General features: G+C 42.2%; 59 protein-coding genes and 1 riboswitch (2 of these 60 running past the window's edge). Of the genes, 16 read left to right on the top strand and 43 right to left on the bottom strand.

What is annotated here, in order from left to right:
• From DM09_RS01845 to dnaA, 19 genes are all read right to left on the bottom strand, one after another.
• Positions 1-169, bottom strand: the beginning of a protein-coding gene (locus tag DM09_RS01845; RefSeq protein WP_038247122.1) for an FKBP-type peptidyl-prolyl cis-trans isomerase. Its footprint begins 323 nt before the window's first position; the window shows 169 of its 492 coding nt (coding positions 1-169); it begins with the start codon at positions 167-169; its stop codon lies beyond the left edge, outside the window.
• On the bottom strand, positions 169-414 hold the full coding sequence (locus DM09_RS01850; protein WP_038247124.1) for a hypothetical protein: 246 nt from the start codon (positions 412-414) through the stop codon (positions 169-171). Before DM09_RS01850 ends, DM09_RS01845 begins: the two co-directional genes overlap by 1 nt.
• A 48-nt stretch (positions 415-462) precedes the next feature.
• Positions 463-1131: an SDR family oxidoreductase gene (locus DM09_RS01855; protein ID WP_038247127.1), complete on the bottom strand. Its 669-nt coding sequence runs from the start codon at positions 1129-1131 to the stop codon at positions 463-465.
• A 327-nt stretch (positions 1132-1458) separates the two neighbouring features.
• Positions 1459-2961, bottom strand: coding sequence for a YifB family Mg chelatase-like AAA ATPase (locus tag DM09_RS01860; protein ID WP_038247129.1), 1503 nt, complete (start codon positions 2959-2961; stop codon positions 1459-1461).
• Between the two features lie 3 nt (positions 2962-2964).
• Positions 2965-3216, bottom strand: a complete 252-nt coding sequence (locus DM09_RS01865) for an accessory factor UbiK family protein (RefSeq protein WP_038247131.1) — start codon at positions 3214-3216, stop codon at positions 2965-2967.
• 3 nt (positions 3217-3219) lie between these two features.
• Positions 3220-3840 (bottom strand): flavin prenyltransferase UbiX, encoded by a 621-nt coding sequence (locus DM09_RS01870; protein ID WP_038247133.1) that lies wholly within the window; start codon positions 3838-3840, stop codon positions 3220-3222.
• A gap of 10 nt (positions 3841-3850) precedes the next feature.
• Positions 3851-4579: an LPS export ABC transporter ATP-binding protein gene (lptB, locus tag DM09_RS01875; protein WP_038247135.1), complete on the bottom strand. Its 729-nt coding sequence runs from the start codon at positions 4577-4579 to the stop codon at positions 3851-3853.
• The gene (lptA, locus tag DM09_RS01880; RefSeq protein WP_038247137.1) at positions 4579-5049 is read right to left on the bottom strand and encodes a lipopolysaccharide transport periplasmic protein LptA; all 471 of its coding nucleotides are present in this window, start codon (positions 5047-5049) and stop codon (positions 4579-4581) included. The genes lptB and lptA overlap by 1 nt, the downstream gene beginning before the upstream one ends.
• Positions 5046-5588: an LptA/OstA family protein gene (locus tag DM09_RS01885; protein WP_038247139.1), complete on the bottom strand. Its 543-nt coding sequence runs from the start codon at positions 5586-5588 to the stop codon at positions 5046-5048. Before DM09_RS01885 ends, lptA begins: the two co-directional genes overlap by 4 nt.
• Positions 5589-5593: 5 nt before the next feature.
• A complete protein-coding gene (locus tag DM09_RS01890; RefSeq protein WP_038247141.1) occupies positions 5594-6154 on the bottom strand; it encodes a KdsC family phosphatase in 561 nt (186 codons plus the stop codon).
• The gene (locus tag DM09_RS01895; RefSeq protein ID WP_038247143.1) at positions 6151-7134 is read right to left on the bottom strand and encodes a KpsF/GutQ family sugar-phosphate isomerase; all 984 of its coding nucleotides are present in this window, start codon (positions 7132-7134) and stop codon (positions 6151-6153) included. Before DM09_RS01895 ends, DM09_RS01890 begins: the two co-directional genes overlap by 4 nt.
• Positions 7135-7137: 3 nt before the next feature.
• Entirely contained in the window at positions 7138-8325 is a 1188-nt protein-coding gene (locus DM09_RS01900) for a M23 family metallopeptidase (RefSeq protein WP_081881060.1), read from the bottom strand.
• 82 nt (positions 8326-8407) lie between these two features.
• The gene (locus tag DM09_RS01905; RefSeq protein ID WP_038247145.1) at positions 8408-9262 is read right to left on the bottom strand and encodes a ParB/RepB/Spo0J family partition protein; all 855 of its coding nucleotides are present in this window, start codon (positions 9260-9262) and stop codon (positions 8408-8410) included.
• Positions 9263-9290: 28 nt separating this feature from the next.
• Positions 9291-10082 (bottom strand): ParA family protein, encoded by a 792-nt coding sequence (locus tag DM09_RS01910; protein WP_038247147.1) that lies wholly within the window; start codon positions 10080-10082, stop codon positions 9291-9293.
• Positions 10072-10644 (bottom strand): 16S rRNA (guanine(527)-N(7))-methyltransferase RsmG, encoded by a 573-nt coding sequence (locus tag DM09_RS01915; protein WP_038247150.1) that lies wholly within the window; start codon positions 10642-10644, stop codon positions 10072-10074. Before DM09_RS01915 ends, DM09_RS01910 begins: the two co-directional genes overlap by 11 nt.
• Positions 10644-12536, bottom strand: a complete 1893-nt coding sequence (gene mnmG / locus DM09_RS01920; protein ID WP_038247440.1) for a tRNA uridine-5-carboxymethylaminomethyl(34) synthesis enzyme MnmG — start codon at positions 12534-12536, stop codon at positions 10644-10646. Before mnmG ends, DM09_RS01915 begins: the two co-directional genes overlap by 1 nt.
• A gap of 192 nt (positions 12537-12728) precedes the next feature.
• Positions 12729-13589 carry a phosphoribulokinase gene (locus DM09_RS01925; protein WP_038247152.1) on the bottom strand — a complete coding sequence of 287 codons (861 nt, stop codon included), beginning with the start codon at positions 13587-13589 and terminating at the stop codon, positions 12729-12731.
• Between the two features lie 89 nt (positions 13590-13678).
• Positions 13679-14779 carry a DNA polymerase III subunit beta gene (gene dnaN, locus DM09_RS01930; protein ID WP_038247154.1) on the bottom strand — a complete coding sequence of 367 codons (1101 nt, stop codon included), beginning with the start codon at positions 14777-14779 and terminating at the stop codon, positions 13679-13681.
• Positions 14780-15038: 259 nt separating this feature from the next.
• Complete coding sequence (dnaA, locus tag DM09_RS01935; protein WP_038247156.1) at positions 15039-16355, bottom strand: chromosomal replication initiator protein DnaA; 1317 nt, start codon at positions 16353-16355, stop codon at positions 15039-15041.
• A 63-nt stretch (positions 16356-16418) separates the two neighbouring features.
• On the opposite strand from dnaA, the gene DM09_RS01940 reads away from it, so the two are divergent.
• From DM09_RS01940 to DM09_RS10960, 4 genes are all read left to right on the top strand, one after another.
• Positions 16419-17327: a dihydroorotate dehydrogenase electron transfer subunit gene (locus DM09_RS01940; protein WP_051937927.1), complete on the top strand. Its 909-nt coding sequence runs from the start codon at positions 16419-16421 to the stop codon at positions 17325-17327.
• A gap of 29 nt (positions 17328-17356) precedes the next feature.
• Positions 17357-18526, top strand: a complete 1170-nt coding sequence (gene metK, locus DM09_RS01945) for a methionine adenosyltransferase (RefSeq protein ID WP_038247158.1) — start codon at positions 17357-17359, stop codon at positions 18524-18526.
• Positions 18527-18606: 80 nt separating this feature from the next.
• A riboswitch (S-adenosyl-L-homocysteine riboswitch) is annotated at positions 18607-18698 on the top strand.
• Positions 18699-18735: 37 nt separating this feature from the next.
• On the top strand, positions 18736-20031 hold the full coding sequence (ahcY, locus tag DM09_RS01950) for an adenosylhomocysteinase (RefSeq protein WP_038247160.1): 1296 nt from the start codon (positions 18736-18738) through the stop codon (positions 20029-20031).
• 12 nt (positions 20032-20043) lie between these two features.
• Positions 20044-20340, top strand: a complete 297-nt coding sequence (locus tag DM09_RS10960) for a hypothetical protein (protein WP_051937929.1) — start codon at positions 20044-20046, stop codon at positions 20338-20340.
• Between the two features lie 46 nt (positions 20341-20386).
• Here DM09_RS10960 and DM09_RS01960 read toward each other — a convergent pair whose 3' ends face one another.
• The 9 genes from DM09_RS01960 to nagZ all read right to left on the bottom strand — a co-directional run bounded on the left by DM09_RS01960 (position 20387) and on the right by nagZ (position 29097).
• Positions 20387-21757 (bottom strand): L-serine ammonia-lyase, encoded by a 1371-nt coding sequence (locus DM09_RS01960; RefSeq protein ID WP_038247162.1) that lies wholly within the window; start codon positions 21755-21757, stop codon positions 20387-20389.
• Between the two features lie 70 nt (positions 21758-21827).
• Positions 21828-22412, bottom strand: coding sequence for an XTP/dITP diphosphatase (locus tag DM09_RS01965; protein WP_318024116.1), 585 nt, complete (start codon positions 22410-22412; stop codon positions 21828-21830).
• Entirely contained in the window at positions 22413-23345 is a 933-nt protein-coding gene (gene hemC / locus DM09_RS01970) for a hydroxymethylbilane synthase (RefSeq protein WP_038247163.1), read from the bottom strand.
• A gap of 28 nt (positions 23346-23373) precedes the next feature.
• Entirely contained in the window at positions 23374-24231 is an 858-nt protein-coding gene (gene ubiA, locus DM09_RS01975) for a 4-hydroxybenzoate octaprenyltransferase (RefSeq protein ID WP_038247164.1), read from the bottom strand.
• A complete protein-coding gene (locus tag DM09_RS01980) occupies positions 24232-24591 on the bottom strand; it encodes a diacylglycerol kinase (RefSeq protein WP_038247165.1) in 360 nt (119 codons plus the stop codon).
• Positions 24588-26039 (bottom strand): amidophosphoribosyltransferase, encoded by a 1452-nt coding sequence (gene purF / locus DM09_RS01985; RefSeq protein ID WP_038247166.1) that lies wholly within the window; start codon positions 26037-26039, stop codon positions 24588-24590. Before purF ends, DM09_RS01980 begins: the two co-directional genes overlap by 4 nt.
• Entirely contained in the window at positions 26036-26662 is a 627-nt protein-coding gene (locus tag DM09_RS01990) for a CvpA family protein (protein ID WP_038247167.1), read from the bottom strand. The genes purF and DM09_RS01990 overlap by 4 nt, the downstream gene beginning before the upstream one ends.
• A 44-nt stretch (positions 26663-26706) precedes the next feature.
• Positions 26707-28104 carry a DNA repair protein RadA gene (gene radA / locus DM09_RS01995; protein WP_081881048.1) on the bottom strand — a complete coding sequence of 466 codons (1398 nt, stop codon included), beginning with the start codon at positions 28102-28104 and terminating at the stop codon, positions 26707-26709.
• 105 nt (positions 28105-28209) lie between these two features.
• On the bottom strand, positions 28210-29097 hold the full coding sequence (gene nagZ, locus DM09_RS02000; protein ID WP_038247168.1) for a beta-N-acetylhexosaminidase: 888 nt from the start codon (positions 29095-29097) through the stop codon (positions 28210-28212).
• 239 nt (positions 29098-29336) lie between these two features.
• On the opposite strand from nagZ, the gene DM09_RS10965 reads away from it, so the two are divergent.
• Together DM09_RS10965 and DM09_RS02010 are read left to right on the top strand one after the other, a co-directional pair.
• The gene (locus tag DM09_RS10965) at positions 29337-29771 is read left to right on the top strand and encodes a helix-turn-helix domain-containing protein (protein ID WP_051937931.1); all 435 of its coding nucleotides are present in this window, start codon (positions 29337-29339) and stop codon (positions 29769-29771) included.
• Positions 29750-30217, top strand: a complete 468-nt coding sequence (locus tag DM09_RS02010; protein ID WP_038247169.1) for a hypothetical protein — start codon at positions 29750-29752, stop codon at positions 30215-30217. Before DM09_RS10965 ends, DM09_RS02010 begins: the two co-directional genes overlap by 22 nt.
• Before the next feature lie 142 nt (positions 30218-30359).
• Here the strand turns inward: DM09_RS02010 and DM09_RS02015 are convergent, their stop codons facing one another.
• The 3 genes from DM09_RS02015 to murJ form a co-directional block, all read right to left on the bottom strand.
• Entirely contained in the window at positions 30360-30824 is a 465-nt protein-coding gene (locus tag DM09_RS02015; RefSeq protein ID WP_038247170.1) for a universal stress protein, read from the bottom strand.
• Positions 30825-30890: 66 nt separating this feature from the next.
• Entirely contained in the window at positions 30891-31697 is an 807-nt protein-coding gene (locus DM09_RS02020) for a 3'-5' exonuclease (protein WP_038247171.1), read from the bottom strand.
• A 111-nt stretch (positions 31698-31808) separates the two neighbouring features.
• On the bottom strand, positions 31809-33362 hold the full coding sequence (gene murJ, locus DM09_RS02025) for a murein biosynthesis integral membrane protein MurJ (RefSeq protein ID WP_038247172.1): 1554 nt from the start codon (positions 33360-33362) through the stop codon (positions 31809-31811).
• Positions 33363-33467: 105 nt separating this feature from the next.
• Between murJ and rpsU the strand changes: the two genes are divergently transcribed.
• Positions 33468-33683, top strand: coding sequence for a 30S ribosomal protein S21 (rpsU, locus tag DM09_RS02030; protein WP_038247173.1), 216 nt, complete (start codon positions 33468-33470; stop codon positions 33681-33683).
• Positions 33684-33909: 226 nt separating this feature from the next.
• Here the strand turns inward: rpsU and DM09_RS02035 are convergent, their stop codons facing one another.
• From DM09_RS02035 to DM09_RS02055, 5 genes are all read right to left on the bottom strand, one after another.
• Complete coding sequence (locus DM09_RS02035; RefSeq protein ID WP_038247174.1) at positions 33910-34407, bottom strand: PaaI family thioesterase; 498 nt, start codon at positions 34405-34407, stop codon at positions 33910-33912.
• Between the two features lie 4 nt (positions 34408-34411).
• Positions 34412-35932 (bottom strand): Ppx/GppA phosphatase family protein, encoded by a 1521-nt coding sequence (locus tag DM09_RS02040; RefSeq protein ID WP_038247175.1) that lies wholly within the window; start codon positions 35930-35932, stop codon positions 34412-34414.
• Positions 35933-36028: 96 nt separating this feature from the next.
• Positions 36029-36949: a polyphosphate kinase 2 gene (gene ppk2 / locus DM09_RS02045; RefSeq protein ID WP_038247176.1), complete on the bottom strand. Its 921-nt coding sequence runs from the start codon at positions 36947-36949 to the stop codon at positions 36029-36031.
• Between the two features lie 151 nt (positions 36950-37100).
• Positions 37101-39014: an ATP-binding cassette domain-containing protein gene (locus DM09_RS02050; RefSeq protein ID WP_038247178.1), complete on the bottom strand. Its 1914-nt coding sequence runs from the start codon at positions 39012-39014 to the stop codon at positions 37101-37103.
• Between the two features lie 3 nt (positions 39015-39017).
• A complete protein-coding gene (locus DM09_RS02055; RefSeq protein WP_051937933.1) occupies positions 39018-39740 on the bottom strand; it encodes an EI24 domain-containing protein in 723 nt (240 codons plus the stop codon).
• A 409-nt stretch (positions 39741-40149) separates the two neighbouring features.
• Here DM09_RS02055 and DM09_RS02060 point away from each other — a divergent pair, with 409 nt between their 5' ends.
• Genes DM09_RS02060 through DM09_RS02075 form a run of 4 tightly spaced genes read left to right on the top strand, consistent with a single transcriptional unit; the run spans position 40150 to position 45022 of the window.
• Complete coding sequence (locus tag DM09_RS02060; RefSeq protein WP_051937936.1) at positions 40150-40749, top strand: response regulator; 600 nt, start codon at positions 40150-40152, stop codon at positions 40747-40749.
• Entirely contained in the window at positions 40746-41135 is a 390-nt protein-coding gene (locus DM09_RS02065) for a response regulator (RefSeq protein ID WP_038247179.1), read from the top strand. The genes DM09_RS02060 and DM09_RS02065 overlap by 4 nt, the downstream gene beginning before the upstream one ends.
• A 2-nt stretch (positions 41136-41137) precedes the next feature.
• Positions 41138-44653, top strand: coding sequence for an ATP-binding protein (locus DM09_RS02070; protein ID WP_038247180.1), 3516 nt, complete (start codon positions 41138-41140; stop codon positions 44651-44653).
• Entirely contained in the window at positions 44654-45022 is a 369-nt protein-coding gene (locus DM09_RS02075) for a response regulator (RefSeq protein WP_038247182.1), read from the top strand.
• A gap of 187 nt (positions 45023-45209) precedes the next feature.
• Here DM09_RS02075 and DM09_RS02080 read toward each other — a convergent pair whose 3' ends face one another.
• Positions 45210-46946, bottom strand: a complete 1737-nt coding sequence (locus DM09_RS02080) for an alpha/beta fold hydrolase (protein WP_038247184.1) — start codon at positions 46944-46946, stop codon at positions 45210-45212.
• Positions 46947-47100: 154 nt separating this feature from the next.
• Between DM09_RS02080 and DM09_RS02085 the strand changes: the two genes are divergently transcribed.
• From DM09_RS02085 to DM09_RS02105, 5 genes are all read left to right on the top strand, one after another.
• The gene (locus DM09_RS02085; RefSeq protein ID WP_038247186.1) at positions 47101-48909 is read left to right on the top strand and encodes a hypothetical protein; all 1809 of its coding nucleotides are present in this window, start codon (positions 47101-47103) and stop codon (positions 48907-48909) included.
• Positions 48910-49010: 101 nt separating this feature from the next.
• Positions 49011-50456 (top strand): metalloprotease TldD, encoded by a 1446-nt coding sequence (tldD, locus tag DM09_RS02090; protein ID WP_396230702.1) that lies wholly within the window; start codon positions 49011-49013, stop codon positions 50454-50456.
• Entirely contained in the window at positions 50457-50957 is a 501-nt protein-coding gene (locus tag DM09_RS02095) for a hypothetical protein (RefSeq protein ID WP_038247188.1), read from the top strand.
• Positions 50958-51126: 169 nt separating this feature from the next.
• Complete coding sequence (locus tag DM09_RS02100) at positions 51127-51678, top strand: YqhA family protein (protein WP_051937938.1); 552 nt, start codon at positions 51127-51129, stop codon at positions 51676-51678.
• 32 nt (positions 51679-51710) lie between these two features.
• Positions 51711-52337, top strand: coding sequence for a YqhA family protein (locus DM09_RS02105; protein WP_038247190.1), 627 nt, complete (start codon positions 51711-51713; stop codon positions 52335-52337).
• A 3-nt stretch (positions 52338-52340) separates the two neighbouring features.
• On the opposite strand, the gene DM09_RS02110 is transcribed toward DM09_RS02105, so the two are convergent.
• From DM09_RS02110 to DM09_RS02135, 6 genes are all read right to left on the bottom strand, one after another.
• A complete protein-coding gene (locus DM09_RS02110; RefSeq protein WP_038247192.1) occupies positions 52341-52661 on the bottom strand; it encodes a hypothetical protein in 321 nt (106 codons plus the stop codon).
• Between the two features lie 33 nt (positions 52662-52694).
• A complete protein-coding gene (gene xth, locus DM09_RS02115; protein ID WP_038247193.1) occupies positions 52695-53456 on the bottom strand; it encodes an exodeoxyribonuclease III in 762 nt (253 codons plus the stop codon).
• 386 nt (positions 53457-53842) lie between these two features.
• Positions 53843-55069 (bottom strand): transcription antitermination factor NusB, encoded by a 1227-nt coding sequence (locus DM09_RS02120; protein ID WP_099098477.1) that lies wholly within the window; start codon positions 55067-55069, stop codon positions 53843-53845.
• Entirely contained in the window at positions 55062-55976 is a 915-nt protein-coding gene (locus tag DM09_RS02125) for a tyrosine recombinase XerC (RefSeq protein ID WP_038247196.1), read from the bottom strand. Before DM09_RS02125 ends, DM09_RS02120 begins: the two co-directional genes overlap by 8 nt.
• 3 nt (positions 55977-55979) lie before the next feature.
• A complete protein-coding gene (locus DM09_RS02130) occupies positions 55980-57089 on the bottom strand; it encodes a DUF484 family protein (RefSeq protein ID WP_038247198.1) in 1110 nt (369 codons plus the stop codon).
• Between the two features lie 3 nt (positions 57090-57092).
• On the bottom strand, positions 57093-57671 hold the 3' portion of the coding sequence (locus tag DM09_RS02135) for a L,D-transpeptidase family protein (protein ID WP_038247200.1). It continues 693 nt past the right edge of the window; the window shows 579 of its 1272 coding nt (coding positions 694-1272); the start codon falls outside the window, past its right edge; it ends in the stop codon at positions 57093-57095.

Genomic DNA, 57671 nt, shown 5'->3' on the forward strand with positions numbered 1-57671 from the left:
CTTTTTTGCCTTCCAATTCTTTTTCCAAACCAGGCACCAAGTTTTCCATGCCATGAATATATGGCAATGGCGCTTCACCACGCGATGAATCCACAGTCTCACCTTTATCATTGGTTAATGTGTAATGAATTTCCACGGCTTTATTTGCTGCAATACTTAATTCTGACATCAAGTGTCTCCTTGGTTTTGGCTATGTTTAAACAGCAAATATTGTTCATATTCCTGCATATCCATTTTACCTAAAATAAATAATTCATGGTCAGCAAGCGTGTCGGCATCAGGTGTCACACCTTCTTTCTCGTAGTGTGCCTCTGCCTGTTTGCGACGGCTTGCAATTTCAACATCTGAAACACTATGCTCACGTTGCATGGCATCATCTCGCCATGTTTCTGCCGTTTTGTATTTACCAACCATAGCGCAATACAGCCACACGCATAAAAAATGTCAATTTTGATAACCTTATTAAAATGGAATCACCTTGCCATCAAAAGCAACAAGCTGCCCCAGCTCATAATCATCAACACGACTTATCACATCCGTCATACCTGCCACCGATGTTTGCACATCAATCAAACCAGACTGGTGCGTCATATCTGTGCTTACCCAACCTGGGTGCAGGGTGATAACCGAAACACCCGACGGCTTTAAATCAATCGCCATAGATTTAGAAACAATGATTAAACCCGCTTTCGCTGCACGGTAAGCATATGTGCCACCACTTCCATTATCATCGCTTGAGCCCATTTTGGAGCTGATATTTGCGATGGTGCCACCTGCTTGAATCATACGGTCTTTAAGCTGCTGAACCACGCGCAATGGACCAACACAATCTACATTAAACACTTCTAACATGGCATCTGATGTAATACTATCCAAATCCTGCCCACCATACGGACCATAAATGCCTGCATTATTAATCAACAAATCAATGCTAGCTGGCAAGCTTAAATCATCCACATTAAAATCTTGGCTAACATCCAATTGTACCGTATGTAGTTTGTTATTATTGATGTCCGCAAGCCCATCTAAGTTTGAGCGGTAACATGCCCAAACCTCATCATCTTTGTTTAAATAATGCTGAACAAATCCTAAACCCAAACCACGGTTTGCACCTGTAATAACTATATTCATCTCTTTAACCTCCTATGGCGAAACAGCATGGATAATTTGATACTAGCCTATCATTTTTATCAAACCCAACTGTCCACATTTCACCACCTGTTTTACCAAACCATAACATCTTTTTACACAACCCTGCTTTGTCTTCACCCAACATTTCTGAGCCCCAAGCTAAATACTCATTGCATTGTGATGTCTTGATTGGTTCGCACAACATAGAAACAGTCTTTGTTAAACTATCCCTTCGGGAAAGTTTATTATACTGACTGTGTATGTGATTATCGAAGTATATAAGATACATAATCTAACCCAAAAAAAAGACCAAAACAACTTTAACCCTCATTCGCTATCCCCTCGGTATTGCAAAGCTTCCGCAATATGTTCCGAAATCACATGCTCAGAACCTGCCAAATCGGCAATCGTTCGTGCCACTTTTAAAGTCCGATGATAACTGCGTGCTGATAAACCAAAACGATTGAGTGCTGTGGTTAATAGTTCTGCACCCTGTGCATCAGGCTTGGCATGTTCTTCCAAAGCTGTGGGCAATAACCGCGCATTCACCACTTCACCTTGTCTTGCATATTGAATGGCTCGTGCTTTGAGTACACGCGCTTTCACTTCCACCGATGATTCGCCAGCCTGCATTTGCGTAAGCTCTTCATGATCCACAGGTGGCACATGAATACGAATATCAAAGCGGTCTAACAATGGTCCTGAAATACGACCTACATAGCGAGACACTTGCGTTTGTGAACATCGACAAGCTTTGGTCGGGTGACCCAAATAACCACAAGGGCATGGGTTCATCGCACCAATCAACTGAAATTCAGCAGGAAATGTTAACGTATCAGCAGCTCGTGCAATGCTTACAGTACCACTTTCCAAAGGTTGACGTAGCACTTCCAACACGGATCGTTTAAATTCAGCAAGTTCATCAAGAAATAAAATTCCATGTAAACAACGACTTACCTCCCCTGGCTTGGGAATCTGACCACCTCCAATCATAGCCACATCCGATGCTGAATGATGGGGCGACCTAAATGGTGGTATAGATGACATGGGTGGGCGAGCTTCACCTGCAATACTATATACTCGCGCTACAGCTAAACGCTGCTCATCGGTCAATTCAGGAAGAATACTAGGTAAACGTGATGCCAACATACTTTTACCTGAACCCGGAGGGCCACTCATAAGAAGGTGGTGACCGCCAGCGGCAACAATTTCCAAAGCACGGCGCGCCTGTTGTTGCCCGCGTACATCCTTGAGGTCTAAAGCTTGTTCATCATAATGCTCTACGGGTTGGACAGGTTTAAAACGTTGTAACAACCGTTTACCTTGAATGTGAGCTGCCACTTCCAGCAAGTTACTCGCCGCAATCACTTCAATACCTTGCACCACAGCTGCTTCTTCCACATTAGCGAGTGGTACAATCATGGTTTTAAAACCTTGGCTTTGCGCAAACATGGTGAGCGGTAATACGCCTGCAACAGGGTTTAGGCGACCATCCAATGCAAGCTCGCCCACCATAAAAGGCAGCCTGCTTTCATTTTCCACACGAATTTGACCCGATGCCATCAGTAAACCCACAGCCACGGGCAAATCAAAATGTGAACCGTCTTTACGCTTGTCCGCAGGGGCTAAGTTTACGGTTATGTGTCTTAATGGGAATTCAAAATTAGAATTGAGAAGAGCAGCGCGAACTCTATCTCTGGCCTCACGAACCGCTGCATCAGGCAGCCCCACCAAACTCCACGAAGGCATACCCCGTGATAAATCCACCTCAACATCAACAGCTTCCGCTTCAAGCCCACGAAGTGATGCACTAGCCAATCTTGCTAACATAAACTATTTGTTTTTCAGTAGTTCTTCTAGCTTGGCAATACGCTCTTCCATCTTTTGCAAATCTTCGCGCGCTTTTTTGAGCATGGCTTCTTGTACTTCCATACGCTCGTGGGTGACCACATCAAAGTGTGCCAATGCGCCTTCAACAATGTTTTGAATTTGGGCTTCTGCACCCATTTTTACGCCACCAAGCATTTTGATGCCTGCTGCAATTTTTTCTGAAATATCATCTAATGTTTTGCTATCTACTGCCATGCCTTACTCCTTACTTCCCCAACGAATATTTGTGCCATCATCTACATTTAAATGATCCATAATTCTGTCCACCATAAAATCCACCAAATCATCAATCGTTTTCGGCTCATGATAAAAACCTGGCATGGCAGGAATAATGCGAACACCCATTTTGGATAGGTTATACATATGACCCAAATGAATCTCCGATAACGGTGTTTCACGTGGCACAAGCACCAAATTCTTACGCTCTTTAAGCATCACATCGGTTGCCCGCTCAATCAAATTACTCGATGCGCCCGTGGCAATACGCGCCAACGACCCCATAGAACAGGGTACAACCACCATATCCTGCATATCCGCAGAACCCGATGCTACAGGTGACATCCAATCTTTATTACCCCAACAGGTTAAATACTTGGCATCCACACCCACAAAATCAGCGATTTCTTGTGCCATATCATCAAGGTTAGCGGTCAGTTTAAAATTCGATTCTTTATCCAACACCACACGCGCCGCATCGGAAATGAGTAGGTGTAATACAATCTCTTGTTTGGCGAGTCGCGCAATCAAACGCAGCGCATAAGGTGCGCCCGATGCACCAGTCATGGCAATAATAATGGGGCTATGTTTTTGTTTACGCATGATTTACCCCTTACAAACTAAAACTTTCGCCAAAATATAAACGGCGTGCATCTTCATTGTTTACAATCTCTTCTGCTGAACCTTTGACCAAGATTTCACCCGCTGTCATCAAATAGGCTCTATCACAAATACTCAATGTTTCGCGCACATTGTGGTCAGTAATCAAAATACCATAACCTTTATCACGCAAATCACTAATAATACCCTGAATATCTTCCACAGCAATCGGGTCAACACCTGCAAATGGCTCATCAAGCAGAACAAACTTGGGTTTAGTCACCAAACAACGGGCAATTTCAGTGCGCCGCCGTTGCCCACCCGATAAGGTATATGCCTTTTGCTCTTGCACACTCTCTAAACCAAAGTCAGCAAGTAATGCATCCAATTCTTCATGCATTTGTTCCACAGGCATGTCCAAAGTTTCAAAAATCGCTAACAAATTCTCACGTACCGTAAGTTTACGAAACACACTGGCTTCTTGCGGCAAATAGCCAATGCCTTTGCGTGCCCTTTTGTACATCGGCATATTCACTAACGATTCACCATCTAAGGTCACATCACCACCGTCAGCTTCAACAAGCCCACACACCATATAAAAACTTGTGGTTTTACCCGCACCATTGGCACCCAACAAGCCCACACATTCCCCTGAAAACACCTCAATACTCACGTCATGAACCACAGTTTTATGCCCATATACCTTTTTCAGGTTTTGCGCAGATAAATGCGATTTATTCATCACTTGGCTTCTTCTCCAAAGGTAAACTGCACTTGTTTCCCTGACTTACCTTTGAGCACTTTAATGTTTTCTGTTGCCGTATGATATTCAATAACCTCACCTTCAAGCACACTATTCTCATCTTTGACTTGCGCATGCCCTGTCAAAACCAAAAGCTCTGAACCAGCCTCAAAAGTGGCTCTGTCAGCACTGCCTTGTTTTACCTTAGTTGTGATCATCACATGCCCTGTAGCATCCAAAGATTTCAGTTCATTTTTACCATCTATTTCTTGGTACCACACCTTCACTTTATCCGCTTTCATGACCATATCATGCCTATGCACAACAACATGCCCATAAAAATCAGCGCGTTTATCTTCTTGAAACAGCTCAAATCGATCTGCATCTACTGTCATGGTTTCTGCATAAGCTATGGGTGAAAAATGAAGCAATGCAAAACACAAACCAAAAAATAACAGCCGATTCTTCATTGTTTTTCCTCAATTTCCATATGCACGCCACCTTGAACAGAAACCCTACCCTTCTCTTGCCATACATGCATGTTTTTACCCGTAATCATCATGCCTTCTTTTTTCATCACAAATGCATCAGGAATATATAACACATTTTTTTTCTGATAAAAATAAAGCGTTTCACTTTGTAGGTTCCATCCAAGGAATAATACCAACACGCTACCCTTAAGGTGAACCGTACCCCTTTTTTTATCATAATCACCTGTGTCCCCTTCAATGGGAATCACCTGCCGAGAAGCTGTATATAAATAAATCAACGGCTGCACTAAAAGCAGCATATTTCCCTTTTCTACTGCACTTTTTGCCTGCAAACGCCAGTTTAAACTATCCCCTTGGTATGCTTTAATGTCTGGGTTGGTCACACGGCTTCCCGCTTGAATCGCAGCCACATCCAACACTTCTTGTATGCTATGTTTTGCTGTCAGCATAAAATATGCAGCCAGCATCGTACTACCGACACTTAAACCCACAAAAGTCCATTTTAGCCACGTTAACACGACTGTTACCAGCCGCAATCCTGTGGGGTAACACCATACGCCTGCTCTAAAATATGCTCCCAGCCACCGTTGGCTAAAATCAAACCTTCACATAGTTGACGCACCGCACCATGTCCCCCAGCATATTCAGAGACCCATGTTGCATGTTTGAGTACACCCACAAAAGCATTGGATGGTGCGCTTTGTAAGCGGCATTGGCGCATGGCTGGCAAATCAATCACATCATCACCCATATAAGCACAATCTTGCGGTAAAATACCCGCCTGCTCACACAAGTCTTTCAAACCATCCGCTTTACGCAAACTACCTTGTATCAAATACTTAATACCCAAGTCTGCAGCCCTATGTGCAACCACTTTGGATTTTCGCCCTGTTAGAATGGCAACCTCAATACCTGCTCGCTGCAACATTTTAATGCCATGCCCGTCGCGTACATTAAAATTCTTAATTTCATCCCCGTTATCCGTCATGGTAACATGCCCTTCCGTCAGCACACCATCCACATCCAACACCAACATTTTAATGCCTTTGGCAACGTCTAAAGGGAAACTTTGATATGAATTCATGCAATACCTGCCTGTAATAAATCGTGAAGATGCACCACACCCACCAACTCATCATTTTTGTTGGTTACAAACAATACTGTCACTTTCTTTTCTTCCATCAAACGCACAGCTTCACTGGCCAAATGCGTTTCTTCAATCGTATGTGGCGATGGGTGCATCACTGAAACAACAGGTGTGGTCATGTCCAACTGCCCATCCTGTTGTAAAATTCGCCTTAAATCACCATCGGTTAAGCAACCTTCTAACTTCTTAGGTTCACCAATTCCAGTAATGCCTAAACGGTAACTACTCATGGTATAAATCGCATCAGAAAGGTGAGCCTGAGGCGAAACCATGGGTATTTTATCACCCACTTGCATCACATCAGCTACCGTCATTAAACGGCGACCAAGGCTTCCAGCAGGGTGAACGCGTGCAAAATCTTCAGGCTGAATACCACGATGTTTAAGGACAACCACAGCAAGCGCATCACCCAAGGCTAGAGTCGCAGTCGTGGACGCTGTAGGTGCTAAATTCATCGGACAAGCCTCTTCTGTGACGGGGATATGCAATAAAAATTCTGCATGTTGTGCCAAGGTAGAGGTTTTACCACCTGTCATCGCAATGATTGGCGCACCCAATCGTTTAATGGTTGGCAACAAACCACAGACTTCATCCGTCTCACCACTGTGTGACAATGCCAACACAGCATCATCACTGGTAATCATACCTAAATCACCATGCTGTGCTTCTGCAGCATGCACAAAAAAAGCAGGTGTACCTGTGGACGCAAAAGTTGCCGCAATTTTACGCGCAATAATACCTGACTTGCCCATGCCTATAATGACAAGTTTACCCTTAAGCTGTAAAATTAGTGATGCTGCTTTCACAAAATCAATATTCAAAGCTGACTTTTGCATTTCCAAAGCGGCTATTTCTATATCAAGTACCTTTTCAGCTTGAGCAACCCATATTTGTTGGTGTTGAATATCATTGGTCATGATTTATCCCCATGCATTTAATTGGCTTTGCACAGCCATGATTTGCATCATTTCTTTCGCTTTTAAGCGAAATGCTGTGATTTCTGTTTTAGGAACTGGTTTTGCAGCTTTGTGTTTCACCCGTAAAGGATTAACCGCTCTACCTCTTGATCTAAATTCAAAATGAAGATGTGGGCCAGTCGCTAAGCCACTCATGCCCACATAACCAATAATTTGCCCTTGTTTAACAAAGCTACCTTTTCTTATCCCTTTAGCATAGCGACGCATATGTGCATAAGCAGTAGAATGAATACCATTGGTATGTCTTATTTCTATAAAGCGTCCATAACCACCTTTCCAACCTTTATAAACCACTTTACCATCTCCGATGGCACGGATGGGGGTTCCTGCTTTGGCAGCATAATCAACCCCACGATGGGCTCGTGTATATCCTAAAATAGGATGTTTACGGGATACTGAAAAACGAGATGAAATTCGCGAATAACGAACTGGAGATTTTAAATATGTTTTGCGAAGGTTTCTTCCTTCGGCATCATAATACTCGATATTACCTTTTTTATCTTTATAACGTATAGCTGTGTAAACATGACCTCTATTGATGAACTCTGCCGATAAAATGGTATAATCAACGCGTCTACCTTCATCATCAAAAGATTCTTCATACAACACTTTAAAAGCATCGCCTTTGCGTAGATCCCTTACAAAATCAATATCCCAAGCAAAAATATTCACCAATTGAATCGTTAAAGCATCTTCTAAACCCGCCTTACCCGCATCGTAAAACAAACTATCTTGGATGACACCTTCCACCATATTTGTTCGAGTAAATAAAGGGCGTTGCACCATTTCCGCTCGCCATGTTTTACCTGGTTCAGCTGTTAAAACCAAACGTTCTTTGGCATCAATTTGATATGTGATTTCAATAGATTGATCACTTACCTTTTTCTGAAACTTATGACCAATATGTACATTTTTTAAATTATAAACGGGTGCAGCAGCATGGATGATATTAGCTGCTTCGGATGCAGGAAGTCCTAACCTTGCCAAGACTAAACCTGCCGTATCACCGCTTTTAACCGCCTCTGTTCTTCCAACATCATGAACAGCTTGAATGGATGGTAAAATCCACTCATTGTGTGCCACAGGTGTATCATCACGCCCTGCATTACCTTGTATTGATGTTATAAACATTACAAATATCAAAAAAAGTATTGCTGTTAATAAAAAGCCGTGTTTCCCCCACCTTTTTATAAAAGAAGTCATAAACACTTGGTTATTGGTAACCTCTCAGGCTTTTTATAATCCTATCTAACTCTTGTTTGTGCGCAAAAGCAATTTTAACTTCACCAGAACCATCTTTCTTCCGCGTTAAACTTACTGTTAAACCCAAGTTTCGTTTCAACTCTTCACTCAGTGCCTGAATATCAGCATCAATTTCATTTTTAGCAGGCTTGGATGCATTGGCCTTTCTTGCCTCCTTTTCCATCTGCCTTGCGCTCCAACCTTTTTCAACGCATGTTTTTGCCAGTGTAATTGCATCCACCGCAGCAAGACCAACCAATGGTCTAGCATGCCCCATATTAAGTTTTCGTTCCTCTAACATAACTTGTACTGCTTCTGGCAGCTGCAAAAGGCGAATCAAATTACTTACCTGAACCCGCGAAACACCGATACTTTCGGCAACCTGTTGTTGTGTATAATTAAACTCTTCCATCAACCTTCTGTACGCACGTGCTGACTCTACTGCTGTTAAATCATCACGCTGTTCATTCTCAACAATGGCAAGTTCTAACGCCTGTAAATCATCAACCTCTCGAACCACAGCAGGAATTTCATGCAACTTTGCCATTTGCGAAGCACGCCAGCGTCGCTCCCCTGCAATTAACTCATAACCATCGCCCTGTGGACGAATCAAAATTGGCATCAAAACACCATCGCGTTTAATCGAATTTGCGAGTGCTTGTAACTCATCTTTATCAAAATTAGAACGTGGCTGATACTTATTTGGTTTGATTTTGGATATTGATATTAATGTTGCCTGCGCCAAAACCTCTGGTGTTGGTTTATCACCCAACAATGCATTCAAACCTCTTCCCAAAGCTTGTCTCTTCTTTTGTGGTGTTTTCATAGCTTTCCCTACCCTTCTCTATTACGCATTAAACAGCAATTGATTCGCGCTGCATCATTTCTTGTGCAACTTGAAAATATGCCTGTGCGCCCTTTGAGCGTAAGTCATGATACATCACAGGTAAACCATAACTCGGTGCTTCCGACAAACGCACATTTCTCGGAACGACTGCTTCATAAACCTGAGCACCGAAATACTCACGCACATCCTTTTCAACCTGGCTTGATAAATTATTCCTTCTATCCACCATCGTTAACAGAATACCTTCAATTTCTAAATGTTCATTTAGATTTGCCCGCACACGACGAATAGTATCCATAAGCTGACTCAAACCTTCCATGGCATAAAACTCAGTCTGCAAGGTCACTAGCACGCGATCAGAAGCTGTAAGCGCATTGATGGTCAGCATATTTAATGCTGGTGGACAGTCTATAATCACATAATCAAATGGCTCACCTTCATAATTTCGCAAGCAGGTTTTTAAAATTTCTTCTCTCGCGTTTAAGTTTACCAATTCAACTTCAGAGCCCGATAAATCAATTGTCGCAGGAACCAAATACAAACCCTCACAATCTGTTTCTATAATTGCTTCTTTAAGGTCTTCCCCGTGACTTAGCAGCTCATACATACCTACTTTTACGTTATCCTTATCCACCCCCAACCCCGATGTTGTATTGCCTTGAGGGTCCAAATCCAAGACCAAAACACGCTTATCAAATGCTGATAGCGACGCTGCTAAATTAATACTTGTGGTGGTTTTCCCTACTCCCCCTTTCTGGTTTGCAATTGAAAACACGGGTCCTAAATTTTTATGTTTCACGTGAAACACCTCCAACACCTTCTTTTCCACCTTTAATGTAACAAGCTATTCTTTGCATATCTTTAGGTCGATAATCCTCATGTAAACACCAACCATCAACGACAGGTAAAACCGCTTCATCTGGAACTGGCAACACAGCTTTGCCACCATCAATGATATGTTTATCACACATTCGCAATAAAAGACGAACCTCAGAAACAGCTCTTGCTACACATACTGTCGCTTTCAACGGATCTAAATCATTAATATCTGCATCATAAGCAACCGCATTTAACTTCAATTTCCGTATAACATGACGTATAAACTCTGTTCGTTTTTTTCTTCGCTCAACCAAAACACCGTGAATATTTTCATTATGTATTAAAAGAGGTATTCCAGGTACACCCATACCACTACCAATATCTAAAACTACATCCTTATCATCAATCCATTTCGATAAAGCAACAGAGGGTTTGATAAAAGTTTGATAAAACAAACCTGAATCTTTAATCGAAGTGAGATTTAAAACCTTACGAAACTTCATCACTTCATCACAATACAGTTGTTGTTTAGCATCAGCCATTACAACTCCCCTTTGAGCTGTGACCTAGACTTCAACCATATCAACATACAACTAATCGCCGCTGGTGTAACACCTGATATTTGCGATGCTTGCGCTAAGGTTTGAGGAAGACTTGAAGATAACTTTTGACGAACTTCAGTACTCAAACCTAAAACATCCGCATAGTTAATATCTGATGGTATTAGGATTTTTTCTAAATTCTTAAATTTATCAACCTCAAGTTGTTGTTTATCCAAATACCCATCGTAATGCAATAAAGCTCGTACTGACACTTCATCTCTAGCATTCAACTCACCTAGCTCCAGCAAGGGTAAGACTTTACTCACTTCAACATCTGCACGGTGACAATACGATGCAATAGGCATACCCTGCTTGGGTACAGGTAATGATAGGTCATGAAGTTTCTTAATCCATACCTTGCCTGAACCAACAGTAATATTTTTTATCGCCTCTTTAGCTTTTTTATAAACTTTAGACCTTTGTTCATAACAGGAAACCCAAGGTTCTTTAAGTAAACCAAGTTTTAATGCATGACCTGATAAACGCATATCTGCATTATCTTCACGCAATTGTAGACGAAATTCAGCTCTAGACGTGAACATACGATAAGGCTCACTCACTCCCTTATGAACCAAATCATCAACCATCACACCAATGTATGACTCTGAACGCGTTGGTACCCAAACCTCCAACCCCAGTGCTTTAGAGGCAGCGTTAATACCAGCCAATAAACCTTGTGCTCCAGCTTCTTCATAACCCGTTGTTCCATTAATTTGCCCAGCATGAAACAAACCAGAAACCTTTTTACACTCCAGTGTTAATCTAAGCTCAGTAGGATCAACATAATCATATTCAATTGCATAACCAGGGCGAATAATATTAACGTTCTCCAACCCCTTGATAGAGCGTAAAAACCTCCATTGAACATCAATCGGTAATGATGTTGAAATACCATTGGGATAAACCTCAGCATGATCATTACCTTCAGGTTCTAAAAATATTTGGTGACTTGATTTGTCAGCAAAACGCACAACCTTATCTTCAATACTTGGGCAATAACGCGGCCCTTTACTTTCAATCTGCCCAGAAAACATTGGTGAACGTTCTAAGTTATCTCTAATAATATCATGTGTCTTTTCATTGGTTCGTGCAATAGCACAATTTTCTTGTACTTGCGTGACCTGCTGATGTAAAATAGAAAAAGGAATAGCCGAGGTATCTCCAGGTTGCTGCTCCAAACTACTCCAATCAATTGTTCTTTTATCCAACCTAGGAGGAGTTCCTGTTTTAAGGCGACCCACACGAAACTCTTTCTGATAAAGCTCCTGTGTAAGATAATCAATTGAGGCATCCCCCAAACGACCCGCTGGAAACCGTTTATCTCCAATATGAATCAAACCACCAAGGAAAGTCCCTGTCGTTAAAATTACTGTAGGTGCAAAATGAGCCACACCAAAATTATCAACGACACCTTGAATCGCACCTTGATCAAACAGTAGATTATTAATACTACCTTGGTACAAATGCAGCCCATCTTGTTCATCCAATAATTTACGCATAGCAATATGGTACAAACGTCTATCACACTGTGCTCTTGTAGCCTGAACAGCAGGTCCTTTGCGTTGGTTAAGTATCCTATATTGAAGCGCTGCTTTATCGGCAACAAGCCCCATAACCCCACCCAAGGCATCAATTTCTTTAACCAAATGCCCTTTGCCCACACCACCAATAGCAGGGTTACATGACATCTTAGCTATTGTATCAAGATTTTGTGTAATGAGTCGAACTTTAGCACCACGGCGTGCTGCAGCCATTGCAGCCTCACAACCTGCATGCCCTGCACCAATTACTAAAACATCAACTTCACCATCTGGGTGTTTCACGTGAAACATATTTTGATTATTCGACATGATGAAATCATATGAAATAAGAAGGAACTTTCTATAAAATAATTTAAGAATGATAAAAAATACAATATTTAGACACAAAAACCGAAATAAACAAGTATAGGGAGTGCTACCATAAAAAACAAAAAAAAAGGGTGGCTTAAGAAGCCACCCTTTTTAACATCTTTTCTGATTAGATTAGGATTTACGTTTTTCCAATATATCATGAATGATAGGAGAGAAAATTAACTCCATAGCTAACAACATCTTACTCGATGGAACAACCAATGTATTACGGCGAGACATGAATGAGTTGTTTAACATAGATAACAAGTATGGAAAATCGATACCCCAACGCTCAGGTTTACGAATACGAATCACCATCAAACTTTCATCTGGTGTTGGCACATCACGCGCAATAAATGGGTTGGATGTGTCTACCAAAGGTACACGTTGGAAGTTAATATCGGTGTGGCTAAATTGCGGAGTGATGAAGTGAACATAGTCATGCATACGAGACAATATATTATCTACAACAGCTTCAGATGAATACCCACGCATAGCAGTATCACGATGAATCTTTTGAATCCACTCAATATTTACCACAGGCACAATACCAACCATTAAATCGGCATAAGGACGAACTTCTTCTACACCACCATGTAAACCTTCATAAAAAAGTAAATCAGAACCTTCGCCAATGTCACGCCAATCAGTAAATTTACCAGACTCTACGCCATAGATTTTAGCTTCTTCGTCATCATGAACGTAAGTACGAACCTTACCTCTACCTGTTTCCCCATAAGATTTAAAAAGCTCAGCAATTTTATCGAACAAGTTTGCTTCATCAGAAAAATGACTCAAACGTTTACCAGCTGCTTCAAATTCTTTGGCTTTTTCTTTAAAGGTTACGCGATCAAACTTATGAAAACAATCACCTTCAACAATAGCTGGTGTCACATTTTCCCTATGAAAGATATGCTCAAGTGCTACTTTTGCAGTACTTGTTCCCGCACCAGATGAACCAGTTACAGAAATTACAGGATGTTTAACGGACATAGATACTCCCTACTCTTTTTAAAAAACTTTAATGTTATTTTTATTGTGCTGCATTATGCAGTAAAAGTGGTCTAAATATCAAGATAAACCTAAATACGCATCGGCATTAATACATGACGAGAACGTTCATGCTCTTCTTCCAAAAGCAAAGCTGGTGACAAACTATCTTTCAATTGAATTCTCACTACAGGGCTCTTAATTGCAGATAATACATCACGCATATACTTGGCATTAAAGCCCACTTCAACCTCCAAGCCTTGGTAAGCTATAGAAATATCTTCTTCGGCCTGTTCTTGCTCTGTATTATGCGCTGCAATGGATAGTTTATCGTTTGCAAAGGTTAGTTTTACATCATGGGTGAAATCATTGGCAACCACCAAACTACGACGTAAAGCTTGATCCAAACAGTTTTTATCAATACTTGCAGTATATGGATTGTCTTTAGGAATAACATCTTCATAGACTGGATATTTGGCATCAATCACCTTTGAAGTAAAACGTTGTTGATTTACCTCAATCCTAACCTGTTGTTTTCCAAGAGATAATTTAATATCTTCCTCAGATTCTTCTGCCAATCTTTTGATTTCCATCACGGCTTTTTTAGGAACAATGCATTCTGTTTCATCATGCTCAACATCAAGTTTAAATTCACTTAAAGCCATACGATGACCATCGGTTGTTACAATACGAATACCATGTTCTTTTGAAACCTCAAACAAGCTACCCGTTAAATACTTTCTAGTTTCATCATTGGACATGGCAAAACTGGTTGATGAAATCATATTTGCTAATTCATGACCGGGGATCTGTATGGTTAAATCTGTTTCATCAGATGGCTCATTCGGAAATTCATCAGCTGGTTTAGTAGCCAATTTAAATTTTACACCGCCACTGGTAATATCTAAAAAAGAACCTTCTGTTTTTAGTTCAACAGGTGTTTCAGGATTTAATTCACGTACAATTTCAAAAATCTTTTTGGCTTCAACTGTAAATGAACCCGAATTTAGAACTTCAACGCTTTGTGTACTTGTGTACGTTGCTTGGAGATCTGTGGCTGTAAGTTTTAATGTTTGCTCTACAGTTTCAAATAAAATATTTGCTAAAATTGGATTGGTATTCCTTTTTTCAACGATATTTTGACAGCGTTGAATTTGTTGAAAAAGTGATGTTCTGGAAATTTTAATATGCATACTGTTATATTCTCTCACTTATATTATATTTAATTATCGTCATCGTAGGCATTGTTTATAAGTAGGATAAGCATGCTAATCATAAACAAAACAAACACTTAAATAAAGTTAATCGGTGTATATTTATTCTTATAACCTGTGGATAGATTGCGGATAATATGCTTTTTTTATTTTTTATTACAGATTATCTTTTAAATCACAACTTATCCACAATATAATCGTGATGTTATACGTATGTTTATACACAACTCATATGAGGTTATCCTTGTTTAAGAAGTAGTATCAAGCGGTTTATTTCATCATCAAAGTCTTGGTCTTGATTTCGTTCATTTTGAATTTTCCGGTGTGCGTATAAAATGGTTGTATGATCTTTTTTATCAAATTTATCAGCGATTTCAGGCATAGACATTTTGGTAAGTTCTTTGCTGATATACATAGCCACTTGTCTGGGGTACGCAATATTACGTTTACGAATTTTAGATTTCATATCTTGGATACGCACATTATAATAGTTGGCAACTTGTTTTTGGATGTCTTCAATGGTGATGGTTTTGGATTGAAGATTAAGTTGGTCACGTAATTTATCTTGGGCTAATTCCATGGTTATGGGTTTACCTGAAAGTTTGGCATAAGCCGTTAAACGTGTAAGCGCACCTTCTAATTCTCTAACATTGCTGGAAATTTTAGAGGCAAGTAAAAAACAAATATCATCGTCTAGTGTGATGCCAGCTAGCTCCACTTTGCTTTTCAAAATTGCCATACGTGTTTCAAAGTTGGGTGGTTGAATGTCAGCAACCAAACCCCAATTAAAGCGTGAGCGTAGTCGTTCTGCCAAATGTTTAATAGCAGATGGATCTCGGTCTGAAGTGAGGATAATTTGTTTTTGAGCTTTATGTAGGGCATCAAAAGTATGGAAAAACTCTTCTTGTGTACTTTGTTTACCTTCAATAAATTGAATATCATCAATGATTAACACATCAACTTTACGATACTTATCTCGGAAGGCAGAGGTTTTTTGCCCGCGGATAGCGTCAATCAGTTCGTTGGTAAAATGTTCACCTGTTCGGTAAGCAATACGCACATCTTTGTGTGCAACCAAATGGTTGGCAATGGCATTGATTAAGTGTGTTTTTCCTAAACCAACACCACCATGAATATACAAAGGATTGTATTGTGCACCAGGCTGGTCAGCCACGGCTAAACTTGCGGCGTGGCAAAACTCATTACTTGAGCCTACAACAAAGTTTTCAAAGGTAAAACGTTCATCAATAAAACCATCAATATTTTGTTTATGGGTAGATGTTTTGGTTTGTTGAACGGGTGCGAGTTCTATGGATGTATCAATGAGATATTTTAAGTGAATGTGGTGTAAATTTAGTGTTTGTAATGCATCTAAAATGTGTTGTTCACAGTCACTTTTTAGCCCATCAATAAAAAATTGATTGGGTACCTTGAGGGTCAAAATATTATCATCCAATTGGGCGGAGACAGGTTCAATCCATGCACCTATTTTTGCAGGCGATAATTGTGGTGATAAACGGAGCTTAATGGTTTCCCATAGTTCTTGATGATTCATGGCGTAAGCATAACCAAAAAAGATGACAATTCACATGTGATTATTTAAACATTGAAGGATTTCATGGACGAATCTGTGTTTACTATTCAGTATTCACATCTCATGAAGAATCAACGAAATACAATTTTTGAAGAATACGCAGAAATATTGGCCAATGTATCCCATGAAGGGGAGCAGTGTATTATGCGTTTAAAAGCACCAAAAACAGCAAAAACAGCAAACCCAGGGCAATTTGTACACATTCGTGTTTCGGATGCTTTGCCGCTGCGCCGCCCTATTTCGATTATGTTAACCAATCCAGAACAAGGTACCATCGATTTACTTTATAAAAAAATTGGTGAAGGCACAGTGCAACTTGGACAGCGCAAAAAGGGTGAAGTTTTACCAATGTTAGGGCCAATTGGTGTGCCTTTTGATTTGTCAGACACAAGCAAACGTTATATTCTGATTGGCGGTGGTGTTGGTGTGCCCCCCATGGTTTTTGTAGCAGATACTTTGGTTCAAAAAGCAGATTTAGTGTTGTTTGCTGGCTCTGAGGTTGCGTTTCCTTTTGCTTTAAAACCATCCGCATTTATGTTGCCTGGCATTGCGGGTAACACGACTTTAACCATATCTTCACTTGAAGCGCGTGGTATTGCCTGCAGATTGGCTTCAAATGCAGGGCTGTATGGTTGTTATGAAGGGCATGTGCCAGATTTAGCGCGTGATTATTTAACAGCATTAAGTGATGAGGAACGTGCGCGATGTGTATTGTTATCGTGTGGCCCTCATCCGATGCTTCATGCTGTAGCCAAACTGGGACGTGACTTGGGTATTTCTGCGCAGTTAAGTTTGGAAGAGTATATGGCATGTGGTATTGGTGGGTGTGCGGGTTGTGTGGTGAAAACCATTGAAGATGGACAAGAAAAATATAAGCGGGTGTGTGTAGATGGTCCTGTGTTTGATGCAGAGCAGCTACCCGAATTTGCTTAAACGTAAAAAAAGTTGGAATAGGAAGAATCATGAGTAGAAATTTTGTGTTTACATCAGAGTCTGTGGGTGAAGGTCACCCTGATAAGGTTGCAGACCAAATATCCGACAGTGTGTTGGATGCAATCCTTAAACAAGACCCAACTGCGCGTGTAGCATGTGAAACCATGGTCAACACAGGCATGGTGATTTTATCAGGTGAAATTACCACATCGGCAGTGATTGATTATCAAGAAATTGCACGTAATACCATTAAAGAAATTGGCTACAATTCATCAGATATGGGTTTTGATTATGCCTCTTGTGCGGTGTTGGTGACCATGGATAAACAATCAGTGGATATTGCAGCGGGCGTGAATGAAGGTGAAGGTCTTGATTTGGATCAAGGTGCAGGCGACCAAGGTTTGATGTTTGGTTATGCATCCAATGAAACGGATGTGTTGATGCCTATGCCTGTGCATTTGTCGCATCAGTTGATGGAAAAACAAGCGGAAGTTCGTAAAACGGGTGTGTTGAAATATTTGCGTCCTGATGCCAAGTCACAAGTGACAGTGCGTTATGAAAATTCTAAACCGGTAGCTATTGATGCGGTGGTGATTTCTACACAACACACGGCTGATGTTAGTCATGAAGACTTGGTTGCTGGTGTGATGCAAGAAATTGTACACCCTGTATTGGATAAAACGGGTTTGTTGCATGATAAAACAGAATATCACATTAATCCAACAGGGCGTTTTGTGATTGGTGGCCCAGTGGGTGACTGTGGTGTAACGGGTCGTAAAATCATTGTGGATACCTATGGTGGTTTTGGACATCACGGTGGCGGTGCATTTTCAGGTAAAGATCCAACGAAAGTAGACCGTTCGGCTTGTTATATGATGCGTTATGTGGCGAAAAATATTGTGGCTGCAGAGCTAGCAGATCGCTGTGAAGTGCAAGTGGCTTATGCCATTGGTGTCGCCCGTCCATTGTCTGTGATGGTGAATACCTTTGGTACAGGAAAAGTGGATGAAGCCAAACTTGCTGAAGCTGTGCGCGAAGTGTTTGATTTGCGTCCTAAAGGTATTGTGCAAGAACTTGATTTATTGCGCCCTATTTATGCGAAAACAGCGGCTTATGGTCATTTTGGTCGTGAACTTCCTGAATTCACTTGGGAAAAAACCGATAAAGTGGATGCATTGAAGGCAGCTGTGAAATCGTAAACAATAAGATTCCTCCACTACGGTCGGAATGACACAATGTGTGTCACCGCTAGCTAAGTCGAGAGGTCTTGTGAACAATTTAGACTGAGGAGCACTGCGCCGATGTTGTTTTATCATAAAATAACATCGTTAGGCTCAGTCGTTTGAATAAAAACAACGGTGCTCATATTTTTATATCACGAAAGTGATGCTTTTATAGGAGTATGAGAATGTCTGAATTTACAGATTATAAAGTCGCTGATATGTCATTAGCAGAATGGGGCCGCAAAGAAGTAAAAATTGCGGAAACAGAAATGCCTGGTTTGATGGCATTACGCGAAGAATATGCAGGCAAAAAACCTTTGGCTGGTGCGCGTATTGTGGGTTGTTTACACATGACGATTCAAACCGCTGTGTTAATGGAGACATTGGTTGAGCTGGGTGCGGAAATTCGCTGGTCATCATGCAATATTTTCTCCACACAAGACCAAGCAGCAGCGGCGATGGCTGCTGTTGGTATCCCAACATTTGCTTGGAAAGGCGAAACGGAAGAAGAGTTTTGGTGGTGTATTGAACAAACTGTACATGGTCCAGACGGTTGGACACCCAACTTGATTCTTGATGATGGTGGTGATGTTACCCAGTTGATTCATGATAAATATCCTGAATTATTGAAAGATATTAAAGGTTTATCTGAAGAAACTACAACAGGTGTTCACCGCCTTTATGAAATGGCGAAAGAAGGCAAACTTAAAGTCCCTGCGATTAATGTGAATGATTCCGTAACCAAATCCAAATTTGATAACCTTTATGGTTGTCGTGAATCTTTATTGGATGGCATCAAACGTGCAACTGATGTGATGATTGCGGGTAAAATTGCAGTTGTACTTGGTTATGGCGATGTGGGTAAAGGTTGCGCTCAGGCATTTAAAGGTATGGGTGCAACGGTTTGGGTAACAGAAATTGACCCAATTTGTGCGCTTCAAGCAGCGATGGAAGGTTATCGCGTGGTTGAAATGGATGATGCATGTAAATTGGGCGACATTTTTGTAACCACTACGGGCAACTATCATGTGATTCAGCATGACCATATGTTGAACATGAAAGACCAATCGATTGTTTGTAATATTGGTCATTTTGATAATGAAATTGATGTGGCTTCTTTGAAACAATACGAGTGGGAAAATGTAAAACCACAAGTGGATCAAATTATTTTCCCAGATGGTAAACGTATTACCTTGTTGGCAGAAGGTAGGTTGGTGAACCTTGGTTGCGCAACAGGCCACCCAAGTTTTGTGATGTCTGCATCATTTACCAACCAAGTGATGGCACAAATTGAGCTTTGGGAAAATCATGCCAATTATGGTAATGAAGTGTATGTATTACCCAAACGTTTGGATGAGAAAGTTGCACGTTTACACCTGGCAAAAATTGGCGTGAATTTAACCACTTTAACCCAAGAGCAAGCCGATTACATCAGTGTGCCTGTGGAAGGTCCATACAAAGTTGACCACTATCGTTATTAAGAGGTCAATCGCTTGAATAAGCTGTTTATTCTGGGGGTGGCAGTGTTTTTAACACTGCCACTTTTGGGTTGTGCAGCGAAAACAAAAGTGGTGCAGAGCAACCCATCGCCAGTGACAGTAAAGTTTGATAAAAATGGTGATGGTATTATTGATAGAATCGATTGGCGACGTATGAAAGATGCAGAAAAAAGCACTTATGCTCGCATGTTACTTGAAGAAATTGGTGAAAACCCTGATGCAATTGTGAAAGGCAAACAAACACGCGAATTGCTATTATTAGAGGGTTTAAATGCGGTTTATGGTAAATAAATCACCTGAATTCAAGTCATGTAGACAAGTCATTTAGAGATGGTGTTTAACACTCTGTAATGGTTACCGCCAACCCGCCCAATGATGTTTCTTTAAATTTAACAGACATTTCTTCCCCCGTTTGTTTCATCGCAGCAATACAATTATCCAAAGACATAAAATGTTCACCCGTGCCATGCATAGCCAATGATGCGGCGGTGTATGCTTTTATTGCACCAAACCCATTGCGTTCAATGCAGGGAACTTGTACTAGGCCGCCCACAGGATCACAAGTCATGCCTAAATGATGTTCTAATGCCATTTCAGAGGCATGTTCCACCTGTTTGGGTGTTCCGCCCCGCACAGCGCACAAACCTGCTGCTGCCATGGCTGCTGCAGAGCCAACTTCACCCTGACATCCAACTTCGGCACCAGAAATGGAGCTGTTGTGTTTGATAATGCCACCAATTGCACTCGCAGTTAATAAAAAATCACGCACATCTTGTGTTGTACCACCTTCATATTGCATCCAATAATAAAGCACGGCTGGAATCACTCCTGCTGCACCATTGGTGGGTGCAGTCACCACCATATGCCCTGCCGCATTTTCTTCGTTCACAGCCATGGCATAGGCACATAACCAATCATTCATGTTGGTGTTGTTTTGGGCGAGAAGTTTCTGTTGTAATTGTTTGGCGCGTCTGGCGATGTTTAAGCCACCTGGCAATGTCCCTTCTGTATCCAACCCACGTTGAATACACTGGGTCATGGCTTGCCATGTTTTGTCTAAACCAGCATAAAGTTTTTGTGTATCAAGGGTTTGTGTTTCATTGGTTTGTTTCATGGCAGCAATGGATAGCTTGCTTTTTTTTGCCATGGCTAACATGACTTCTGCGGTGTCAAAAGCATAAGGCACTGTGTTGTTGTTTTGCATTTTTAGGGGTGCAACCAGCTGTTTGATTTCAGAGGCGGAGTTGATAAAACCACCGCCAATAGAGAAGTATGTTTCGGAAATTATAATGTTCCCAGCATCATCCAAAAGCTCAAAAATCATACCGTTGGGGTGTTCAGGCAGAGGTTTTCCTGTATCAAATATAATATTGGAGTCCGCACAAAACGCCACACGCTGTTCACCATGAATGGTGATGAAGTGACTTGACCAAATGCGTTGTGTTAATACATCCAAATCATGGTCTGCTACATCATTGGGCAAGTAACCGTGGAGTCCTAGCGCAACAGCACGGTCAGTAGCATGACCTTTACCTGTTGCTGATAATGAGCCTTTGAGGGTGCAACGGATTTGAAGTTTTTCAGACTGTGGTGGCAGATGTTGTTTTAATGATTGTATAAACGTGTGTGCGGCAAGCATGGGCCCCATGGTGTGTGAGCTTGAAGGGCCAATACCAATTTTAAACAGTTCCAGTGCGCTGATAAACATAAGTCACCTCCAACACTACAAAATAAGCGTAACAAGGTGATGCTTTTAGGTCAAAACAAGGAAATAAAGGCTATTTAGAAAGTTTCTGTTGAAGGGCTCTGAGTGCGCGACCACGGTGGGAAATAGCGGCTTTTTCTTGGGGTGTGCTTTGGGCAAATGTTTTGCCTAATTCAGGGCAGAAGAATAGCGGGTCATAACCAAAGCCTGTGTCGCCTGTTTCTTGTTCCACAATAAAGCCATTCACTTTGCCCTCAGCGGTGATATCTTCATGATTGGGTACAGATAGGTGCAAAGCACAAACAAAATGTGCTGAACGGTCGTTTATGCCCTTTAAATCATGTAAAAGTTTGATGTTGTTATCTGCATCAGTGGCATGTTCACCTGCAAACCGAGCAGAGTATACACCTGGTGCACCATCAAGGGCGGACACACATAAACCTGAATCATCAGCAAGTGCAGCACATTGATTGGCTTGCATAAAAGCATAAGCTTTTTTCTTCGCATTGCCTGAAAAAGTGTCTGCATCTTCAACTACATCGACAAAGTTTGTTTCTGAAGCGGGCACAACTTTGATGTTTAAGTGTTCTAAAATTTGTTCGATTTCAGCGCGTTTTTTCTTGTTATTGCTAGCAATAACGAGTTTGTTGATGTTCAATTAACCATTGCCTTGGCTTTCATATAAAGCTTGAAGGATTTCTCTAGCACCAAGGTCTAAAATGGTATCTGCAAGCTGAATACCTAAGCTTTCAGCGTCATGTTTTGAGCCAGAAACTTGGCGGCGAATTAATGTTTTGCCATCTACAGAGCCGACTAAGCCATCAAGGTGTAGGTTTTCACCATCTAAAGTGGCATATGCGCCGATAGGCACTTGGCAGCCACCCTCTAAACGGGCTAAAAATGCGCGTTCTGCTTGGGTTCTAAATACGGTTTCCGCATCATTTAAGGCATCAACCATGCGATTGACTTCATCATTATCATCTTTGGTTTGTATGCCTAATGTGCCTTGGGCAACGGCGGGCAATACATCCCCTACTTCCAGATAACCATGCATTTGATCTTGCATACCCATGCGTTTGATACCAGCGGCTGCTAGGATGACAGCATCCACTTCTGTACCCAATTTGTTACGACGAGTTTGAATATTACCGCGAATTGAAACACATTTAAATTTGGGGTATTTGGCATTGATTTGGGCAATGCGGCGCAAACTTGAGGTGCCGATGGTTGCATCTTCAGGCAATGAATCCAAATCACCACCTGTGACGGTGGCATAAATATCGCGCGGGTCTTCACGTTTGGGATGTGCTCTGATTGAAGTACCTGCTGGAAGCTCTGTTGGTACATCTTTCATGGAGTGAACTGCAATGTCTGCCCTGCCATCAAGCAATGCTTCATCAATTTCTTTGGTAAACAAACCTTTACCGCCGACTTTGGCGAGCGGAACATCCAAGATTTTATCGCCTTTGGTTACAATCTTGACCAGTTCAGTGGTTGTGCCAGGAAATAAACGCTCCAATTCAGCAGAGACCCATTCTGCTTGCCAAAGGGCAAGTGGTGATTTGCGTGTTGCGATACGAATATGGGTCATCTGATGTCTCCGAAATAAAGTAGGCTAATTAAGCGAAGGCGTAATCTAGGAATAATCCGAGAAAAATAACAGCACCAAGCACATTATTATGTAAAAATGCTTTAAAACAATCCTCACGTTTCCATGCAGAAATTAAATATTGATGGTATAGCGCAAATAAAGCAGCGGTAGCAAGAGCAGTAAAATAAAACATACCTAGGTTTTTGCTTTGCCCTATCCATATCATGATACCTAAAAAAGAACATTGGAATAAACCAATCCAAAGTGCATTGTATTTACCAAATAATACAGCCGTTGATTTTACACCAATCTTGATGTCATCATCATAATCAACCATGGCATACATGGTATCATAGGCCAATACCCAGCATACGTTTGCAATAAATAACAACCATGCTTCTAGCGTAATATGCCCAAGGCTTGCCATATAAACCATAGGAATTGCCCAGCCAAATGCAGCACCCAAAAATACCTGTGGCAAATGGGTATAACGCTTCATGAATGGGTAAATTGCGGCTAGGAAAAGGGCGACTACGGATAAAATAATGGTGTTCCAGTCCAGTGTTAACACAAGCATAAAAGCAAGTGAAACAAGCGTGAAAAAGAGGGTTAATGCTTGTTTGGATGTGACTTCACCCGTGGCAAGAGGTCGATGGGCTGTACGTTTGACTTTGCCATCGACTTTTCTGTCGGCAAAGTCGTTGATCACACAGCCAGCAGCGCGCATGAGAAAGACACCAGCAACAAATACGAGAAGAATAAAAGGGTCAGGTTGCCCGTTGGTTGCCAGCCACAATGCCCACAAGGTTGGCCACAATAATAGAAAAGTACCAATGGGTTTATCCAAGCGCATGAGGCGGATATAGGGGTTAGCTTTCCAAGACATTTAGTGAAGTAAGAGTATTACCCAAGTGACTATAAACGTAATACCGCACAACGATACAGCTGCTGAAGCAAGGTCTTTAGCGCGTCCTGACAGTTCATGATGCTCTGTACCAATGCGATCAACGGTTGCTTCAATGGCAGAGTTTAAAAGCTCTACAATAATCACCAGTAACCAAGCGCCAAGCATTAAAACTTGTTCAATTGCCCCTTCACCCAAATAAAAAGCAAGGGGTACAATGAATAATGAAGCGATAATTTCAATACGAAAAGCTTGTTCGTATTGCCAAGCCGCTTTTAAACCAGCAAACGACCATTGTGTCGCGTACCATAGGTGTTCAAGCGCATGGTGGTTGGGTTTCACGATGGGCGTTTATCGTAATAACGCAGTAGTGAGAGTTGTGGTGAGCGTTTTTCATTAACTGGTACAGGATAATCACCAGAAAAACATGCATCACAATGCAACTCACGGGGTTTGCCTACAGCTTTGAATAAACCCTCATTGGATACAAAGGCTAACGAGTCTGCACCAATTGCCTTACACATTTCGTCCAAGTTCATTTGATTTGCCATGAGTTCTTCAGAAGTTGGGGTATTGATACCATAAAAACATGAATGTTTGGTTGGTGGGCTGGAGATACGCATGTGAATTTCTGTAGCACCTGCTGCGCGTACCATTTCGACGATTTTACGGCTGGTTGTTCCGCGTACGATAGAGTCGTCCACCAAAATAACACGTTTGCCTGCAATCATATCACGATTGGGGTTAAGTTTAAGCTTCACACCAAAGTTACGAATGCTTTGTTTGGGCTCAATAAATGTGCGCCCTACATAATGGTTACGTATTAAACCCATTTGAAATGGAATACCCGCCTCAAGGGCAAAACCCATGGCTGGTGGTACGCCTGAATCAGGAACGGGAATCACCATATCGGCATCCACATAGGACTCTTTGGCAAGCTCAACACCAATATTATGACGCGCTTGATATACATTCACACCTTCAAGTGTGGAATCTGGGCGCGCAAAATACACATATTCAAACACACAGAATTTTATGGCCGGTTTTTCGAAAGGGAAATAGGAGCGTAGTGTGCCATCAGGGTCAACGACCACCAATTCACCTGCTTCAACATCGCGCACAAAATCTGCACCCACCAAGTCAAACGCACAGGTTTCGCTTGCCATCACCCATGAACCGTCAAGTTTACCAAGCACTAAAGGGCGAATACCATTGGGGTCGCGTGCACCAAACAAACGTGTTTCAGTCATCAGTAATACGGAAAAACCGCCTTCGAGTTGTTTTACTGCATCGGTAAGGCGTTCGCGGGTGCTATTGCCACTGCTTTTTGCCAATAAGTGAATAATCACTTCGGTATCTGATGTTGATTGAAAAATAGACCCGTCTTTTTCAAGACCTTTGCGTAAGGCTTCGGCGTTAACAATGTTACCATTGTGGCACATGGCAATACCACCATGTGCATATTGGTACATAAATGGCTGGCAGTTGCGTAGACCCAAGTCACCAGCCGTAGAATAACGCACATGACCAATAGCAATACGACCTTCTAATTTCACAATATCTTCTTTTTGGTATACATCAGATACCAAACCCATGCCACGGTGGTTATTAAAATTGGTGCCATCTGTGGAAATAATCCCCGTAGATTCTTGACCACGATGTTGTAAGGCGTAAAGCCCTAGGTAAGTGAGGTTGGCGGCCTCTGGATGGTCTAACACACCAAATACACCGCATTCATCGCGGAAATGATCATCATCGAAGTGGGTTTCGTTTAAGCTAGTGTTGCTCATGGTTTGGCATCCTTAATGGTGTCTAATAAAAGTGATTTCATGGCTTCTTGGTCTTGGTCAGAAATATGATCTTTGGCTGTCTCTACAGCACTTTTTACCACCTGTTTCACAGATGGTAGTTGGTTTTTTGCTGCGCCATTCTGGGTTGATAGGGGGTAATCTTTGGGTATGGTTTTACCAATCAAATCACTGAGTTGTAGGGCGTATGGGGTAAGCAGACTTTTTTGCATCCAAGTTTGGTCGGGTTTGGCATAAGATGTGTAAACGAGAAAGGCAACACCAATAAGTAATATACCTCGAGCGGCACCAAAAAACACGCCCAATGTACGGTCTGTTGCTGTTAAGTCAGCCATATCCACCAATTTGCGAATTAAAGCACTGATTAAACCAACAACAATCATGATAAATACAAAAATAAGTACAAAACCTGCGACATTGGCAATGGTATTGTTTTCAATCCAGTCGTGAAGCAAGGCACCTACATCACTAGACATGCGCCCAGCGATAAAAAAGGCTAAAATTAAGCCAATCAATGAAATGATTTCACGCACAAAACCACGCCAAATCGATAATACCATGGATAAACCCACGATAGTTATGAGGATGTAATCAAAATAATTCACATCAGCCTCGTTATTATTGAAGGTCTAAACGTTTGAAGTCATGACTAAAATGCAAGTTGCACGGCGCTGCTCAAATGTTTGGCTGGCATACTTTGCCAATCTTTACCTTCTTTTGATGGGCGTAGGATAGCAGCGATATTCGCTTCCTGCACCCTTGTAAAATTGCCTTGTGGTAAAAGCAGTTGTGAAAAGCCCAAATTCGCTGCTTCTTTGGCTCTGGCTTCTGGCGCACCCACGGCGCGAATTTCACCTGTTAATCCAACCTCACCAAATACCACCAAGTCAGAGGGCAGAGGTTTTTCTTGGAATGCAGAAAGAATAGCGAGGACTACGCCTAAGTCGGATGCTGGTTCAGAAAGTTTTACGCCGCCCACTACATTCACATAAATATCTTGTGTACCCAAAGGAATGCCGACACGCCTTTCCAATACAGCTGTAAGCATGGCCACCCGAGTGGCATCCACGCCCACGGTTGAGCGCTTGGGCGTGGCATACACAGTGGGTGCCACTAAGGCTTGAATTTCCACCAAAATCGGGCGGGTACCTTCCATGCACGCCACCACCACAGAGCCTGGTACATCCACAGCACGCTCAGCCAAGAATAAACGCGACGCATCACGAATACCTGTGAGCCCTTTGTCACTCATTTCAAATACACCGATTTCACCCGCAGGACCAAATCGGTTTTTAACGGCGCGAAGTACGCGATGGTTGTGTCCCCTATCGCCTTCAAAATAAAGCACGGCATCGACCATGTGTTCCAACACGCGAGGTCCAGCAATGCTACCATCTTTGGTGACATGCCCGACCAAAATCAAGGCATGGCCAAGCTGTTTTGCGCTAGCAATCAAAGCCGCTGCACAATCGCGCACTTGGGATACTGTGCCGGGTGCTGAAGATAGTTGGCTGGTGACGGTCGTTTGAATGGAATCGATAATCACGGTGTGCGGTTTAAACTTGGCAATGGTGGAAAGCATGGCTTCCAAATCGCACGATGTGGTGAGTTGTAAGTCCTCGTGCAAGGCATCGATGCGCTCACCCCTTAAGTGTACTTGCCGTGCTGATTCTTCGCCTGTGATATACAAAACTGTGCCGTGATGTTCAGCAAGTTTGGCGCTGGCTTGCAATAATAATGTAGACTTACCAATACCAGGGTCGCCGCCAATCAACACGGCAGAACCACGCACCAAACCACCGCCAAGCACCCTATCCAATTCTTCAATATGGGTTACACGGCGCGGTGTATCTTTGCTGTTAATTTCGGTAATCGGCTCTGGGCTTAAAGCGTTGCCAATGGATGTTTGTTTTTGATTGCGAAAGCCTGTGATTTCCACGGCCTGCTCAGAAATACAGTTCCATTCATGACAATCTGGGCATTGTCCTTGCCATTTACGTTGTTCGGAGCCACAGGACTGGCAAATATATAAAGATTTGGCTGCCATCTTAACCTATTTTGTCACTCCCGCGAAGGCGGGAGTCCATGGATACCCAATCAAGCTGGGTATGACGGTGTTTTTTGGGTTGCTGCCTTTTATAGCTATACATGTTCATGATGTAAACGCTTGCATAAATTCTTGCACCCCATCAGGCTCACAAACCAAAAGCACAGTGCACCCAGCATCCATGGCTTTTTCAGCCGCTTCAGGCACGGGCATACCGCAGCCTTTCATGCATAAATCATCGCTCCAAATATCGCCCTTAAATGCCATGTCGTTTTGCAACACATCTTGCAGCCAATATTTAGAAAATGTTGCCACGTCTTTGTTGATGTTTGGGTATGCTACATGCGCGGTCATGATATGTTTCAAACCTTTTTGAAACAGTTGCGGAAAGGCATCGGCTTCTTTCAAAATGGTGTTTAAATCGGCATCTACTTCTGGCATGGCAAGGTGAGAATCAGTATCGGCCCTACCGTGGCCTGGAAAATGTTTACCAATGGCATCAATGCCCGCATCGTGTAAACCAAACATACATGCGGTTGCCAGTGTGGCGATGCTGTCTGCATCTTTGGCATAGGCGCGATTGCCAATAATTGGGTCGCCTTGCGGATAAAAAATATCCAATACGGGCGCACAATTATGGGTAAAGCCAAGCTCTTTTAAAGCAGTGCCTGCTTGATAACTATCCTTAAACACTTGCTTGATGGCTTCATCCGCATCTTTTTTATACAACGCACCAAAATCAGCAGCTTGAGTGCGCTTATTAAATGGTACCCATGGCATGCGGTGAACCCGACCGCCCTCTTCATCAATCGCTGCCCAAATACCTTTACCTGCATGTTTGCGTACATCTTCAAGCAATACTTTGGTTTGTTCAGGGCTTTGCACATTGCGTGCAAATAAAATCACGCCTTTGGGCGTATGATTTTGAAGCCAATCTTTTTCTTGGTCGGTAAGCGTTAAACCTTCCAATCCGATAATTGCATGTTGATACATGCCAAAATCCTAACGTTTAATAGAGTTGAACAAAAGGAGTAAATGGTTATTCACTTTTGGGCTTATAAAAGTGCTGTTTGTATTGTTTGGAAAGGAAAACAATTACGCAGTCACTTTTCAGCGATGTAACTAAAAACCACAGTGGGCACTGTACTTTTATTTGACAACAGTATATTAGAAGAAATAATAATTACCATATGTTGACAAAAAGAAATTATTATTTCTATAATGCTTGTGTGATGCTAAGAAAAAATAATATTAAACTTTTTGTGCGCCAGCAGTCGGGTAAACTGGGAGCAGTGATTTGTGCTGCGCGGCAAGCCCAAGGTTTGACGCAAGCCAAGCTTGCAGAGGCGCTGCATGTCACCATCCCAACCATACGCAAATTAGAGTCAGGCGATGCTTCGGTAAGCTTACATACTTGTTTGGCAGCACTACTAATTTTAAACATTGAAAAAGATGTTTTGCATACGCCGCAAAAAGAAAGACAAACCTTGCCGCAGGTTGAGACAAAACAACGTGCCAGCTTTGCCAAGCGATTACAGTTGCAAGGGGAGAATGCTAGGGATGCAGAAAATTCAGCTTGGATTTTATCCTTATCGCCCCAGCAGCGGGTGCAAGTTTTAATCAATCAAGAAAAGGAGCAAAGCTTATGTGGCATCGCACGCCCATAGAAGAAGCTGCCGCTTTGATGCAGAGGATAACGCAACATCATGGGCGCAGTATGTTAATTGGTGGTGCGGCACTATTTTTGTACGGGAAACCACAACGCTCATTGGATTATGATTTATGGGTGCGCATTGCCAATGATGAGTTGGTTGAGATTTTAACGGCACACGGCTTTGAAATCGATAGCAATCGCGCTGGGCGCATGGTAGCTTATTATGAAGAATGTAAGTTTGATTTCTTTTTATTTAAGCGGGCATACAACTATGACAAAGAGCTGGTAGAATATGATGCCATTGAAGCCAATGCCAAAGAAGTTTGCCTTGAGCATGGCAAGCTGCTAATTCCATCCATTGAAGATATGATTAAACTCAAAAAACTGGGTGATGATATTCGCAGCAAAGACTTGGAAGATATTGCTTATCTTGAGGCGTTGTTAAAGGCTGGGATTTAGTTTGAAGCCGCTAGAAATATATAGTAACCATCTAATATAAAAGGATAAAATATTAAAGGGTGCTTCAGGTAGATGAAACCTATAAGCCATTGAAAAATAAAGGGATGTGTAAAGATTGATCTGGCCCACTTTGCTTTTTATCTCATGCTTGATTAGCTAGTATCCCATGCGGCATGGTTACCAACACTGAGCAGGGAGCATGTTGCACGACACGCTCAGCAGTAGAGCCGAGGAGCAAATGTTCAAGCACACCTTTCTCACCATGACGACCAATGATTATCAAATCCGCAGGCATAGCTTGGGCAAAATTACAGATAGTTCTGGCAGGGCTACCCTGAGTATCTTCCAAATGAATAATTATCGGAATGTCGACACTTGCCGCCTGTTTGTTGAGGCGTTTCTGTGCCATTTGATGCTGTGCCTTATTCGTGTCATCCATAGGTGAAATTAAAATCAAGTCACCATCTACAAAGACAGGCGGCTCGATGACATGGATCAAGTGAATATCAGCATGAAGTTGGACTGCCAGTACAACCGCACGCCTGAGTGCTTCATCGGACTGCTTTGAAAAGTCAGTCGGGACAATAATTTTCCCTTCTTTAATCATAATATCCTCCTAGAATCAATGGGTAAAGAGAGAAAAGATTACTTTAACTCTAAACCATTAAACATACTATTCGCTTTTCCATGCTTCTGAAAACTCTACCAAGTGGGGGCGATGTTCGCTTTCAGATTCAAGGTAGTTGCGCATGCCGAGGATGGCACGGGCATAAGCGCCTTCAGAGAGTTCACCTTTAAATAACATCCAGCGGAACATGATGAGGGCAGTGGTGCAAACATCGGTTTCGCAATAATTGCGGATAGCATCAATCTCGCCACCTTCAAACATGCCGCGCACATCATCTCCTGCGGTGTCTAGCTTGCCAGGGATACCAAAAGCTGTGGCGACTTCGTGCATAGAGCATCTGGCGGATGCGCCGAAATCGGATAACACTTCGAGTAAGTCCAAGTGGTAGTTATGGGAATAGCGGGTTTCGTAGTTGTTCCATTTATCGCCTTCTTTAAACCACCTTGGGCAAGATAAACCATGCACCATAGCACGATATTTGAGCACAGGCATATCAAAACCTCTGCCGTTAAAGCTGACCAATTGGGGTGCGCGTTGTTCAATAATTTTGAAAAATCCTTGTAGCATTTCTTCTTCGCTGGATTCGGCTGTGCCACCAGTGGCAATGCGTTTGATGCTTAGCTCTGAACCTTCTTCGCCGATTTCGCGGGTGAGGTGCACATAACTGATGGCAACAACCTGATGAAAAGGTTGGCGGGGAAAATCATTTCTGCCATCGGTTTTTTCTAAGAAATAGGCTGATAATGCATCGCGGGCTTCAAAATCATCCATGTTTTCATTGCCCAATAACCTGCGAGTGGCATCGGCATCGGGTACGGTTTCTATATCATAAACAAAGATTTCGCGTTGCATGGTCTGTCCCCTTCAATCAAAGTTCAAGCTTACATAAAAAGAAGTCTGGTGTCATTCCGACTGCAATGGAGGAATCTCAAAGGTGTCCCGACTGTACCTGACATGACTGTGTTATGTTCGCTTCAGAAGCTTGCGTTCGCCTAAAAACCAAGCCGAAGCAAAGAAAGTGAACATGCTACCAACGACTAAGGCTGTTAACCATGCAAATTGCATCAGTTTATTGCTGGGAAATGCCCACAATTGGGGTATGTAATAAAGCCATGCTGCCATAGGGGTGCAGGCAAGGGCTGCGGAACCCATACGTTTCCAGCTTGAAACATCAAAGATAGCACCGTGTTTTTGATGTAGGTGTATCCATAATAAACCTACATTAAAGAAAGATGCGAGCGCTGATGCTAGAGCCAAACCCACATAACCTAGGGGCTGCATCAAAACTACAGCGAGAATGATATTTACAATCACTGTATAAAACGCGAATTTCATTGGTGCTTTGGCATCTTTTCCAGCAAAACAGGCTGTGGACAATACGCGTGCCCAGCAAAAGACCAATAGACCTACACTATAAGCTTGCAAGGCATGGGATGTATTGGCTGCATCAAGGGCTGTGAATTTACCATGCTCGAAAAGCGTGCGGATAATCGGCTCGGCGAGGAATAAAATACCCACCATGGATGGTAGGATAATCCATGTTAGCCAAGTTAAACCTTTTCTTAAATCTTGTGTGGCTTCTTTGTTGCGCCCATGGGCTAAATGCTCAGACAAAGCAGGAAGCAGAGCTGTGCCCATAGCAATACCAAATAGCGCAAGCGGAAGTTGGACAATTCGGTCTGCATAATACAAATAAGATACCGCACCTGTGGGTAAAAGGGTGGCTAAAATGGTGCCGACCAAGATATTGATTTGTACGGCGGCAATGCCAAGCACTGCAGGCCCAAACAATTTTAAAGTGTCATGAATGGCAGGTAGCTTAGGTTTCCACGTGGGTTTGGGAATCCAGCCAATGCGTTTGAGGGCAGGGAATTGAATGGCAAGTTGCAGCGCACCACCCAGCATTACACCCACAGCCAATGCTTCGGCAGGGTTATCATGTAAAGGGGCTAAAATAATGGCAGCAAAGATAATGGCGATGTTTAGCAATGCAGGGCTTGCCGCTGCGACAGAAAACTTGCGATAAGCATTGAGCACAGCCCAAGACATGGCTGCCAGTGAAATCAAAGCCAAATAAGGAAACATGATGCGGGCAAGGGTTAATGCTTGTTGCCAACGGTCTGGCTCATCATGGAAACCAGGGGCAAAGGCGAAGAGCAACCAAGGCATGAAGACCATGCCAGCAATGGTGAACAAGAGCAGGGCGGCAAGCAGCAAACCTGCAAGAGCATTTAAATATGCATGTGCGTCTGCCTCGCTTTTTTTGCGTTGCTCGGCAAGCACGGGGACAAGAGCAACGGTTAAGGTACCTTCTGCGAACATGCGACGGAAGAAGTTGGGTAGTTTAAAAGCGACAAAAAAGGCATCGGCAAGTGGGCTGGCACCCAAAAGGCGGGCAATAAAAATGTCGCGAATAAAACCTAAAATGCGGGATAGCATGGTCCAGCTACCAACTTTTGCCGCTGCACGAAACACGCTTGATTTCTTCTGATTTGACTTCATTGATTCCACACCCATAATGCGCGACCCTTTGCAGGAGTTGGCACATAGTCAAGCTTCATACAAAGGTTATACGTTTAGCGTATAAATTTTGCGGTTTGCCCAAGGGGGTGATGTTTTTACATGCCAGGAATTAGAGTGAGTACTGATGAGCCAATTGAAATGGCTATCAAACGTTTCCGTAAGCAAGTTGAGCGTGGTGGTGTTATTAGTGAGTGCCGTCGTCGTGAAGCTTATGAAAAACCTTCTGTGGCGAAAAAACGTAAAGAAGCTGCAGCACGCAAGCGTCTTATGAAGCGTCTTCGTCGTATCCGCGCCCGTCAACGTCGCGAATACTAAGGAAGCTCTGAACAACCTAAAATATCGCTATCAACAAATAAAAGATAGCCATTTTCTACGTTAAAGATATTTGTAATAGCGGTGCTATAACTACACATCTTTGCCTTGAAACTGACACTTTTATTTTATGATTGCTTCAATTTTAGGTCATTCAAACCTTCCCAGCAAACCGAATCTTTGGATTCTTTTAAAAGCCGTCTTAACCTTTGGGTTAGGGCGGTTTTTTTTATGGTGTGTTTTCTAAGTGGCTGACATAACCCAAAGGGCGAATGGCAACGGTATTTTTGATGGTTGAACAAATTTTCCCATCAGCTCGGATGTAAGTCATATCAAAACAAGGTGTGGCGCGACCATGCTCTGCCAATTCTTCACGAATTTGTTGCTCTTGAGCTGGATCAAAATCAAAATGAAGCATTAAGTCAGAGTTGCCGACGCGAATAAAATTAATCTCTAACTTTTTGGTGGCAATCCTGTGGTTGGGAAACTTTCGCATGCAAGCCATGGCAGGAATAGGGTCAGCAAGGCTAGCTTGAAAGCCGCCAAACATATTACCTGCTGCATTTTTAGATACCCAGTTCAAGGGTAAACGAATGCGCACCTTGCTCCAGTTGTTATCATACTCTTCTAAAGATGCACGCATGAGTAAAAAGGGGAGGAACAAAGAAAACCGACGTTTATCGGATAAGAAAAAGAGTTTTTTGATAAAATTGATATTGCTAGACATGATCTTAGCTGTCTTTCTGCTTAAACTGAATGGCTTTGCCGATGAGTTTGACGAAAGGTCGTTTTTCTTGTTCACCATTCCAAATACATACATCATGTTCATCAAACCATTGTGCATCAAACAACCATAACCATTTATTTTTTTTCTCAATGATTTCAGGTTGTGCAGCATCACCGCTTTTGGTGCGGTTGAGCGCTGCGGCAAGTCGTAGGATTGCGGCTAAAGCAATGGTGACACGGGTGTCTTTGCTTCTCATGCCTTTGAAGGCGAGGTGTTTGTTGTTGGGGCTAGTTTTGCGGTGAAAGCGAACCATGGCTGCCAACATCTGCTGTTGGCGTTGGGTAATGCCCGTGAGGTTAGAATTACCAATGATATAACTGCCATGCAGATGGATTTTTTTATGGCTCATGGTTAAACCGATTTCGTGTAGCTGGCAGGCGGCAATAAGTAAACGATAAGCCTCTTCATTTAAATCCAAGTGTTTGGCGTATGCTTTAAAAATAATTTCAGCTGTTTGGGTGACCCGTTTGATTTGGATGCGGTTAAGGTTAAAGCGTTTTGCCATGGCTTTGCTGGCTGCTTTGATGGGGCGAGAGGGTAAGCGACCTGTGCTGGCAATACGGTCATAAATAATACCTTCGCGCAAGGCACTGGGACAAATACGTAAGGATTTAATGTGTAATGCACGCATCACTTCTTTGAGAATCATGCAACCTGCGACCAAGGTAGCTTGGCGTTCGGGCTCAATGCTTGATGGCAACGTATTGTTTTTAACGGCATCAATGAGTTTGGGCAAAGCTTGTTTTAAATCGCGTAGGGTTAAGTGGGTGTTGTCTTCATGACCATAAAAACTGGCGACCACTTCGGCTAAGCTGCGAATGGTGCCTGAAGTGCCATACACGGCATGTACATCAAAAGGTTTAAAATCAGAGGCAACAGCTTGAATTTTGCTAGCAGCTGCGGCACGACATTTTTTGACTTGAAGCGCAGTATAGTTCCCTGTGGAAAAGAATTTTCGAGAATAACGACGCGCACCCATGTCCAAACTTTCTGCTGCCAGAACGCCATCAGTATTGTTGCCCACAATCACTTCCGTGCTGCCACCACCAATATCAATAATATAAGCAGGTTCTTCACGAATATACCCTTCAGAGCGAACACCCTGAAAGACCAGCCGTGCTTCTTCCTCACCATTAATAATCTCAACGACCAAATCCAGTTCTCTACGGATACGTTTAGCAATGGCATTTCGGTTGGGCGCATCACGCATAGCTGAGGTTGCAATACAATGTATTTCCGCATTGTAACTTTCTGCCAATTGTTTAAAAAACTTGAGACTTTCAAGCATGCGAGCAATAGCTTCTTCATTCAGGCGACCGCGTTTATCAACACCATCGCCTAATTTTACCCAGTGTTTCATTCTATCGACAATATGGAATGCACCGTGTGCTTCTGCTTTGGCAATAATCATGTGAAATGAGTTGGTACCCATATCAACTGCCGCAATATGTTTGCCTGTATTCATGTGTGCAATCTGCAAGGTTTAAGCGAAAACATCAACAAGGCATAGGTTAAGTATACAGCTGGGCCAAGACAAAAGCATATGGGATATGGTACAGGGTTATTTTTTAGTTTCAGCTTTGTTGGAGTAATCGAGCTTGCTATCGACACCTCCCACGATATTGGGGTCAGGCGCACATGCCACAGACTCATCTTTGTTGGTGTAGTCTAGGTTGTGTAAATAATGGCGAATGCAGTTGATACGCGCGCGTTTTTTATCATCCGATTTCACAACAGTCCACGGTGCTTTTTTCGAGTTGGTATGTTTAAACATGGTTAATTTGGCTTGGGTGTATGCATCCCATTTGTCTAAAGATTGAATATCAACAGTACTTAACTTCCATTGTTTTAAAGGGTCGTGGGTTCGAGCATGAAAGCGACGGAGTTGCTCTTGCCGGCTCACAGAGAACCAGTATTTAAAAAGGTGTAAGCCAGAGTCCACAAGCATGGTTTCGAGCAATGGTGTTTGTTGTAAACAGGTGAGGTATTCTTCTTGGTTACAAAACCCCATGACATATTCTACGCCTGCTCGATTGTACCAAGAGCGATCAAGAAAAACCATTTCCCCATGCGTGGGTAAGTGTTTGATATAACGCTGGTAATACCATTGTCCACGTTCGCGCTCATTGGGTTTTTCCAATGCAACCACGCGACATGCCCTAGGGTTAAGGTGTTCATTAAATCGTTTGATGGCTCCACCTTTACCCGCGGCATCGCGACCTTCAAAAATACTCAGTATGCGCTGTCCAGATTCTTTGACCCAAGCTTGAACTTTGAGCAGCTCAATTTGTAAGAGCTTTTTTTCTTTTTCATATGTGGAGCTGCTCATTTTTTTAGGGTAGGGGTATGTACCCATTTCATAGCTTAATGATAACAACTCTTTGCTGGGAATAATGGTGGGTGATGCCAATACCTCTTTAGGGTTACTCATGTGCTGTAGTAATTCGCGAAGTTTCTTTTTGTTATAGCGCTTTGTGCTCATGGTTGCTCACACCTTTGTAACGTGAAAATTTTGGTAAGCAGCTTCTTTTCTTAGTGGTATTTGAAAGCAAGAAGGTTGCGAATTTCCATTCTTTCAAATTGCACAAAAAATGCAATGATTATTTTAGGGATATTGAAGTTAAATTTTTTGCTTAGAAACTTTGCTGTTTCGTTTCCAGTGCTTCCCAGCGCTCAAAAGCATGGGTTAATAAGTCGTCTAATTCAGTCAATCGTTTTTGATCTTTCTGAAAGTCTTCAGGGCTTTTATTGAAATAGTCATTGTCGCAAAACCGAGCTTCAATGTTTTCTTTTTCTTTTTCCCAGGCTTCAATTTGCGCAGGCAGCTCGTCCAGCTCTTTTTGCTCTTTATAGGCAAGTTTTTTAACAACCTTAGCTGTTTTTTCGACTTTTGCTGTTTCATTGACTGTTTTTGTTGCGACTTTTTCTTCTTTTTCACGTAAAATAGCACGCTCTTTCCATGCCAAATAATCCGAATAACCACCTTCAATCGGTACAATCTTACCATCACCTTCAAAAGCCAACACTTTACTCACAGTTCTATCCATAAATGCTCTATCATGGCTAACGATAATCACCGTGCCCTGATATTTGGCTAAAGCTTCTTCGAGTACGGCAAGTGTGCCAATGTCCAAGTCATTGGTCGGTTCATCCAGCACCAATAAATTTGCAGGTTCGAGCAACAGTTTAGCAAGCAAAAGGCGACCACGCTCGCCCCCTGACAATGCAGCCACCCGTGCATTTAAAAGCTCTTTATCAAAGAGGAAATCCTGCATATAGCTGACAATATGCCGTGGCTCATGTCCGCCGATATGTACATAATTTCCGCCGCTGGGTACAAGTATATCTTTCAGTTTAGCTTCGGGGTTTAGTTCACGGATTTGGGTTAAGAATGCAGGGGTAAGGCGTACACCATGTTTGATGCGACCGTCATTTGCCTGCAATTCACCCAATAAAATTTTGAGTAATGTGGTTTTGCCAATGCCGTTAGGACCAAGCAAACCAATGCGTTCACCAGCCATGATTTTACAGTTGAATTTGTCAACAATGGTTGCTTTTTCAAAGCTGTGGCATACATCAATGGCTTCAATCAATAATTTGCCAGGTTTAACACCTGATGCCACGCGCAAGTCCACATCACCACCACGCAGTTTGCGGGCAGCACGTTGCTTTCTTAAATCTTCAAGGGCACGCACTCTGCCTTCATTGCGGGTGCGGCGTGCTGGAATGCCTTGGCGAATCCATTTTTCTTCATTGGCGAGCATTTTATCGAACTTTTTATGTTCTCGGGCTTCAATGTCTAATAATTCGGCTTTTTTATGTAAATATTCGGCATAACTTGCCTGAAAATGGGTAAGTTTCCCACGGTCTAACTCAATGATTTCTTCTGCCACGGCATCTAAGAAGTAGCGGTCATGTGTAATAAATAACACAGCACCTTGAAAGGAGGCGACAAAATCCTCAAGCCATTCAATAGATGATATATCCAAATGGTTGGTGGGCTCATCAAGCAATAATATTTCAGGCTCAACCACAACGGCTTGTGCCAATGCCACACGGCGCAGCCAGCCACCTGATAATTCACCCACATCACGGTCGGCATCCAAACCCAATTTGGTGATGGCTGTTTCAATTCTCGCATGTAGTTTCCATGCGCCCAAATGTTCAAGCTGATGTTGCAGGTCTTCCAGTTTTTTTAAGGCTTTATCGGAATAATCATGTTCTAAAGTTGTAGTGGCTTGATGGTAAGCATCCAACACGTTTGCTACATCACCCAAACCTTCGGCAACCACTTGAAACACTGTTTGATTGGGTTCAAAATAAGGATCTTGATGTAAATAAGCGACTTTGCAGCCACTCTTGATTTGTACGCTGCCGTCATCCACATCCATTTGCCCAGCAATCACTTTCAGCAAGGTGGACTTACCCTCACCATTACGTCCAATCAGTCCGACACGCGCCCCGGCGCTGATGCGTAAATCAACATTGTCGAGTAATACCTGATGACCAAATGCTTTTTTGAGGCCGTGCAACATGAGAATAGGCATGGTTTAACCTTCTTGGGTGGTTGATATGGATTCAGGATGACCTTTTTGGGCAAGGGCAACCACAGCAGCGGGTAAGACAAAAATATTAAGAATGGGTACAACCATCAGTAGCAATGATGTGCCACCAAAACCTAACCAAAACCAACGATTTTTTTTCATATCCGCTTTGCGTGCACTAAATTTTAAATCTTTGCGACTGGCTTGGGTGTCAAACAGTTCATAATTGAGGAACTGGATGCTGCCGTAAGTCCAAATCACTGTCATTAGTGGTGGAAACCAGAAGAATACCAGTGCCAATAGCCCCCAAAGCAATAAACCAAATAAAGGACGAATGGAGTTGATAGCTGCCGCCAATGCCTGATTAGCCCAAGATGCATCATTTTCAACCGTGGCAAAACCCATGATTTTTTCTGTGCGATATGCCAAAGTATCCAGCCACGGTGCTGCCGCCGCAGATGCCAAAGCGACAAACGCCACAGCACCGACCACCACAGATAATAAACCGGCTAGAAATGATGCAATATAACCAACAATCACCCAATACCACGCATCACCTTCAGGAATCCAAATCGAAGCCAAATAATCGGCAAAGAAAAACACGGCCAGCATTAAAACGAGCATCAAACCTGCTAATAAACCAAGCATTCGCCACAACACAGCTCGCAGCTCTGCTTTGCCAAATAACATGATTAAACCTGAAAAAAATGTAGAAACTCCTTCAATCATTTAGCTGTCTCCATGTTCAAACTTGAGCAAAACCTACCGATTGTGGGTAATGTTGCTATAAAATCATTGAAGGCATTGATTTAGCATAGGTTTTGTGAGGACGCATGGGATATTTTAGCAAGTATTTCACTGCATACCAAACTTGGCTCGGCAGCGTAATGTTTTCAGGCTCATTCCCCCCAAAGCGCGAATGCGCACCATGGAATCATGCGATATAAGTACCGCTTTTTCAGTTTAAACATTTTGAATCTAGCTCTTTGTATTTTGAGCTCTCAGCGTTAAACACCACCCTTTTATTTTTTAAGAAACAACGCCTGATATCAGTATAGCGTTGTTGCATAATTATCCAAACTATCCAAATTGTCCAAACTGGTTGAAAAGGTCGTTTTATGTTCTAAACTGCTGCGCTATGAATTTTATAACTACAGGTGAAGCTGCACGTAGGTGTGGTGTTGGTATCAATACAATTAAGCGATGGATGAAAAAAGGTGAGCTGAAATATATTGTTACACCTGGTGGCCATTGGCGCATTCGTGAACATGAATTTCGAACCTTCCTCAAAACCCACAACATGGATCTTCTACAAGAAAAGGAGCATACAAGTGAGGCTCATAAAATCTTACTGATTGAAGATGATTTGGACATGTGTGCACTCGTTGAAGGCGCTTTTGATGCGGCTACTTTTAATCATACTTTTGACTATGCAAAAGATGGGTATAGCGGCTTAATAAAACTTGGCTTGATGCAACCTGATATTCTTATTCTTGATATCATGTTACCCGAAATAAATGGCCTGGAGATTATTCAACGTATTCGTGCAACAGATTTCCACAAAAAGCCTAAAATCCTTGTTATTACTGGCGCAGGTGATCGGAGGCTGGTGAGAAGAGCCCTAGAGAAGGCTAAGCCAGACATGATTCTTGACAAACCCTTTGCCGTTGAAGACTTGATTCATGCAACTCAGAAAGTGCTAAGCTCAACAAGTGCTGTAGCGGCAGTAAACGAATGAGCGCACAAGCACGGTTAAAAACAGTACTGGTTGTTGATGATAACCCAACCCTTGTCGAATTATTTGCTGAAGTATTAAATGAATTGTTTTATGTCAAAGTGGCTAATAGTGCCGTTGAAGCTATTACAAAACTCAGCAGTGATAGTATTGATGCGGTTGTTTGTGACTACCACCTTGGCACGCAAAATGCAGAAGTCGTTATTGATTGGATTAATGAACAACAACCCCGACTTGCAAAGAAAATTATACTTCTAACTGGGGAAATAGGGCTGGATCCGAATTTCTCTAAAAATAATTTTTCTGTCCTCTATAAACCTGTAGAGATGGAGGAGTTACTTATTGCGGTAGAAAGCCTATTTGAACGGAATCAAGGGCTCATGGAGTAAGTATGAAAAAATACTTTGAAAACAGCCTAAGCTTACGCTTAACCATGATGGTTATATTCATTATTACTCCCATATTAACTGTCAGCTTCTTTTGGTTAGACTCTCGTAGCGAAGCACTGATGCTTGAAGAGCAAGAAACTAGAGCATCTCAGATAGCAGAATCCCTTGCCACCAGTTTGAGCAGCATCATGCTTTCAGGTAATGCTGATATTGCGCATGACTGGTTAAATCGTATTACTTCTGTGCAGGGTGTTGAGTCAGTGAAGATATTTCGAACCGATGGTGTGGAGGCATTCAAAGACCTTGACACACAGAACAAAGTAAATGCATACATTGGTCGCAAACAGTTTTCCCGTGAAGAAAATGGTAAGGCAGGAAAGATAGACAATAAAATAATCCCCGAATTTGAAAAAGCCATTGCGGGTCAGACTTCAGTCCATCGCACTGAGGATAACCAACATCTGAGTTATATTTATCCCATTAAGTTAGAAACCGCATGCTTGGCTTGCCATGGTTATACTGAAAACCCTATCCGAGGTGTCTTGGTGCTTGGTGTATCCATTGGGGCAAGCCAATTTACTTTTGCAGAAACTGAAAACGATATGATTAAAATCATGTTTATCATATTTATCATTCTTGGTTTTGTTGTTTGGTTGCTGATTCGCAAACAAGTCTTGGAGCCCATCAACAATATTGCCCAAATGGCTTCTAATATTCGCCATGGCGACCTTTCTTCTGAGATTAAGCTTAACCGCAAAGATGAATTGGGCATGGTTGCAAAGACGCTTGACCTGTTGGTATCTGACCTTAAAGAAAAAATTACTGATGAAGCTGGTCAAAGACAACGCCAAGAAGCGATTACCGATGCAGTTATATCCTTAGGGCAAAAAACGACCAGTGCATTATTATTTAAACATATAGGCAAAATATGTGCGGAAGTTACCCATGCACCTTATGTTATGGTTTCTTATATCGAAGATGGAACGAAGCAATTTATTGCTCAAGGTATTCCTCCTGAAAGTGAAGCTAAAATTGCCCACCCTCCTAAAGGTAAAGGTCTGCTTGGTCTACTGTGGGATGAAAGCCAAACACTTAGGCTTGATAGTATTGCTTCACATCCAAAATCGAGTGGATTCCCAAGTGGACACCCTCCCATGGGGGCATTTCTTGGCACCCCTATGTGTTTTGAAGGTCAAGTGTTAGGTGTGATATACCTCTCCAAAAATCCACATGACTGTCCCTTTTCAGAGGATGATGAAAAAGCATTAGTTACACTCGCTGCAGCTTGTGCTATCGCCCTATCGAACACACAGAATATTGAACGTGTTAAAGAGGCTAATAAAAATCTTGAAGCGCGTATAGATGCAAGAACCGATGCGCTTAAGCAAGCGAATAAACAACTTAAAATACGTGAAGTAGAGCTGGAGTTGACCAATGAAGAGCTGGTCTCGGCAAATAAAGCCAAAGACCAATTTCTTGCCAACACCAGCCATGAGTTACGCACACCATTAAATGCCATTATTGGCTTCTCGGAATTATTGCAAAACCCTAGGTCTGGCAAATTAAGTGACAAACAACAACGTTACGTGGAGCATGTACATAATAGCGGTAAACGTTTGCTAACGATTATCAATGACCTTCTTGATATCAGTAAAATTGAGTCTGGTATGATGGAAGTTCATGAAAGCACATTTAGCCCCGTTGAACTAATTAAACAAGTGGTTGCTGAATTAAGGCCTCTGGCTCAAAATAAAGAGATTGAAGTAAGTCTTGTCGAACCAGTAGGGCAAGAGCTAATGGTTAAATCGGATAAGGATAAGTTGCATCAAATTTTGGTAAACTTGCTCGGTAATGCCATTAAATTTACGCCTAATCAAGGAAAGGTTGAAGTCGGACTTTCGCTTGATCAGTTAGCTAAACCAAGCAATGAAGCGAACCTTTCATTCTACGTCAAAGATAATGGTATCGGCATACCCATCGAAGATCAGGAAAAAATATTTATGCCCTTTGCCCAGTCCAATGGAGGTCTAGATAGAGCCCATGGTGGTACGGGGCTTGGCCTATCACTTGCCAAATGTATGGTTCAACTCCTCGGTGGAACGATACAACTGACAAGTGAGATTGATAAAGGCACTACTTTTTTTGTTGAGCTTATCGTTATTGTTAAAGAACATGATTTATTTCATAAAGGTGAGTCGGATGAGAGTGCTATTATTGGCCGTTTGGAAAAACTAGCCTTGGCACCAACGGAGGAAGTTTTTCCTGACAAAGAACATCAGGCAATCATCATTATTATTGATGAAAATAAGCAGCGTGCAAATCATGCTGCAGATATATTTACCAGTGAAGGTTATGAGGTTTGCCATACAGATATATCGAATATTGAAAAAGAAAGGTTCAAAACTTCACCCCTACTAATTATATTGGGCGTTCCAGAAGATAGCGAAAAAACATATGACCTAATCAAACAATTAAAATCTTCTGATTTTACAAACCGAATCCCAACCATATTGATGGCTGGGGATGAAAAGAATCCTCATTTCGGTACAGGTGGAACTATAGGTCAGATTAAAAAAGGTATTGGGCGTAATGATTTGCTTGAAATGGTTTCACACGCCTCTATACATACAAAACCTCCCACACCTCCCACACTGCTTGTGATTGATGATGATGCATCGGTACGTGAGTATTTAAAAGAAACCCTAGCGCCCGAAGGTTATCATATTTTGTTGGCAAGCAATGGAGCTGAAGGTATCCGTTTAGCTATTGAGCGAGAGCCTGATTTGATTATTCTTGACTTGATGATGCCTGAAGTGACGGGGTTTGAAGTCATGAATGAATTAAGGCAGCATCCAACGGCTTGTGATATTCCTGTGGTTATATTTACAGCCAAAGACCTTACCCGAGAAGAGGCTTTACAATTGGGTCAAGATGTTGAACGCATTCTAATTAAAGGTATGAGTAATAGTACTGATGTTATCAGTCAGGTACATAAGCTTGAAATGCTTTACCCAGTCCAAGCAAAACTGATTGATGTAAAACTCGGGTGTTTCAATTTTCGGTATATGCAAAGACGCTTACAAAATGAAGTTTCTCGTTTCAATCGATATTCACATAGTTTTTCACTTATTGCTTGGGAAATGGATGGTTTTGAGAATTATTGTCAAACACATGGCAGACGTTGGGGCTTGGCAGCACTAAAAGCGACTGTGTCGACAGGGCTTTCCATCATTCGTAAAGGTGATGTCTTAGCGCGCCTTGGTGACCATAGTTTTATCCTTCTTTTGCCTGGCATCACTGAAGAAGGAACAAACCGTGTAGCAGAAAAGATTCGTCTGCGTATTCGTAGCCAACGTTTACCTCTACCCGACAATAAAACAGGTAAACTCACAGCCTCACTTGGTGCTGTATTATCAAGTGAGAAAGAGCCTGATGCACACCAGCTATTGTCAACCTTGCAGCATCGGTTAGATATTGCGAAAGAAGAAGGTGGAAACCGCACGGTAATGGAGGACTAAATGAAGAATCCCAAGATTCTTATTGTTGATGATAATCCTCTTAATTTAGAGCTTGCATGTGATGTTCTTGAACTCGAAGGCTTTCATGTCACGCTTGTTGATAGTGGAGAAGAGTCCATTATTGTTTCGCAACAAAATCCGCCAGATCTGATTCTGATGGATTTGCGCATGCCTGGCATGAGTGGAATCGATGCATTGCATGGCATACGGAAACATGCCATTACCCAAGATATTCCAGTTGTGGTGCTAACGGCATCAGTCATGGCAGGAGAAAAAGATCGTTTGCTGGCGGAAGGTTTTGATGGTTTTATGCAAAAACCAATTTCACCAGCTACTTTTGCTGCTGAGGTCAGTGCTTTCTTACGGTGATTGCACCAGCATTCGCCACAATACACTCTGCTTTGCCAAATAACATAATCAAACCTGAAAAAGTGTCTGCACCTTCAATCATTTGGCTGTCTTCATGTTCAAACTTGAGAAAAACCTACCGATATGGGTATGTTGCTATAAATCATTAAAGCCGTGGTTTATCATGGGTTCTGTACATTCTGAGTGGTTAAGAGTAGCTAGACTTTAGGTGAACCAGTATACGACTAAAATGCTCATATAAGATATAATGCCCTCCATGCTCTAGTGTATGCATTATTGCATTGGGTATGTTGCTTGTCAGTGTTTTACCGCAGCAAAAGGGTGAAATCGTATCATCTTTTGCATGCCAAACCTGAGTTGGCACTTCAATGTTTTTAAGCTCAAATCCCCAGGGTCGAATACGAACCATTAAATCGTGTGAAACAGCGGCTGTTTTTTCAGGGTACACACTTTGAATCCAATGTTTAAGGTAGTCATTTACATCCTTGGATTGTAAAAATACTTTTTCAGATGTTGAAGCATAAACAAAGGCACGTTTCGTTAGCTCATCAGGGCGTTGCCACATGCTGCGCAATACGGTTTTTGAAAGTACACGCAACGCTCTTTTTGGTAAATGCTTGCCCAATTGCAACATATACCGATCTGCAGGTGGCAGATCTTTTCGTTGGTCTATGTCGGGTGGTACGATTGGGGCAACCAGCGTAAGAGAGGTAGTGTATTTAGGGTAGAAGTATGCGAGAGCTGAGGCATAAGGTGCACCATTGGAGTACCCAAGCACGTGGAATGTTGAGATATCCAATGTTTGGGTTAATTGTATAATATCTTTGGCGTGGTCATGTAGGGAAGGTGTTGTGCTAATCCAGTCAGAATTTAGGAAACCTGGACGCATAGGTACAATGATGTGAAAATCCTTGGTGTTTTGTAATGTTTTGTTGGGTAGCAACTGTTGGTCAGAGTGTACCAAAGCATGACAATAAATGAGAGGCTCAGCATTGGGGTTACCAAATGTCATATAGCCAAATTTACGTCCATCAAAAAGTGTGATGGAATGATGTGTAGGGTGAGGTTCAAAAAAGGGGTGGAGATTATTTTGTTTGAGAATAGCAGGGCTGGTTAAAATCATTTTCACCAATTCGACCTGGCTAGAACACTGTGTTTTAGCAAAAATTCTTTTCATATGTGTTCGTGCAGTATGCACACTAATGCCGATAGTATCAGCGGCTTCAACTAGGTTATGGCAGCCATTGGTTAAGGTTTTGGTTAGATGTGTTTCTGCAGCAGTTAAACCAAAATGTTTTTGTAAAACCAAGGTGTCATATTCGGGTTTAATACATGAAGATATGATATAAATAGCGATAAGATTTTGTTCGGCATGTTCAGGTGTGTTTTGGTTTAGCATTGTAGAAATCCAAATAGATAATGTTGGTTGGTTAGCACCCTGAACCAAAGAAAGTGAGATGCCATCTTCTTGACTGCTACCATCGGAGAGTTGTTGAATATGCTGATGCAGTAAGGTTGTGTTTTGTGGGGTGTTAGCTTGAAGTGTATTTGCTTGAATAGATAAAGCGTGATGGGTGTTGATGGATTCGCTTGCTTGTTGATTTAGGGTAATTACTTCTGCTTTTGCATTGGTCACAATCACCCCAATGGGTAATTGGTCGAGTAGTTGTGATGAAATGAATTGCTGATGCGTAGCTTTATCGGATACTTCATTAAACTGGAAGGAGCGAAGTAGGTGGTTACTAAGCTGATCGACTTGCTCAGATAACATACCGCTGGGGCTATTTTTTCCTTCAAAATGTTGTAAATACTGATCCATATCTTTTAACAATTGTGGCCACCGCTCGTCAGTTTGTGATGTATCGTAAATGAGCTCAATAAGCTCAGATACTTCGACAAGTGCTTGCGATGTTTTTCGATTCAAGATGATTTCTCCTGGTGAAAAGGTGCAGGCAAACAGTGTGTTTTTAGATGGATATTATTTGAGTATACCCTATTTGGGTGATTCGGGCAATGTCATGGTGGTTTATCATTGTTGATATGGGGAGAACAGTGGATAGGAAAAACAGGAGCGCACCATGAGAAAACAAAAGGTTAAAATTTTAGCAGTGATAACCATGATAGGGTTTGTAGGATGTAGCTCAGGAGGTGATTCTCCACCACAAGCTGTACCTATTGCTACTTCTCCAGTAACAAGTTCGACGCTAGTTTCTGGTGTTGTTGCAACAGGTGCACCGTTAGTAGGATTTGTGGCAGTTAAAGGTTCAGCTGGTAATGTTGCTACGGCTAATATTGATGCACAGGGCAAATATTCGGTTGATACTAGCAACTTAACATTGCCGCTTGTGCTTTATGCCAGTGGTATCTCGGGCGGCAAGGCATATAGTATTATCTCGGCAGCTACGATCAGTGATGTGGGAAACACAGTAAATATCACACCGTTAACAGACTTAATTGTATCCAATGTTGCGGGGTCGCATAGTGAGGCTTTCTTTAATAATCCTAATTATACATTGTTAAGTGCGAACAATTTAACAGCGGCAAAAGATGTACTGGCATTGCGACTAGAGCCAATGTTAACAGCTGCAGGTTTGGGGGCGGGTTTTGATTTGATGAATGCGGCATTTAATGCGGATCACACGGGTTATGATGCACTGTTAGATTTGTTGGATGTGCAGGTGGATACAACCACTAATCAAGCAACCATTACTTATGCTTTAGACTCGGCTATTACGATTACCGATGATTTGACAACTACAGCGGATGCTACACCGATAGGTGCAGTGAATACTGGAGTTTTTCAAGCCAATGGGGCAATCATTCAAGAAATTAATGCATTTATGCTGAGTATGAATGCTTTGTTTGCCAATGGTACACCCGCCGCAGCAACGGTTAGCCCATTTTTTACAGCGGGTTTTTTGCACCAAGGTACAGACAATGCAGCAGCAGTTACCTTGTTTAGCTCTACTCTTCCAGCACATCAGTCCTTAACTGCAAATATTATTGCTACTTTTGGTGCATTTTCAATCGTGTCGATTGATACAACAGTGAATCCGCAATTGGCAACCATTCGTTCATCCGATAGTAAATTGATGAATTTAGAAAAATCTGTTGCTGCAGGTTGGCAGTTAGCTGGTGATGGTCATGTTTGGGGAGCAGAAGCAGCACCTGAAAGCCACTTAGACCAAGCAACGGGTACTGTCATTAATAACTTCTTGCTCAGTGTTGATGATGCTTCAGGGGTAGCTATTTTGCCAAATGATTATTTTATAATTACAGGGCCAGGTGTAAATGCCAATGGTGGTGTGATTGTGCAATATGATTTTAATAATTTTAATAACGCGGTAGGTAAAACGGCTTTAATGTGGTCTATAGATGTGACGGATGTGACAGCTTTAACTTTTCCTGATGGCGCTGACTATACGGTGACTAGATATAGAGATGTTAATGGCGACACCAATATTGTGGCTGGAGTAAATCAAGTAAATGTGAATGATGCTTCTACATTAATAGTGGGTCTTGTTGATACATTGATTGATTCTCAAGTGGTTCGGTTGGTCAAACGCCCAATCAAACCCTCTGAAACAACATCGTATATTACCATTACAAACCCAACCACAGTTGGTTTTTTAGGGTTTACTTCAGGAACAATCAATGCGGCATGGACTCTACCTGTAGGTTCACGGTCGGGAACAGTCGATTTATCTGAATTTGACTCAGCAGCAGGTAGTTTCGTGTGGCTTGTAGAAAATGAGGTAGCAGATACAGCAACATCATTTTCATTTCTAGCACCAGCACCAACAAATATAACCAGTAAACCTGGCTTGTATGTTTTTGGTTATGATGTGTTTAATCGTGTGACAGCAACGCATATCAATTCTTACTAACCGTATGGTTTGATAACTAAACGCCATGTGCTTTACAGTGCATGGCGTTTTTTATTGTTTTGTATTTTATTTTGTATATGAAGCTTGACCGAAAGCTAATGATTGCAGACGATGTTGCCATGAATTCATTAACCTTACCTATCTTTGACCATATTTCCGAGTCCACATTAAGCCAAATGTTGCAGCAGATGATTCCCGCTGGCGCTGATGATGCAGATTTGTATTTGCAGCATAGCATATCTGAATCAGTATCATTGGAAGAAGGAAGGGTGAAACATGTATCAGCGAGCACGCACCAAGGCATTGGCGCACGCGTGATTATGGGCGAGGCATCGGGTCATGCTTATACCGATAGTTTTGATACAGCAGCTTTGATGGATGCCGCTAAGGCTGCAAGAGCGATTGCTAACAGCGGCAAAGAAGTTGCCCCACTTGCCATTCGTCCTCAAACTTTAAAACACAACTTGTATCCAGCGGGCAATCCCATGCAGCAAGTGGATATGGAATCACGTAAAGCTTTGTTGGAAAAGCTGGATATTTTGGCGCGAAGCATTGACCCACGGGTACAGCAGGTATCAGCAAGTGTGTCGTCTGTATTTAAACAAGTGCAGATTATTACCATGGATGGTCAGACTTTTGCAGATGAACGTCCCCTGGTGCGTTTTAATATTTCTGTGGTGGTTGAAGAAAATGGAAAACGCGAAACAGGTGGTGCAGGCGGCGGCGGTCGTTTCGACTTGCAAAGGCTTTTGGAGAGTGGTGAAGCTGAACGGTTGACCCGCGAAGCTGTGCGCCTTGCATTGTTAAACCTTGAAGCTGAAGCCGCACCTGCGGGAACCATGCCCGTGGTATTGGGCAATGGCTGGCCAGGTATTTTATTGCATGAAGCTATTGGTCATGGGCTTGAGGGTGACTTTAATCGTAAAGGTACATCGGTGTTTGCAGGTAAAATGGGGCAACAGATTGCAGCTAAAGGTGTGACTGTAGTGGATGATGGTTCCATGCCTGAGCGCAGAGGTTCACTTAATGTCGATGATGAAGGCACTGCTACTCAATGCACAACCTTGATTGAAGATGGGGTGTTGGTGGGTTATTTGCAGGATAAACAAAATGCACGTTTGATGGGTGTTGAACCCACTGGCAATGGGCGGCGCGAATCTTATGCTGATCCTGTGTTACCACGCATGACCAATACTTTTATGTTGGCGGGTAACGATAACCCTGATGATATTTTGACATCCTTGGATGATGGAATTTATGCTGTGAATTTTGGTGGTGGGCAAGTGGATATTACATCGGGTAAATTTGTGTTTACTACGTCTGAAGCTTACCGCGTGAAAAATGGAAAAATATTGCACCCCGTCAAAGATGTGACCCTAATCGGCTCTGGGCATGAGGTGCTTAAGCGAGTATCCATGATTGGTAATGATTTGGCACTTGACCCTGGTGTGGGCACATGCGGTAAAGCGGGTCAATCTGTGCCTGTGGGAGTAGGTTTGCCAACAATTCGGATTGATGAACTAACGGTAGGTGGCACGGAAACCTAGGTGAAGCATTATTTCTCTTGGATTTGGCTGTTGTGCGGCCTTGGTTTATTGCTTATGGGGTTATCATCTAGCTGGGATGAGAATGCGTTTGAATTACCTAAAGATGGTGAGCTAAGTAGTTATACGGGCACCTTACACAAGGTAACGTATAGTGCGCCAGCTAAGTTACCAACGTTAGTTGAGTTGATAGTTTTTCATAAAAAAGAGGGCGTGCATTACGGCTATTTGCGTTATGGTCTTCATGAATGGGAAGAGCGACTTAAACCTTATTTGAATCACGAAGTAACGATATTTGTAGGGGAAAATCAACAAATTTGGGGTGTTGATGTGGAGCGTGAGTCTATATTAAAGGCTGGCGAAATTGAGCAGCGCTTGCAAGGCATGAAACAAGCCCAAAAAGCCATGGCTGACAATATTATTTATGTTGGGTTTATGATGGTGATGTTATGGTTGTTCTTATTTCGTAAGCAAAACAGCCCAGTACAAAAGGTTTATTCTTGATACTTTGAGTATAACTTGGTGTTAGACTTTGGTTTTGGCACATGTAGTAAAAACAGAATGGTCTGTACATGTTGGGGCGGTATTTAACCTTTTTATTATTATGGCATTGAAATTGCTAAAGTTCATGTTCACCTGCATTGGCAGACTCTAAAGGTATGGTATAAATAACATGAAAAAATCACAAGACCGTGATCACTTGGAAGCGATGTTTGAAAATACGCTTTGGAGGTCACGTTGGGCAGTTTTAGCAGCTGTGTTATGCAGCCTTATTTCTGCATTGCTTATGTTTTATGTGGCGACAGTAGATACATTTTATACCTTAGTCGATTTGGCTTCCTATGCCTCGCTGGAAGATGGTTATTTGCGTGAGACCATGCGCTCACAAAGTGTTGCTCAACTCGTTGAAGTTATTGATGTTTTTCTTCTCGCAATTGTTCTTTTAATTTTTGGGCTTGGTTTGTATGAATTGTATATTAGTAAGATTGACCATGCGTATAGTAGTGAGTCTGCACGACACTTATTATCTATCAACAGTCTAGATGACCTGAAATCGCGGTTGGGAAAAGTGATTATGATGATTCTTATTGTGAAGTTTTTTGAGTTGGCAATTGGTATGGATATTGATGATATTTTTGATTTATTGATGTTTGCGGGTGGTATATTACTAAGTGGAATTGCTTTGTATGTAACAGAACTTGCTTCAAGAAAAACGAAAGTTTAACCATCATTTTATAAAGTGAGGATGAGTGATTTATGAGTGTTGATAAAAATTTGATTGTATCAGAGAATAAAACAATAGGGCAAAGGTTTGAGTGTTTCTTGTGGGGTACGCGTTGGGCCATTTTATTGGCCGTTATTTGTAGTGTGTGTGCAGCATTGGTGATGTTTTATGTTTCTGCAGTGGATACATTTTATGCTGCAGAAGATCTGATAAACTATCATGCGCTTGAGAGCGCTGATGCGAGAGCCATTTTAAGAGCTGATGCAGTTGGTATGGTTGTTAAGGTTATTGATATTTTCTTGCTCGCAATTGTATTGTTAATTTTTGGTTTGGGTTTGTATGAGCTTTATATCAGTAAAATCGATCATGCTTATGAGCGTAATGATGAATCAGCAGTACATATGCTTTCAATTAAAAATTTAGATGATTTAAAGTCGCGTTTAGGTAAAGTGATTATGATGATTTTAGTGGTGAAGTTTTTTGAAATGGCGATTGGTATAGAAATGCATGGGGTTCAAGGTTTGCTGACTTTTGCTGCAGGTGTTTTATGTATCGCAATGACACTTTTTGTGACAGAGCGTATGTCACGTAAGACTGGAGAGTGGAAAACCCGTGCTACAGATCGTGAAGACAGCTCAGAAGATAGAAGCAAAGCTTAACGGCTATTTGTTTTCTAAATACTTATCCACACCGCAAAACATGGTTGTTTGTTTTAATTCTTGCACCACTTCATCGGCATGACGGTCATCATCCCAAGTCACGATATACAAATGGGGAGACATTTGTTTTTTGATGTTTGTATCATGCTCTTCAAGTAATGTTCTAAAGGATTGGTCATCAATATCTGCGCATTGACGCACAGTGATTTCATTGGTTTTATAGCTGATACCTTCAGGCTCTAGGTTTACTTCTTTTTTTGAGGAGCAAGCCACCATCAAGCTGGATGCACAAAGCACTACCAATAATTTGGATAGATAAGACATAATCACCTCCGTGAAAGGTTAAGCTTAGTCCGATTACACTTTGATTTCAATCCATGCGGGGGCATGGTCAGAAGGGCGTTCTTTGGCGCGCTCTTCTGCATGGATACCACCATCAAGCACTTGGATGTTGGAAGTGACCAACAGGTGGTCAATGCGAATACCCCAACGACGGCGGAATGCGTTGGCGCGATAGTCCCACCATGAAAACATGGGTTCATTGGGGTGAAGATCTCTTAAACTATCGTGTAAACCCATGTTTAATAAGTCTTGATAGTGGGCGCGTTCTTCATTGGAGCACATGATTTTTCCTTGCCAGCGGTCTGGGTCATGAATATCAATATCTGCAGGTGCGATGTTGTAATCACCTAATAATACCAGCTTATCATGTGCTTTTAACTCTTCTTGAACATAAACTTTGAGGGCATTTATCCATTTCATTTTATAGGCGTACTTTTCTGAGCCGACTTCTTGTCCATTGGGCAAATAAATATCAATAATGCGAATACCTTGAATGGTGGCTGCAATGACACGTTTTTGCGGGTCATCCAAATGGGGAATATCAAAGCTGACATCTTCAAGCGGGTGTTTGCTGATGATGGCAACACCATTGTATGTTTTCTGCCCTTGGAAGGCGACATGATAACCTGCAGCTTCCAAGTCATCTTTGGGGAACTTATCATCGGTTTGTTTGGTTTCTTGTAACGCCAATACATCGGGCTGATGTTCTTTTAAATAGTCCAACACATGTGGCAGACGTACATTGAGTGAATTTACATTCCAGCTAACAATTTTCATGTAAGACCTCTTGGTTTGTTTGACGTGATAAGTTTACGAATGCAAAAGTGTAGGTGTTTATTCATTTCTTTGCCATCAATACCCCAGAGTAGCTTCTCTTGCGTTAACGCGTAATTCACCTTCAGAAACGAACCACAAATCCGCATGGATAGCGGATTTGGACGCTCTTTAGGGCGGGGTATGCCCTTAGGGGCACGGATGTCCCTAATCAAGAAATGCCATTTAAACTCTGCTTATTCCTTCGCTTTCAGTGTAAAATGGGTGCAAAACAATAGTTTTTCTTCATCCCTTGTTTACACTTTCGCTACGGCGCAGGCTAACAAAGGGGGAATATATTGATTACGCATTCTTCTTAACTTCGTGTTCTTCGTGGTAAAAAAATAATTTCATGATTTGATAATTTGTGCAAAAAAGAATCCATCATGGGTTTCGCTTGGCAATAAACGTTGTATATTTTGTACACCTTTAAATTGATTGACTACGGCTTCATTTTCTTCTTTGTGAATCGAACACACAGCATACACCAATGTACCACTTACTTTGAGCACCCTTAATGCATCTTTGAGCAGTGTGGTCTGTAATTTGGCTGCTTCTGTTATGCTTATTTTATCGTGTAAGAACTTGGCATCAGGGTGTCGTCGTAATGTGCCTGATGCTGAACACGGTGCATCTAACATGATGGCATCCATGCTATTATCTGGATATGGCAGTGCTGTGGCATCGGCTTGGATTACTGCAACATTGGTGAGCGCTAAACGCGCCAAATTTTCTTGCAGGCGCGGGATACGTTTGGGATTGATTTCAATGGCAGTGAGCTTGGCTTTGGGAAAACGTTTGGCAAGCATGGCGGTTTTGCCACCAGGTGCTGCACAAATGTCTAATATATGCCCTGTTTCATTGGTTAAGCTGATACCCAATGTTGCCGCTTGTGCAGCTTGGTCGATGACCACAAATCTACCTTGTTCATAACCTTGTAGTGTACCCACTTGGCTGTGTGCATCCAAAAGCACGGCATAGGGTGATAATTCACCTTCTTTGGCTTGTATGCCTGAAGCTTGGGCTTGTTCTATCCATGTTGTGCGCTCATCAAATACTGCGATACACAAATCAGGTGGTTGTTTGCAAGCTTGCATCATGGTTTGCACAACATCTGCACCCAAAGCTTCACGCCAAGCGGCATACATCCATTTGGGCAATTCAGCGCGTTGATGGGGTTTTAATTTTGTGGGCGGTTCACAATTTGATATTTTACGCAATATCGCATTGATGAAACCCGCATCTTGGGGTGCAAAAGGTTTGATGGCTGCTACTGTTTCGCTGACTGCGGCATGGGCAGGGATACGCATATGTCGAAGTTGGTATGCGCCTAATAATAAAGCAATGCGACTTTTATCCTCTGGTTTTTGTTTGATAAAGCGACTGACATCAGCTTCGAGTGAATAATAATAGCGCAATACACCATATACCATTTCGCGGAGCAATGCGGCATCTCTGGGCTCCCAGTTTTGTTCTGAAACTATATGTTCAATGCTGGCTTTTGCTTTATGTTTGTGAATCAGGACGGCATGAAGAATGTTTAAGGCAAACAAACGCATATTTGAGGGATTATTCATGTTTTTTTACCTTGGCTCTAGGGTGTGCATCGGTGTATGTTTTTTGGAGTTGGGGCAGGGTGACATGGGTATAATGTTCGGTGGTGGCTAGGGATGCATGCCCCAAAAACTGTTGAATTGTACGTAAATTTGCACCGCCCGTTAACATATCGGTGGCAAAAGAATGGCGTAACTTATGGGGGGTAATGCTCAAGTCTGCTCCTGTTTCCAAGGCTCTATCTTTAAGCATACGTTGCACTGAGCGTACACTTAAGCGTTTACCAAACTTATTTAAAAATACGGCATCTTCTTTGGGTAGTAAGTTGCCGCGCTCTTGCAACCAATGTTCCATCAAAGCAACAGCCACTTCAGGCAAAGGCACAATGCGTTCTTTGTTTCCTTTACCCAATACGCGCACTTCACCAATGCCTTGCCTAAAGTTTAAAGATAGGTGATTCATATTCACCCCGACCACTTCAGAAACACGCAGTCCACAGCCATAAAGTAAAGCAAGCAATGCCAATTCACGGCTATCAAATTTCCGATTGGTGGTTTCCAATAAAGCTTGGGTTTGATGTTGGGGTAAGGTTTTGGGTAAACGTTTACCCAATTTGGGCGCACGGATACCTGCAGCGGGATTATCAGGGCAGTGTTTGTGGCGCAAAGCAAACACAAAAATACTTTTTACGGCGGATAAACGTCGGGCTAAGGTGGCAGGCGCTAAACCTTGGCTATGACCTGAGACCAGCCAGTCTTGAATGTGTTCACGAGATATTTGCTGAATATGCATATCTTGTTGTACATGTTGCTGATAAAAATCCACAAATCGTTGTAGGTCACGTTTATAATTGGACACCGTATGTGTGGAAGCGAGGCGAACTTGTTGTAATTCTGCCAGAAAAAGGTGTGTAAGTTCAGTGAATAACAGTGTTTAATCCTTAGTTGCGGCACATTCTAAGCGGTTGCCACCCAAAGCTTTGGCAACATACATGGCTTTATCTGCTGTTTTGACCAAATCGTTGAGTGTCATATCATCTTCTGCGCTAGAAAAAGCCAATCCAATACTGACACTTAATGTTTCGCCATGGCAGGTGAGTTGGCTAATATCGGCACGTATTTTTTCGCCAATTTGTTTGGCTTTTTCAGTATCACAACTGGGCAATAATAATACAAACTCATCACCACCCATACGAATAATAGGGTCTTGCGCACGCACATAACGGCGAATGGTGCTGCAAAGCTCGGTTAATGCATCATCACCAGCAGCATGACCCAAGCGGTCATTCAAACCTTTGAAGTCATCCATATCAAAATACATGGCGGCGACCATCACGCCTTTACCAAACCAGCTGGATAAGGACTGATGACTGTGGGGTTGTAAAAAACGGCGGTTATGGGTGTTGGTTAAAGCATCGGTAATGGCTAACCTTGCCAAACGTTGGTGGGAAATAGCATGTTCCAGACTTAAGCTAATGACTTGGGCTAAATGTGCGAGAAAGTCTGTGCTTTGTTCAGGTTTGAAACGTTCTTTGTCGTTAGAGCCCAGCCCAATAATACCAAATGGTTTTTCCTTGGAACCCAAGCGAAGCAAAGCAATAGAACCCAAATCATTGTCACGCTCTTGTAACCAAGGGAAGTTGCCACCTTTTAATTGCAGCAACCAAACATTACGTTTGGCTAAACCCATATTTTGAATTTCACCTGCTTCCAACCAAATCAGGTCTTGTTCGGATAAGGCATGCATAGGGGTACTACCAATGATGCTATCCCTATCCAACCAAATACGCACCATATCCAATGAAAATTGCGATCTTAACTCACGCAAAAGGGTGAAACACATGTCTTCAGGGTCGCCTGCGGCTAAAACGCTGGCTTCAAGCGCAAAAAGACGAGAAAAAAGTTGGTCATTTTCTCGGAGTCGTTCCATCATAGTGGATACATAATCACGCAACTGTGCATTTTCTTTGGCAAGTGCTTGCATGCGCCGTTCATTAAAATCGAGCGGCTTTTCGTGTGCGTTATCAGCATCTTTTTTAGCCATGGTTTATAAATTCTCCTCAATCAGGATTTTCCATGTTTGATTGGCATCATGACGCGCCAAGTATAAACGCTTAGCGCCAGTGTCGTTATAATTGTTAGAGCGGTATTTTTGGCTAAATTCAACCATCACAACTTCACCTTCAGGCCATAGGTTTGGGTCATGAATGATATTGATGTCGTTAAGCTGTACTTCAATAAAGGACTTGCGCGCATTGACGCGTTTTTTATATGATTTCCAGCGTTTAAGGTTGTACTTTCCAGAGCGGAATTTTTCATGGTAATGCGACAAATAAGCATCACTATCCAAGGATTGCCAATCTTGAATCCATGTTTGAATACTGTTTTGTACAGAGCTCAACAAAGCCTGTTGTTTTTTTGTATCACCAAAGGAAAAGTCGTTACCAATAAGCACCAAGCTTTGTTTGGGGGTGACGAAAGCTTCCATTTTTTTCAAGTTGGGGTTGGGTAGGGCAAAGCAGCCACGTGTATCTTGGGGTGGGCGGCGTAGTTTGTTTTCTGGATAACCGTGCATCCAAATACCATCACCTGTTTTACCATGGTAACGATCCAGCATATTGGGGTA

Source organism: Ghiorsea bivora (assembly GCF_000744415.1).
Lineage (GTDB): Bacteria > Pseudomonadota > Zetaproteobacteria > Mariprofundales > Mariprofundaceae > Ghiorsea > Ghiorsea bivora.

What these genes read in the sequence shown, in the direction of transcription:
- DM09_RS01850 (WP_038247124.1), bottom strand. Translation starts at nt 414, where the DNA reads ATGGTTGGTAAATACAAAACGGCAGAAACATGGCGAGATGATGCCATG.
- DM09_RS01855 (WP_038247127.1), bottom strand. Translation starts at nt 1,131, where the DNA reads ATGAATATAGTTATTACAGGTGCAAACCGTGGTTTGGGTTTAGGATTT.
- DM09_RS01860 (WP_038247129.1), bottom strand. Translation starts at nt 2,961, where the DNA reads ATGTTAGCAAGATTGGCTAGTGCATCACTTCGTGGGCTTGAAGCGGAA.
- DM09_RS01865 (WP_038247131.1), bottom strand. Translation starts at nt 3,216, where the DNA reads ATGGCAGTAGATAGCAAAACATTAGATGATATTTCAGAAAAAATTGCA.
- DM09_RS01870 (WP_038247133.1), bottom strand. Translation starts at nt 3,840, where the DNA reads ATGCGTAAACAAAAACATAGCCCCATTATTATTGCCATGACTGGTGCA.
- lptB (WP_038247135.1), bottom strand. Translation starts at nt 4,579, where the DNA reads ATGAATAAATCGCATTTATCTGCGCAAAACCTGAAAAAGGTATATGGG.
- lptA (WP_038247137.1), bottom strand. Translation starts at nt 5,049, where the DNA reads ATGAAGAATCGGCTGTTATTTTTTGGTTTGTGTTTTGCATTGCTTCAT.
- DM09_RS01890 (WP_038247141.1), bottom strand. Translation starts at nt 6,154, where the DNA reads ATGAATTCATATCAAAGTTTCCCTTTAGACGTTGCCAAAGGCATTAAA.
- DM09_RS01895 (WP_038247143.1), bottom strand. Translation starts at nt 7,134, where the DNA reads ATGACCAATGATATTCAACACCAACAAATATGGGTTGCTCAAGCTGAA.
- DM09_RS01900 (WP_081881060.1), bottom strand. Translation starts at nt 8,325, where the DNA reads ATGTTTATAACATCAATACAAGGTAATGCAGGGCGTGATGATACACCT.
- DM09_RS01905 (WP_038247145.1), bottom strand. Translation starts at nt 9,262, where the DNA reads ATGAAAACACCACAAAAGAAGAGACAAGCTTTGGGAAGAGGTTTGAAT.
- DM09_RS01915 (WP_038247150.1), bottom strand. Translation starts at nt 10,644, where the DNA reads ATGGCTGATGCTAAACAACAACTGTATTGTGATGAAGTGATGAAGTTT.
- mnmG (WP_038247440.1), bottom strand. Translation starts at nt 12,536, where the DNA reads ATGTTTCACGTGAAACACCCAGATGGTGAAGTTGATGTTTTAGTAATT.
- DM09_RS01925 (WP_038247152.1), bottom strand. Translation starts at nt 13,589, where the DNA reads ATGTCCGTTAAACATCCTGTAATTTCTGTAACTGGTTCATCTGGTGCG.
- dnaN (WP_038247154.1), bottom strand. Translation starts at nt 14,779, where the DNA reads ATGCATATTAAAATTTCCAGAACATCACTTTTTCAACAAATTCAACGC.
- dnaA (WP_038247156.1), bottom strand. Translation starts at nt 16,355, where the DNA reads ATGAATCATCAAGAACTATGGGAAACCATTAAGCTCCGTTTATCACCA.
- DM09_RS01940 (WP_051937927.1), top strand. Translation starts at nt 16,419, where the DNA reads ATGGACGAATCTGTGTTTACTATTCAGTATTCACATCTCATGAAGAAT.
- metK (WP_038247158.1), top strand. Translation starts at nt 17,357, where the DNA reads ATGAGTAGAAATTTTGTGTTTACATCAGAGTCTGTGGGTGAAGGTCAC.
- ahcY (WP_038247160.1), top strand. Translation starts at nt 18,736, where the DNA reads ATGTCTGAATTTACAGATTATAAAGTCGCTGATATGTCATTAGCAGAA.
- DM09_RS01960 (WP_038247162.1), bottom strand. Translation starts at nt 21,757, where the DNA reads ATGTTTATCAGCGCACTGGAACTGTTTAAAATTGGTATTGGCCCTTCA.
- hemC (WP_038247163.1), bottom strand. Translation starts at nt 23,345, where the DNA reads ATGACCCATATTCGTATCGCAACACGCAAATCACCACTTGCCCTTTGG.
- ubiA (WP_038247164.1), bottom strand. Translation starts at nt 24,231, where the DNA reads ATGTCTTGGAAAGCTAACCCCTATATCCGCCTCATGCGCTTGGATAAA.
- purF (WP_038247166.1), bottom strand. Translation starts at nt 26,039, where the DNA reads ATGAGCAACACTAGCTTAAACGAAACCCACTTCGATGATGATCATTTC.
- radA (WP_081881048.1), bottom strand. Translation starts at nt 28,104, where the DNA reads ATGGCAGCCAAATCTTTATATATTTGCCAGTCCTGTGGCTCCGAACAA.
- nagZ (WP_038247168.1), bottom strand. Translation starts at nt 29,097, where the DNA reads ATGTATCAACATGCAATTATCGGATTGGAAGGTTTAACGCTTACCGAC.
- DM09_RS10965 (WP_051937931.1), top strand. Translation starts at nt 29,337, where the DNA reads ATGCTAAGAAAAAATAATATTAAACTTTTTGTGCGCCAGCAGTCGGGT.
- DM09_RS02010 (WP_038247169.1), top strand. Translation starts at nt 29,750, where the DNA reads ATGTGGCATCGCACGCCCATAGAAGAAGCTGCCGCTTTGATGCAGAGG.
- DM09_RS02015 (WP_038247170.1), bottom strand. Translation starts at nt 30,824, where the DNA reads ATGATTAAAGAAGGGAAAATTATTGTCCCGACTGACTTTTCAAAGCAG.
- DM09_RS02020 (WP_038247171.1), bottom strand. Translation starts at nt 31,697, where the DNA reads ATGCAACGCGAAATCTTTGTTTATGATATAGAAACCGTACCCGATGCC.
- murJ (WP_038247172.1), bottom strand. Translation starts at nt 33,362, where the DNA reads ATGGGTGTGGAATCAATGAAGTCAAATCAGAAGAAATCAAGCGTGTTT.
- rpsU (WP_038247173.1), top strand. Translation starts at nt 33,468, where the DNA reads ATGCCAGGAATTAGAGTGAGTACTGATGAGCCAATTGAAATGGCTATC.
- DM09_RS02035 (WP_038247174.1), bottom strand. Translation starts at nt 34,407, where the DNA reads ATGTCTAGCAATATCAATTTTATCAAAAAACTCTTTTTCTTATCCGAT.
- DM09_RS02040 (WP_038247175.1), bottom strand. Translation starts at nt 35,932, where the DNA reads ATGAATACAGGCAAACATATTGCGGCAGTTGATATGGGTACCAACTCA.
- ppk2 (WP_038247176.1), bottom strand. Translation starts at nt 36,949, where the DNA reads ATGAGCACAAAGCGCTATAACAAAAAGAAACTTCGCGAATTACTACAG.
- DM09_RS02050 (WP_038247178.1), bottom strand. Translation starts at nt 39,014, where the DNA reads ATGCCTATTCTCATGTTGCACGGCCTCAAAAAAGCATTTGGTCATCAG.
- DM09_RS02055 (WP_051937933.1), bottom strand. Translation starts at nt 39,740, where the DNA reads ATGATTGAAGGAGTTTCTACATTTTTTTCAGGTTTAATCATGTTATTT.
- DM09_RS02060 (WP_051937936.1), top strand. Translation starts at nt 40,150, where the DNA reads ATGAATTTTATAACTACAGGTGAAGCTGCACGTAGGTGTGGTGTTGGT.
- DM09_RS02065 (WP_038247179.1), top strand. Translation starts at nt 40,746, where the DNA reads ATGAGCGCACAAGCACGGTTAAAAACAGTACTGGTTGTTGATGATAAC.
- DM09_RS02070 (WP_038247180.1), top strand. Translation starts at nt 41,138, where the DNA reads ATGAAAAAATACTTTGAAAACAGCCTAAGCTTACGCTTAACCATGATG.
- DM09_RS02075 (WP_038247182.1), top strand. Translation starts at nt 44,654, where the DNA reads ATGAAGAATCCCAAGATTCTTATTGTTGATGATAATCCTCTTAATTTA.
- DM09_RS02085 (WP_038247186.1), top strand. Translation starts at nt 47,101, where the DNA reads ATGAGAAAACAAAAGGTTAAAATTTTAGCAGTGATAACCATGATAGGG.
- DM09_RS02100 (WP_051937938.1), top strand. Translation starts at nt 51,127, where the DNA reads ATGAAAAAATCACAAGACCGTGATCACTTGGAAGCGATGTTTGAAAAT.
- DM09_RS02105 (WP_038247190.1), top strand. Translation starts at nt 51,711, where the DNA reads ATGAGTGTTGATAAAAATTTGATTGTATCAGAGAATAAAACAATAGGG.
- DM09_RS02110 (WP_038247192.1), bottom strand. Translation starts at nt 52,661, where the DNA reads ATGTCTTATCTATCCAAATTATTGGTAGTGCTTTGTGCATCCAGCTTG.
- xth (WP_038247193.1), bottom strand. Translation starts at nt 53,456, where the DNA reads ATGAAAATTGTTAGCTGGAATGTAAATTCACTCAATGTACGTCTGCCA.
- DM09_RS02120 (WP_099098477.1), bottom strand. Translation starts at nt 55,069, where the DNA reads ATGAATAATCCCTCAAATATGCGTTTGTTTGCCTTAAACATTCTTCAT.
- DM09_RS02130 (WP_038247198.1), bottom strand. Translation starts at nt 57,089, where the DNA reads ATGGCTAAAAAAGATGCTGATAACGCACACGAAAAGCCGCTCGATTTT.